This window comes from Xanthobacter autotrophicus (assembly GCF_030015065.1).
GTDB lineage: Bacteria > Pseudomonadota > Alphaproteobacteria > Rhizobiales > Xanthobacteraceae > Xanthobacter > Xanthobacter autotrophicus_D.
This window is the reverse complement of the sequence record NZ_JAIVFN010000017.1, coordinates 1-50,701: the sequence shown is the minus strand read 5'-3', so window position 1 is coordinate 50,701 and position 50,701 is coordinate 1. Positions and strand designations below refer to the sequence as shown.

Genomic DNA, 50,701 nt, shown 5'->3' with positions numbered 1-50,701 from the left:
GTGTGGGGGCGGCGGGCCTTCTGGCGGGCCTCATCCTGGTGGGGGCGCTCGCTCCGGGCGTGGCGCTCGGGCAGCAGGCCGCGCCTCCCGCGTCGCCGCAGCCGGCGGACCTCGCCGCCGATCTGGCCAATGCCAATGCCCGCATAAAGGTGTGGGACATTCCCGATATCGACCTTTTGCCGGACGACGAGGAGGGCCGCCTCGTGCGCTACGGCCGCTCGGTGCTGGAGGCGAGCGCGCGCCATATCGGGCCCGACGCGGCCGACCCGGCCCAGCGCTTCGCCGGCAACAACCTGGCCTGCGCCAATTGCCATCTGGATGCCGGACGCAAGAAATTCGGCCTGCCGCTGGTGGCCGCGGCGGCGGACTATCCGCGCTACTCCACCCGCTCCGGCGCGGTGGCGGACCTCGCCGAGCGTATCGACAGCTGCATGACGCGCTCCATGAACGGCCGCGCCATGCCGAGGGACGCGCGGCCCATGCGCGCCTTGCTCGCCTATCTCACCCTCCTGTCCTCGGCGTTGCCGAAGGATGCGAGGATCGAGGGGGCGGGAGCCGGCGCCATCCCGCTGCTGGACAGGCCGGCGGATCCGGCGCGCGGGGCGGTGGTCTATGCGCAGACCTGCGTCGTCTGCCACCGGTCCGGCGGCGAGGGCCTGCGCCGCAACGCGGTGGATGCGAGCTTCGGCTATGGGGTGCCGCCGCTGTGGGGCCCCGACAGCTTCAATGACGGCGCGGGCATGAACCGGCTCGTCACCATCGCCAATTTCGTCCACGACAACATGCCGAACGGCGTCAGCTGGGTGATGCCGGAGCTTGCGCCGGCGGATGCCTGGGACGTGGCGGCCTATGTGACGAGCCAGAAGCGGCCGCATCGCGACGGGCTCGAACGCGACTTTCCGGACCTGCTCGACAAGCCAGTGGATACCCCTTACGGCCCCTATGCGGACGGCTTCTCCCAGACGCAGCACAAGTATGGGCCGTTCGGCCCCATCCGAGCCGAGATCGCGCGGCTGAAGGCGGACAAGGGCCGCGTGCCCAATCCCAACGTGCGGTGAGGCGGAGGCGGTGTCCGGAAGGCTATTTCGGCGTCCCGGACTGGCAGGCGTTGGGCTTGCCCTGGCCGAACCAGTTGCCGCATTTGTCGCAGCCGCCAAGGCCGAGGGCGAGCGCCGCGACCACGGCGAGACGGATGACGGAGCGCATGGCTTCTCCTGTTCGATGCGGCGCGACTTTAGAGCGTTTTCGCGCGAAGTGGATACCGGTTCGCGGGAAGAAAGCGCGTCAATGCAAATCACGCCCACCAGGCGGCGGGAAGGGAAGGCCCCGTCCCCGCCGCGCGGGCTTCAATAAACGATGACGTGTCGCACCACCTCGCCGCGGTCGAGGCGGTCGAAGCCCTCGTTGATCTCGTCCAGCGGACCGGTGGAGGACAGCAGGCGGTTCACCGGCAGCTTGCCGCGCTGGTAGAGCGCCATGAAGCGCGGAATGTCGCGGGGCGGCACGCAGCTGCCCATGTAGCTGCCCTTGATGGTGCGTTCCTCCGCCACCAGGTGCACCGGGGGCAGCGAGACGCGGGCGTTGGGATTGGCAAGGCCGCCCGTGGTGGTGGTGCCGCCGCGCCTGGTGATCTTGTAGGCCAGCTCGAAGGCGGGGGCCGAGCCCGCCATCTCCACCGCATGGTCCACCCCGCCTTTGGTCGCCGCCTTCACCGCGTCCACGATGTCGGGATCGTTGGCGAGGAAGGTGTCGGTGGCGCCCAATGAGCGGGCGATGTCGAGCTTTGCCGGCGACAGGTCGAGGGCGACGATCTGCTCCGCCCCCGCGGCCACCGCGCCCATCACTGCCGAGAGGCCGACGCCGCCGAGGCCGACAACCGCGACGCTCTGGCCGGGCCGCACCCCGCAGGTGTTCACGATGGCGCCCACCCCGGTCATCACCGCGCAGCCGAACAGGGCGGCATCCACCAGCGACATCTCGGGGTCGATCTTGATGATGGAGCGGCGCGAGATCACCGCATATTCGCCGAAGCCGGAAATGCCGCACAGATGGTAGGCATCGGTGCCGTCGTCGCAGGTGAGCCGCCGGCCGCCGCCGAGCAGGGTTCCCGCGCCGTTGGCCGCCTGGCCGGGCCCGCACATCTGGGCGCGCCCGTCGAGGCAGGAGGGGCAGGTGCCGCAGGTGGGCACGAAGCTCATCACCACATGGTCGCCGGGGGCAAGGTCGGTCACGCCGGGGCCGGGCTCCACCACGATGCCGGATGCCTCGTGGCCCAGCACCATGGGCAATTGGCGGGGACGGTCGCCGTTGATCACCGACAGGTCGGAATGGCACAGGCCGGCCGCCGCGATCTTGATCAGGACCTCGCCGGCCTGGGGCGGCGCGAGCTCAACCGTTTCGATGGAGAGCGGACGCGTCTGCGCATAGGGCTTGCTCACAGGGGACGCATGGAGAACGGCGGCGCGAATACGCATGATATTTCCTCCCGAGCCTGTTTGGTGCCCGTATTGAGGGCGACGGGGCGCACCGTCAAGCCGGCGCGGCTGCACATTTGGGAGGGATGAGTTTCAGTCGCGCGGACGGAAAGTCGGTGCAGTGCTGCGTCCGTGCGCCGTCGTGATTCTCTCCCGCGAGCGGGAGAGGGAGCACCTTGCGTCCGGGGGTGGGCGCGCCTTGCGCCGGGTGGCGGTGGCTTTCCCGAAAAAGGCCTCAGGCGGCCTCTGCGGCGGCCATGCGGGCGAGCAGCAGGTCGGCGGTCTGGCCGGCGAGGAGGGCGACGTTCTCGTCCTGCGTGATCATGGCGGCGACGATGGCGCCGTCGATGAGCAGGCCGAGCTGGTGGGCGACGCCGTCCGGGTCCCGCGCGCCCGCCTCGGCGGCGAGGCGGGAAAGGGTCTGGAGCACCACCTTCTTGTGGGCGAGGGCGATCTGGCGCATGCGATCGTCCTTCTTGTCGTGCTCGGCCACCGCATTGATGAACGGGCAGCCGAAGAAATGGTCGTTGCCGAACCATTCGCGCAGCACCGGGAAGATGCGGCGCAGGCGGGCCACCGGCGTTGCCTCGCCCTTGAGCAGTTCGCCCAGGAACCAGTCGCGCCAGGCCGCGCCCTCGCGTTCCAGCACGGTCTCGACCAGGCGCTCCTTGGAGCCGAAGGCCTTGTACAGGGTCGCCTTGGCCGTGGCCGCTTCCGCCACCACCGCGTCCACCCCCACGGCATTGATGCCGAACTGGCAGAACAGGCGCGTCGCCGCCGCGATGATGCGCTCCCGGGCCGATGGCTCCGGTTCGGCGGCAGCCGGATGACCGTTCGCGCTGTGCGGGCCGTTGGATTTGCGCGCCATTCTCGCCCTTGTCGCCTCTTGATGCATCGCTTCTCACCAGCCTGCCGCATTTGCGGGCAGAAGAACAGACCTGTCTGTCCTTTTCAGGCATGAATCGTGCCGCGCTGTCCCGGCCTCTTTTCACCGGAAAGCCAAGCGTCTCCTAGAGAAACAGACTTTCTCGCCAGTTCGAGGGTCGGTGCCCGGCAACTGGCATGGCACGTGCATAGGACAGACCGGTCTGTCTACATGCCATCCCCAAGGAGATCCGGATGACTGCGCCCCAAACCGTCCTGACCGGTTGTCTGATGCCCGAGGCGACCACGGGCTGCCTCGCCCCCATCGACAAGGACGGGCTCGAGAAGCTCATCGCCGCCGGCAAGGCGGACCCCAAGGTGATCAAGACGCTGAAGTGCAAGACCGTGGCCGAGGGTCGCTTCCGGCACGCCAATTATATCCGCAACCTCGCGCCCTACATCGTGGACGAGCCTCCGGGTCTGCTCGGCGACGACACCGCCCCCAACCCCTCCGAGGCCTCCCTCGCCGCGCTCGGCTCCTGCCTGGCGGTGGGGCTCCACGCCAATGCGGTGCATCGCGGCTGGACCGTGCGCAAGCTCGAACTCCAGCTGGAAGGCGACCTCAACATCACCGCCGTGTGGGGTACGGGCGACGTGAGCGAGAAGCCGGTCGGCTTCACCGACGTGCGCGTGAGGGTGGAAATGGAGTGCGACGGCGTGCCGAAGGAAGAGGTGGACGCGCTCATCGCCCACGTCACCCGGTGGTCGCCGGTGGCCAACACCTTCACCCGCCCGGTGAATCTCGAAGTCGCGCTGGCCTGACCGGCGCTCTCTCCCAGCCGAATGGCATGCCTGGCCCCGCCGGGCATGCCGGCCTCCCCCACCTTCGAGGATCGCACATGCAATTGACCGCCGTGACCGCCTTGTCGCCGCATGATCTGTCCGCGTCCGACCTCGACGCCGGGGCGGCCCTCGCCGAGATCGGCAAGATCGCGGTGACCGACCTGTCCGCCTGGGCCCGGGCCATCGACGAGGGCACCTATCCGGCCACGCTGTTGCACCGCTTCGCCGATGCCGGCGCCTTCCGCCTGCATCTTTCCGACGGCCACAGGCTCGGCGCCGCCATCGAGGGCATGAGCCGCATCTCCGAGGTGTGCACCTCCTCCGGCTTCATGGCGTGGTGCCAGAACACCCTGGTCTGGTATCTCATCAATTCGCAGAATGCCGCCGCGAAGGCGAAGTATCTCGCCGCCGCCGCCACCGGCCATGTGCTGGGCGGCACCGCGCTCTCCAACCCCATGAAGTCCTTCTTCGGCATCGAGACGCTGAAGCTGAAGGGCACCCGCGTGGAGGGCGGCTACAAGGTCAAGGGCGTCCTGCCCTGGGTGTCGAACCTCGGTCCCGACCATTTCTTCGGCGCCATCTTCGCGCTGGAGGGCGGCGAGCCGGTGATGGCGCTCATCGACTGCGCCGACCCGGCGGTGACGCTGAAGCCCTGCGAGCCCTTCCTGTCCATGGACGGCACCGGCACCTATGGCGTGCAGGTCCGCGACCTGTTCGTGCCCGACGACATGGTGCTGGCGCACGAGGCCATGCCCTTCGTGACGACGATGCGCGCCGGCTTCATCCTGCTGCAGGCGGGCATGGCCATCGGGCTGATCCGCGACTGCATCGCCATGATGCGCGAGGTGGAGGGCCCCCTCGGCCACGTCAACCGCTTCCTCGACGTGCAGCCGGACGCCATGGCCGAGACCCTTGCCGCCATCGAGGCGGAGGTGAACGCGCTGGCGCAGACGCCTTTCGACACCAGTCCGGATTACTGGCGCCGCGTGGTGGCCGCCCGCCTTCTCGCGGGGGAGAAGAGCGTGGAGGCGGCGCACAACGCCATGCTCCATTGCGGCGCGCGGGGCTATGTGCGGGCCAGCCGCTGCCAGCGCCGCCTGCGCGAGGCCTATTTCGTCGCCATTGTCACGCCGGCCACCAAGCAGCTGAAGCTGATGCTGGACCAGATGCCGCAATAGCCTTCAGCCAATCGGCGGTTTCCGCCTTGCACGATGATGCGCAAGGCCGTTCCGCAGCCGCATTTCACAACACGCGAGGGGCGCAAAGCCTCCGACACCTTCCGGTTTTCTCGTCGTCCACCCTGCGAGAGGGGATCACCATGAGCGCCATCCTGATTTCGCCGCCCGACCTGTCCACCCTGATCCTGTCCGAGCCCACCGTCGTCATTGATACGCGCAATCCCGAGAGCTACGCGGCCGGGCATATTCCCGGCGCGGTCAACCTCCACGAGATCTTCACCTTCCTCGCCACCTCGACCCCCGAGGGCTACGCCGAGCTGCGCACCAGGTTCGCCGACGCCTTCGGCAAGGCCGGCCTCTCCGGCAAGGAGACGGCGGTGATCTACGAGCAGTCCATGAATTCGGGCTTCGGCCAGTCCTGCCGCGGCTATTTCCTGCTCACCTTCCTCGGCTATCCCAGGATCAAGGTGCTGCACGGCGGCTTTGCCGCCTGGGAGGCGGCGGGCCTGCCCGTCACCACCGCCGTGCCCGAGCCCAAGGCCGCCACCTTCCCGGTGGACGAGGCGGCAGGCGAGGTCATCATCAATGCCGCCGCCATGCTCGCGGCGGTGGAGGACCCCGCCGTCGCCAAGCTCGACGTGCGCGACGTGGACGAATGGATCGGCGAAAGCTCCTCGCCCTATGGCAAGGACTTCTGCCCGCGCAAGGGCCGCATCCCCGGCGCGAAATGGATCGAATGGTACCGCATGATGAAGCCCACGGCCGAAGGCCCGCGCTTCAAGTCGGCGCCAGAGATCCTGGCCGAGTGCGCCACGGTGGGCATTTCACCTGAAACCCCCGTCTATCTCTACTGCTTCAAAGGGGCGCGGGCCTCCAACACCTTCCTCGCGCTGAAAGAAGCGGGGGTGAGGGACGTGAAGATGTATTTTGGCTCCTGGAACGAATGGTCGCGCGATCCGGCGCTCCCCATCGAGGAGGGGCACCCGGCGGCGGCCACGGCCTGAACCGAAGGAGCCCCGACGTGCCCGAGATCACCTGCTATTTCAGCCCGCAATCGGGCTATGCCTATCTGGGGCACCCCCGCCTCGTCGCCATCGCGCGCGAGCACGGCGCCAGCATCCTGTGGCGGCCCGTGGACATCCTGAAGGTCTTCGCCGAGGGCGGCTCCACCGCCCCGGCGAAGCAGTCCCCCGTGCGCAACGCCTATCGCAAGCAGGACATCGTGCGCTGGGCCAAGCTGCGCGGCATTCCCATGAACACCGAGCCGTCGTTCTGGCCCACGGACACGCTGCCCGCCTGCCGCCTCATCGCCGCCGCGCAGATGGAGGGCATCGACCCCGCGGCCCTCATCTTCGCCTGCCTCGGCGCGGTGTGGGCGCGGAACATCCAGATTTCCGAGCGCGCCAACCTCATCCGCCTTGCCGACGAGGTGGGGCTCGACGGCGCGCGCCTTGCGGAACTGTCCGACAGCGTGGGAGCCGCCGAGCAGGTCCAGCGCAACACGGCGGAGGCGATCGAGGCCGGCGTGTTCGGTTCGCCGTCCTATGTGGTGAACGGCCAACTCTATTTCGGCCAGGATCGGCTGGACTTCGTCGCCGCCGCGCTCGCGGCCGGAGAGGCGGGGGCGGCGCTATGAACGCGCCCGTCGTCATCGTCGGGGCGGGGCAGGCGGCGGCGCAGGCCGTCACCTCCCTCAAGGCGGAGGGCTATGCCGGCAATATCGTGCTGATCGGCGACGAGCCCTATCTGCCCTACCAGCGCCCGCCGCTCTCGAAGGCCTATCTCGGCGACGAGATGACCGAGGACCGGCTCGAATTGAAGGCGCCCAAATTCTACGCGGATTCCGGCGTGGACCTGCGCCTCGGCACCCGCGTCACCCGCCTGCTGCCGGCCGAGAAGGCGGTGGAACTGGTGGACGGTTCCCGCCTTGCCTACGGCGCCCTGCTGATCGCCACAGGCACTCGCGCCCGCACGCTGCCGGTGCCGGGGGCGGAACTCGCCGGCGTCTTCTCCATCCGCTCCATCGACGACGTGAAGCACTTCCGCGCCGCAGCCGTGCCGGGGGCGAAGCTCGTCATCATCGGTGGCGGTTATATCGGCCTCGAAGTGGCCGCCAAGGCGAAGAAGCTCGGCCTCGACGTGACCGTGGTGGAAGGCCAGCCGCGCCTGCTCGCCCGCGTCGCCTGCGCCACCATCTCCGACTTCGCCCGCACCCTGCACGAGGGCAATGGCGTCACCATCCTCACCGGCATGGGCGTGGCCCGGCTGATCGGCCCCGAGCGCGTGACGGGCGTTGAACTGGCCGACGGCCGGGTCCTGCCGGCCGACCTCGTGCTCTCCGCCGTGGGCGCCGTGCCCAATGCGGAGCTGGCGTCCGAGGCGGGGCTGGTGCTGGAAAACGGCATAAGGGTGGACGAGGCCACCCGCACCAGCGCGCCGGACATCTATGCCGCCGGCGACGTCGCCTCTTTTCCGAGCAGGCTCTATGGCCGGCGCGTGCGCCTGGAATCCGTGCAGAATGCCATCGATCAGGCCAAGGCTGCCGCAAGAGCGATCACTGGTGGTGATGTTGCATACGATCCCGTCCCCTGGTTCTGGTCCGATCAATATGATGTGAAGCTCCAGATCGCCGGCCTCCTCGACGGTTACGAGCGCACCGAAACCGAGGGCGACGTGGCGGCCGGACGCTTCTGCGTGCGGTATTTCGCGGGGGAGCGGCTGCTGGCGGTGTGCTCCGTCAACGATCCCAAGAGCCACATGCTGGCGCGCAAGGCGCTCGCCATTCCGCCGCCGGTGCCCGCGCCCGGCTAGGCCGTGGCACGGGCATTGCCATCCCCAAGCGTCACCTGCCTCTGAAATCCCCGCATTCCCCTCACGGAGAGCCCCCGATGTCGATGTTCTCGAACCCGTTCTCGCTGAAGTCGAAGCTCGGTCGCTGCCTGTGCGGGCGCCACGCGACGCCGGAAGAGCACGCGGCGTCGGAGCGGGCGGCGGGTCTCGGCGACGAGGCGCGCTATCGCGAGGTGGTGGCTTCGGGCCTCATGCGCGCGCTGTTTCCCAACGACATGAAGCGGCGCGCCTTCCTCAAGGCGGTGGGCGCCTCTACCGCCGCGGCGGCGCTGGCCACCTTCTTCCCGCTCGACGCCGCCACCGAGGCGTTCGCGCAGACCGGCAAGCCGGAGAAGACCGACTTGAAGGTGGGCTTCATCCCCATCACCTGCGCCACCCCCATCATCATGGCCCACCCCATGGGCTTCTATGCGAAGCAGGGCCTCAACGTGGAGGTGGTGAAGACCGCCGGCTGGGCGGTGATCCGCGACAAGACCATCAACAAGGAATACGACGCTGCCCACATGCTGGCGCCCATGCCGCTCGCCATCTCCCAGGGCCTCGGCTCCAACCCCATCCCCTTCGTGGCGGCGGCCATCGAGAACATCAACGGCCAGTCCTTCACGCTGGGCATCAAGCACAAGGACAAGATGGACGTGAAGTCGTGGAAGGGGCTGAAGTTCGCCATCCCCTACGACTTCTCCATGCACAATTACCTTTTGCGCTATCTGCTCGCGGAGAACGGCCTCGACCCGGACACCGACGTGCAGCTGCGCGTGGTGCCGCCGCCGGAGATGGTGGCGAACCTGCGGGCCGAGAACATCGACGGCTTCCTCGCCCCCGACAACGTCGCCCAGCGGGCCGTGTTCGACGGCGTGGGCTTCATCCACTCCCTGTCCAAGACCATGTGGGACGGACATCCCTGCTGCGCCTTCGCGGCGAGCCGGGAATTCATCACCACCATGCCCAACACCTATGCGGCCATGCTGCGGGCGCTGGTGGACGCCTCCGCTTATGCCTCGAAGGACGAGAACCGCAAGGCCATCGCCGAGGCCATCGCCCCGCCCGCTTACCTGAACGCCCCGGTGACGGTGCTGGAGCAGGTGCTGGTCGGCACCTTCGCGGACGGGCTCGGCAACATCAGGAAGGACCCCCGCCGCATCGATTTCGATCCCTTCCCGTGGGAGTCCTTCGCGGTGTGGATGCTCACCCAGATGAAGCGCTGGGGCCAGATCAAGGGCGAGGTGGATTACGCCTCCGTCGCCAACCAGGTGTTCCTCGCCACCGACGCTGCCAAGGTGATGAAGGAGATGGGCCTAACCCCGCCTGCCGCCACCTCCAAGTCGTTCTCGGTGATGGGCAAGGTGTTCGATCCACAAAAACCCGCCGAATACGTCTCCTCCTTCGCCATCAGGCGGAGCTGAGCGATGAAGAGCCTCGGCGTGCGTGCCGGCCTCCTTTCGGTGCTGCTGTTCGTGGTGTTCTGCGCGGCATGGCAGCTTGCGGTCACCCCGAGCGCCAGCACGGGGCCGGCGCTGGATCCGGAATATGCCAAGCTCATGGGCATCTCCACCGCCGGGGCGAAGTCGGCCATGCCGGGGCCGCTCGACGTGGCGGCCAAGCTCTGGGACAACCTGAAGCGGCCGTTCTACGACAACGGGCCGAACGACAAGGGGCTGGGCCTCCAGCTGCTCTATTCCATCGGCCGGGTGGCGCTCGGCTACGCGCTCGCGGTGGTGGTGGCGGTGCCCATCGGCTTCCTGATCGGGATGTCGCCTTTGGCCTACCGCGCGCTCGATCCCTTCATCCAGGTGCTGAAACCCATCTCGCCCTTGGCGTGGATGCCGCTCGCGCTCTACACCATCAAGGATTCTGCGCTCTCGGCCATCTTCGTCATCTTCATCTGCTCGGTGTGGCCCATGCTGCTCAACACCGCCTTCGGGGTGGGGGCGGTGCGCAAGGAATGGCTGAACGTCGCCCGCACCCTGGAAGTGGGGCCGTGGCGACGGGCCTTCACGGTGATCCTGCCGGCGGCGGCGCCCACCATCCTCACCGGCATGCGCATCTCCATCGGCATCGCCTGGCTGGTGATCGTGGCTGCCGAGATGCTCGTGGGGGGAACCGGCATCGGCTACTTCGTGTGGAACGAATGGAACAACCTCTCCATCGCCAATGTCATCGTGGGCATCCTGCTCATCGGCGTCGTGGGCATGGTGCTCGACCTGATCCTGGCGCGCCTGCAGAAGCGCGTAACCTTTCCGGAGTGAGCGCCATGGCTGAGAGGGTGAACGCCGAGCGCTTCATTTCCATCGAGGGCATCGCCCGGCGCTATCCGGCGGCGGGAGGCAGCTTTACCACCATCTTCGAGAATCTGTGGCTGCAGGTGCCGCGCGGTGAGTTCGTCTGCATCATCGGTCATTCGGGATGCGGCAAGACGAGCGTGCTCAACATCCTCGCCGGGCTGGAGACCCCCTCCGACGGCGTGGTGGTGGTGGACGGGCAGGCCATCGAGGGGCCGAGCCTCGACCGCGCCGTCATCTTCCAGGGCCATGCTTTGCTGCCGTGGAAGAGCGTCATCGGCAACGTGGCCTATGCGGTCTCCTCGCGCTGGCGCAAGGCGGGCCGCGCCGAGGTGGAGGAGCGGTCAAAGCGCTTCATTGATCTCGTGGGCCTCAAGGGCAACGAAGCCAAGAAGCCGGCGGAGCTGTCCGGCGGCATGCGCCAGCGGGTGGGCATCGCCCGCGCGCTCTCCATCGAGCCGAAGATCCTGCTCATGGACGAGCCCTTCTCGGCGCTGGACGCGCTCACCCGCGGCACGTTGCAGGACGAGGTGCGGCGCATCTGCAAGTCCACCGGGCAGACGGTGGTGATGATCACCCACGACGTGGACGAGGCCATCTACCTCGCCGACAAGATCGTGCTGATGACCAATGGCCCGGAGGCCATGGTGGCCGAGGTGGTGGAGAACCCGCTGCCGGCCGACCGCCGCCGCGACAGCATCCACCGCGAGCCGGACTTCTACACGGTGCGCAATCACCTGGTGGATTTCCTCGTCGCCCGCAGCCGTACTTTCAAGGACGAGAAGCCGGCGGGCTACGACCCGCGCCGGCCGCCCCTGGTGCGCCTTGGCGAGCCGGTTGCCCCGCCGCCCATCAACACCATTCCTTTTCCCGCCGTTGCCACGGCCCGCGACTGACCGCGCGGGGCCGGCCCGACAAGAACCAAGAGTGGAGAGACAAGACCCATGAAGCGCGAGCAACTCACCGAGAAGATCCTCGACATCAAGCGCGAGAAGGGCTGGACCTGGAAGTACATCTGCGAGGAGATCGGCGGCATGTCGCCGGTCCTCGTGGTGGGCGCGCTGCTGGGCCAGATGAAGCTGGTGAAGCCGCTGGCGAAGAAGGCGGCGGAATTGTTCGGCCTCAGCGAGGTGGAAGAGCGCATGCTGAACGAGGTGCCCATGCGTGGCGCCGGCACGCCCATGCCGCCCACCGACCCGCTTATCTACCGCTTCTACGAGCTGGTGATGGTGAACGGCCCGGCCTGGAAGGCGCTCATCGAGGAGGAGTTCGGCGACGGCATCATGTCCGCCATCGACTTCAACATGGAGATGGTGCGCGAACCCAACCCCAAGGGCGACCGGGTGCAGATCACCATGTCCGGCAAGTTCCTGCCGTACAAATATTACGGCAACGAGCAGGGCATCCCCGACTACGGCTTCAAGGAAAGCTGAGGGGCGCCCGGGTCCGGCCCGCGCCGGCGGCCCTTTCCGGGAGCGCTCTGGATCGGGACACAAAAGCAAAAGCCCCGCCGGGTGGCCGGCGGGGCTTTTGCTTTTCACGAGACCCGCCGGAGGCGGGTGCGGCGCTCAGTCGTTGAACAATGCGGGCTGCTCGGGCGCGGGGGCGTCGCCGCCCGCGGCCTCGGTCGCTGCCTCCTCGCCGCGTTCGGCGCGGGTGCGGAAGCGCCGGCGGCGGCCACGACGGGCGTCCGTGCCCTCGGTCGCCTCGGCGGCCTCGGGACTCTCGGCCGGCTCCTCGCGAGGGGCTTCGGTGCTCGGGGCCTCGATCTTAGGCACTTCGGCGCGCGGGGCTTCGGCCCGGGGCGCTTCGGCGCGCTCCTTGGCGATGGCGGGGGTGCCGGTGATGAAGGAGGGCAGGCCGCCGATCTCCGTATCGCTCTCCCGGGCGGCGCGGGACGCGCGCGGTGCCTCCGCTTCCTCGCTGCGGGGCGCGCGGGCGGCACGCGAGGTAAAGCCCTCGCCGCTCTCGTCCCGGTTGCGCCGGCGGAACTCACGGGGCTCGCGACCCTCCCGAGGCTCGCGAGGTTCACGCTGTTCCCTGGGTTCACGCTGTTCCCTGGGTTCGCGGGGCTCACGGGCCTCGCGCTGCTCGCCGCGGGCTTCACGGGGTTCGCGCGCCTCGCGCGGCTCCCGCTGCTCGCGGGGCTGGTAGCCTTCGCCGGACTCCTCGTCGCGGTTGCGGCGGTAATTGCCCTGGCGGTTGTCGCGCTGGCCGCGATCGTCGCTGCGGGTCTCGCGGCCCTCCCGCGCCTCGCGGGGCTGATAGGGCTGCTCGCCGCGATTATAGGGTTGCTCACCACGGCCGAAGGGCTGGGGCGCATCCAGGGCGCCCACATCGTCCATCTCGTCGTCGTCCATCTCGTCGTCGCGGCCGTAGCCGGGCGGCGGGGCGAACTGGCCCTGAAGGGACGCGATGAGGCGCAGATAGTGCTCGGCGTGCTGGAAATAGTTTTCTGCCGCCACCGGGTCCCCGGACGACTGGGCGTCGCGGGCGAGCTGCTGATACTTTTCCGCGATGTGGTGCGCCGTTCCACGCACCTTCACGTCCGGCCCGTTTGATTCGTAGACCCGCGTCAAAGGGTTTGAGCTGCGCCGGTTGTTGTTGCGGCCGCGCATGCGCTTCTGCTGACCATTTCTCATCTGGATCGTTCTCTACTCGCCCGGCGTTCACGCCGCCGTCTGCGCCCGGTCGCCATGCGCCGGTGAACTTCCGCAATCCGCCCGGCCTGTCGCCCGGACGGCGCACGCCAAGTCGCGCGCCCTTAAGAGCAATTTCGTCGCGCGAGCGGGGGCCCGTTTCGCTTGAAAATGCTCCAGCCTTCGCAGGGATGAACGTTAGCTTCGCGAGCGCCGCCTGCGCCGGCCTTCGCGCTGGTCTGAAAATGCGATCGGTCGTTAAGTCTGGATCTGTCTGATCACCGAGCCCCGTTCCGTGCCCCCAGCACGGCCGCCGTTACACGATACGCTGCCGGGCCATCCAGCCCGTGCGCGCTCAACACCGTGAAACGATCCAACCGCAGGATGCGGGCACGAGCGCAGCATGCGCGCGCATCGTCCCACCACATCCATAGCGCCCGAAACATCCGCTTGAGATTTCGGAAGCCCGCATCAGCCCCTTGGACCAACGCATCGGTTCGATTCCTGAGGCAGACACTAGCCATTTCCCTCCAAGGTTCCAAGCGGTTTTTTCTCGCTTTGCGGATGGCCGGCCTGCGAGCGCCGCCGCGCGTCCGCCCCGAAACTCATGCCCGGCAGGCGACGAGTGCCCTTGGAACACCTGAAAGGTCCCGGCGCGCGGGACCGGCCACAGCGAGCCCCGCCGCTGCAACCAGCGCCGCCACTTCCGGTTCCTGCCCGGCGCCGAGCTCCAGGACGGCGACGCCGCCCGGACGCAGCAGCCGCGGCAGGTCGGCGGTGATGGCGCGGTAGGCGAGGAGGCCGTCCGCGCCGGCCTCCAGCGCCAGATGAGGATCGTGAAGGCGCACCTCCGCCGGCAGCTCCGTCATGGCGGACGTGGTGATGTAGGGCGGGTTGGAGACCACGAGGTCGAAGCCGCCGGCCAGCGCCGCGCCCCAGTCGCCGACCACGACGAGGGAGCGGCCGGCAAGTCCGTTGCGTGCCAGATTGTCGCGCGCGGTCGCGGCCGCGCCTTCCGCCCGGTCCACGCCGATGCCGGTGGCGTTCGCGAGCTCCACCAGCAAGGCGGCGAGGATCGCGCCGGTGCCGGTCCCGAGGTCGAGGATGGTATAGGGCGCGTCCCGGTCGGGAAGCGCTGAGAGGGCGGCCTCCACCACGGTCTCGGTGTCGGGGCGCGGCACCAGCGTGTCGGGGGACAGATGGAGGTCGAGGCTCCAGAACTCCCGCCGGCAGCGGATGCGCGCCACCGGTTCGCCGCCCGCCCGCCGCCCGGCGAAGGCCCGGGCCATCGTGGCGGCCTCGGGGGGAACCACGGCATCGGCGCGCAGCAGCAGGTCGCCCGGCGCGTAGCCGAGCGCGTGCGCCAGCAGCAGGCGGGCATCGAGGTCCGGGGTCTCCACGCCGGCCGCGGCGAGGGCCGCCGCCATCTGTCGGCGCAGCGCGCCGATGGTCAGGGTGTCAGCCATGGAGGCTGCCCGCCGGCACGGCTCATCCCTCTTCGGCCGCGGCCAGCAGGGCGGCCTGATGCTCGGTGATGAGGGGAGCGATGATCTCGTCCAGCGCGGTGCCCGCAATCACCTCCTCCAGCTTGTAGAGGGTCAGGTTGATGCGGTGGTCGGTGACGCGCCCTTGCGGGAAATTATAGGTGCGGATCCGCTCGGAACGGTCGCCGGAGCCCACCTGGCCGCGGCGCTCGGCGGCGCGGCCAGCCTCCTTCTTCTGGCGCTCGTCGTCGAGCAGGCGTGCGCGCAGGAGCGCCATGGCGCGGGCCTTGTTGCGGTGCTGGGAGCGCTCGTCCTGCACCGCCACCACCGTGTTGGTGGGAAGGTGGGTGATGCGCACCGCGCTCTCGGTCTTGTTCACGTGCTGGCCGCCCGCGCCCTGGGCGCGGTACACGTCGATGCGCAGGTCCGCCTCGTTGATGTCCACGTCCACGTCCTCCGCCTCGGGCAGCACGGCGACGGTGGCCGCGGAAGTGTGGATGCGCCCGCCGGCCTCGGTGGCCGGCACGCGCTGCACGCGATGAACGCCGCTCTCGAACTTGAGGCGCGCATAGGCGCCACGCCCGTGGACCGCGGCGATGATTTCCTTGTAGCCGCCCATGGTCCCCTCGCTTTCGGAGAGGATTTCCACGCTCCAGCCCTTCTCTGCGGCATAGCGGGCATACATGCGATAGAGGTCGCCGGCGAACAGGGCGGCCTCGTCGCCGCCGGTGCCGGCGCGCACCTCCAGGATGATGCCGCGCTCGTCCATGGCGTCCTTGGGCAGGAGGGCGAGGCGCACGGCGGTGACAAGCGCGCCGATGCGGCCTTCCAGGCGTTCCACCTCCGCCGCCGCCATCTCCCGCATCTCGGGGTCGGCGGCGGATTCAGCCAGGAGCTCGCGCGCGCCTTCCAGGTCGTGCTCGGCGTCCCGGAGGGCGCGCACCTGCTCCACCACCGGCGAGAGGTCGGAAAACTCGCGACCGAGGCGCACATATTCCTCGCCCTCCGCGCCCCGGGAGAGGGCGGCCTCGATCTCGGCATGGCGCGCGACCAACTGGTCGAGCTTGGCGGTGGGCAGGGCGGTCATTCTCTAAGGGGTGTTCCGCAAAGGTAGGGGCGGGGTTGCGTCGGGAAAGCGCGGCGAAACGGCGGTTCGAGCGCTAAAGCGGCAGGCCGCTCGCCTTGGCGAAGACGGAGAGGGCAGCGCGCGGGTCGGCCATGCCGCTCTTGTCCTCCAGCAGCGGCAGCAGCACCTTGCGGGCGGCGGACACGTCCAGCTCCAGCATCATCGCCTTCACCGGACCGATGGCGGCCGGCGACACCGAGAGCGCACGGAACCCCAGTGCGGCGAGCGCCACCGCCTCCAGCGGACGCGAAGCCAGCTCCCCGCATAGGGTCACCGGCTTGCCGTGGCGCTGGCCGGCTTCCGCCACCAGGCGGAAGGCCCGCAAAGCGGGCGGCGACAAGGGATCGAAGCGGTCCGCCACCCGCACATTGGAGCGGTCGGCCGCGTAGAGGAACTGCACGAGGTCGTTGGAGCCCACGGAGAGGAAGTCGGCGCGGGACAGGATCTCGTCCAGCTGGAACAGCAGGGACGGCACCTCCACCATGGCCCCCACATACACCTTCTCGGGCAGGCCGTGGCCGTGCTTGCGCAGGTGCGTCAGCTCGCGCTCGACGATGGCGCGGGCGCGGTCGAACTCCTCCACCGCCGCCACCATGGGGAACATGATGCGCAGATCGCGCCCCGCGCCGGCGCGCAGCAGCGCGCGCAGCTGGCTGCGCAGCAGGCCGGGCCGGTCGAGCCCGAGGCGGATGGCGCGCCAGCCCAGCGCCGGATTCTCCTCCTCGACGGTGCGCATGTACGGCAACACCTTGTCGCCGCCAATGTCGAGGGTGCGGAAGGTGACGGGCCGCTCGCCGGCGGCATCCAGCACCGCGCGATAGAGCTTCAGCTGCTCCGAGATGCGCGGGAAGGCCGAGGCGATCATGAACTGCAGCTCGGTGCGGAACAGGCCGATGCCCGCCGCCCCGGTCTCCGCCACGTGGGGCAGGTCCACCAAGAGGCCGGCATTGAGATGCAATTCGATGTGCACGCCGTCCTTGGTGACGGAGGGGCGGGTGCGCAAAGCGGCATACTGGGCCTGGCGGCGGGCGCGGAAGCGCACCTTCTCCGCATAGGCTTCCTCGACGTCGCCGGGCGGGCGCAGATGCACCTCGCCGGCCTGCCCGTCCACGATCATGGGGTCGCCGGGATCGGCGAGGCCCGCGGCGTTCTCCACCTGGCCCACGGCGGCGATGCCGAGCGCGCGGGCGACGATGGTGACGTGGCTGGTGGTGCCGCCTTCCTCCAGGACGAGGCCGCGGATGCGCGAGCGGTCATAGTCGAGCAGCGCCGCGGGGCTCATGTTGCGGGCAACGAGGATGGCGTTCTCGGGCAGGGCCTCCCGCTCGGTCCCCCGCGCGCGGCCGATCAGCTCGCGCAGCAGGCGGTTGGCGAGGTCGTCGAGGTCGTGCAGGCGCTCGCGCAGATAGGGGTCGGAGGCGCGCATCATGCGGGCGCGGGTATCCGACTGTACCCGCTCCACCGCGCCCTCCGCGGTGAGGCCGGAGAGCACGGCCTCGCGCATCTTGTGCATCCAGCCGCGGTCGTGGGCGAACATGCGGTAGGCTTCGAGGATGTCGCGGTGCTCGCCGGCCTTGGCGAGGCCGTCATCCTCCAGCATCAGGTCGATGGAGTGGCGCAGCTTGCCGATGGCGGCGTCGAGACGCGCGGTCTCCTTCACCACGTCGTCGGCAATGACGTTGGTGACCTTGATGCGCGGCTCGTGCAGCACCACGTGGCCGAGGCCGAGGCCGTCCGCCAGCACCACGCCCTTCAGATGCAGGGGCCGGCGCACCGCCGGCTCGGCGCCGGGCTTGGCCAGCGCGGTGAGCTCGCCGGAGGCGATCATCTCCGCGAGCACCATGGCGGTGGTCTGGAGCGCCTCGATCTCCTCTTCCGTGTAGGTGCGCCGGGCCCGGTTCTGCACCACCAGCACGCCCAGCGTGTTGCCGGCCCGAAGGATCGGCACGCCGAGGAAGGAGTTGTAGATTTCTTCGCCCGTCTCCGGCCGGTAGGAGAATTCCGGATGGTTGTGGGCGTCGGACAGCGCGAGGGATTCCGCCTCGCGGGCCACGTGGCCGACCAGGCCCTCGTCCACGCGCATGACGGTCAGGTGAACCGCATCGCGGTTCAGGCCCTCGGTGGCATAGAGTTCGAGCGTCTGGTCGACGCGCAGCACGTAGACCGAGCAGACTTCCGCCACCATGTTGGCGGCGATCAGCACCACGATCTTGTCGAGGCGGTCCTGCGCGCTGACCTGCTCCGCCATCACCTCGCGGAGGCGGCGGAGCAATACGCGCGGACCGCCGAGCGCGCCACGCATCGGCCGCATCCTCAAATGTCGGCGGGTTCAGGTGCCCGCGGGGCTCTTCGTTGAACGGCGCGCCCCCGCGGGTCCGCCCTCAGCTGTCCAGCCCGTATAGCGAATGGAGAGTCCGAACCGCAAGTTCGGTATATGCCGCATCGATCAGGAACGAAATCTTGATCTCCGAGGTGGTGATGGCACGGATGTTGATTCCCTTGCCCGCCAGCGCTTCGAACGCCTTGGCCGCGACGCCGGCGTGCGAGCGCATGCCGATGCCGATCACCGAGACCTTGGTGACGTCGGCGGCGCCTTCCACCACCTGGTGGGCGATGGTGTCCTTGGCCTTCTCGATCACCGCCTTGGCGCGCTCGAAATCGGCGGTGGGGACGGTGAAGGTGATGTCGGTGAAGCCGTCGGCCGACACGTTCTGCACGATCATGTCCACATTGATGTGGGCGTCGGCCAGCGGCCCGAACACGGCGGCGGCGATGCCGGGCTTGTCGGCCACCCGGCGGATGGAGACCTGGGCTTCGTCCTTGGAGAAGGCGATGCCGGTGACCACCTGCGATTCCATCTGGTTTGCCACGATCTCCTCCTCGTCGCAGATGAGCGTTCCGGCCTTCTCCACGTTCGCCATCTCGGGGGCGTCGGGATCCACAAGGCTCGAGCGCACGAAGGTGCGCACATTATGCACCATGGCGAGCTCCACCGAGCGCACCTGCAGCACCTTGGCCCCCAGCGAGGCCATTTCCAGCATTTCCTCGAAGGCGATGCGGTCGAGGCGCCGGGCCTTCTGCACCACGCGCGGGTCGGTGGTGTAGACCCCGTCCACGTCGGTATAGATGTCGCACCGCTCCGCCTTCAGCGCCGCCGCCACCGCCACCGCCGAGGTGTCGGAGCCGCCGCGGCCCAGTGTGGTGAGGCGCCCGGTGGGCAGGTGGATGCCCTGGAATCCGGCGATGACCGCCACCTCGCCGCCGTCGATGGCGGCGCCGAGCTTGTCCCCGTCGATGTCGAGGATGCGGGCGGAGCCATGCGCCTCGTCGGTGGAGATGGGCAGCTGCCAGCCCTGCCAGGAGCGGGCGGACAGGCCCATTTCCTGGAGCACGATGGCCAGCAGTCCGCTGGTGACCTGCTCGCCGGAGGCGACCACCGCGTCATATTCACGCGGGTCGTAGAGGGCGGAGGCATCCTTGCACCAGCCCACCAGCTCGTTGGTCTTGCCCGACATGGCGGAGACCACCACCGCCACCTGGTAGCCGGCGGCAACCTCGCGCTTGACGTGGCGCGCCACATTGCGGATGCGCTCGATATTGGCGACCGACGTGCCGCCGAACTTCATCACCAGCCGAGCCATCGCTCGTGCCTTTCTTCGCCTGGAAAACGGATGGGAGACGTCTCTGGGCGGCCCGCGCGGCGGCGGGCCGGGGTCAGGGGAGCGTCATTTTCGCCGGCGCGCCGCACCGAGGCGCCGGACGGCGCGCGGGTCGAGGCGGGTCAATTGGGCCGAGCGGAACATCCCGAAAGTCCTCCCGCGCGGGTTCGATCATGGGCGCGCGGTGTGATTGCGCGCCTCCATAGCGGCAAGTGGGGGCGGGGGCAACCGGTGCGGCTCACGTCCATGGCCCCATCGCCGGCTGGTCCTGCCGCCGGGGAGGGAGCGCCGTGCTGCTGGTCGCGGCCTTGCCGGCCGCGCGGCCCTGAGCGATGAGTCGGTCCCATCGCGATCCCGTGCCCCGACGCAGATGCGCGTCGAGTGGACACCCCTTCGCGCCGATCCCGCCGGACATCGTCCCCGGACATCCCGCTTGGTGACCCCAGCCATGACCGCACCCGACGCCTTCCCCCTCGATCCGCGCCTTGAGGCCGATGGTCCCCCCGCCGGCGACCTGCCGTTGTGCCATGTGCGGCTCGTGGACGATGCCCGCTTCTTCTGGGTGGTGCTGGTGCCGCGCCGGGCGGGGCTTGTGGAGATCATCGACCTTCCTGCGCCCGACCGCCTCGTCCTCATGGAGGAGATCGCCGCCGTCAGCGCCGCAGTGAAGGCGGCATCGGGCTGCGTCAAGCTGAACGTGGCGGCGCTGGGAAACGTGGTGTCCCAGCTGCACGTGCATGTGGTGGGCCGCAATGTCGGCGACGCCGCATGGCCGGGGCCGGTCTTCGGCGCCGGCACGCGCATGCCCCTCGGAGGACCGGAACGCAGCGCGCGTCTCGCAGCCCTGCGCAGTCGGCTCGCTTTCTCCTGAGGGACGCGCGGCGACGGTGCGACCTTGCCTCCCGGCCGCGCCCATGCGACGGTCTGCACAGATCGCCCATGCGACCTTTCCTGCCGGAACCCCTTGCTTTCCATGTCTGTTCTTTCCCGTCCCGAACTCGGTGCGTGGCCGGCCCTCGGCTATGTCGGAAGCCCGCTCGATCGGGCGGCGCATCTGCGCTCCAATGCCGGCGAGCGCATCGCTGATCCCGAAGCCCGCTTCTACCTGCTCGGCGGCGAGCTGGTGGCGCTCAAGGGCGAGGGCCCGGTCTTCGACCCCCTGTTCTCCCGCGCCGAGGCGCAGGCCCAAGGACGGGGAGAGCCGCTCTTCCTCGGGCTTGACGCGGGCGCGCCGCGCTTCGCCTTGTCCTTCGATCCCGGTCTGAGGGAAGAGCTGGAAGGGCAGGGGCTGAAGGTGACGGACCTGCGCTCCGTCGCCGTGGGCGGGCTGGTGCTGCCCCGCCATCTTCCCCCCATCGCCTGCGGCAAGGCGTTGTTCGGCTGGCACGGCCGGCATGGCTTCTGCGCCAATTGCGGCTCCGCCTCGCGCATCGTCGACGCCGGCTGGCGGCGCGATTGCCCGTCCTGCGGGGCGCAGCATTTCCCGCGTACCGACCCGGTGGTGATCATGCTGACCGCGGCGGGCGACAGGTGCCTCATGGGCCGCCAGCCGCATTTCGCGCCCGGCATGTGGTCGTGCCTTGCCGGCTTCGTGGAGCCGGGCGAGACCATCGAGGAGGCGGTGCGCCGCGAGACGCTGGAGGAGGCGGGGCTGACGACCGGCCGCGTCACCTATCGCTCCTGCCAGCCCTGGCCCTTCCCCATGTCGCTGATGATCGGCTGCCTCGCCGAGGCCACGAGCCGCGACATCGTCATCGACCGCAACGAGCTGGAGGATGCCCGCTGGTTCCACCGGGACGAGGCGGCCCTGATGCTCGCGCGCACCCATCCGGACGGCCTGTTCGTGCCGCCGCCCGTCGCCATCGCCCATCACCTCATCCGCGCCTTCGTCGAAGGCATCAATGCTTGACGCCAAGGCGCGGGCGCGGTCGCCGCGGTCCCATATCCGGCGGGCGATCGAGCGCCTCTTTCCCGATCCCCGGCGCGGCAGCCGCACCCCGCGGCGCCCGGTGTCGCTGGTCTACGGGCTCGACGACAAGGTGCCACCGACCGCCCTGGTGCCGCTTGCCGCCCAGCACGCCATGCTGGCGGTCACCTTCCTGATCTATCCGGTGCTGGCGGCCACCGAGGCGCGGCTGCCGGCGGACCAGATGTCGGCCATGCTCTCGGCCTGCGCCATGAGCATCGGCGTCGCCACCATCATCCAGTGCCTGCGCACGCGCTTCGGATCGGGCTATCTCGCCGTGCACATCCCGGCGCCGGGGGCGATTCCGCTGGCCGCGCAGGCGCTGATGCTGGGCGGGCTCGGGCTCATGGCCATGACCACGCTGCTGGTGGGCATCTGCCAATTGTTCATGGCGCGCCTGGTGCGGCCGCTCAGGGTGCTGCTGCCGCCGGAAGTGTGCGGCGTGGCGGTGAGCATGCTGGGCGTGTCGCTGGCGGGGCCGGCCTTGCGCCGGGCGCTCGGGCTCGACCACGGTCCGCTGGTGGCGCAGAATGCGAGCCTCGCCAGCCTCGCCACCGTCGGCATCATCGTCGCCATCACCGTGTTCGCGCCGCGACGGCTGAAGCTGTTCGCGGTCTTCGCCGGCGCCGGCATCGGCTGGGTGCTGGCGCTCCTGCTCGGCGCGGGGCATCCGGAGGCGGCCGCGGCCATCGCCGCTGCGCCCCTGGTCGCCTGGCCGACGCTGACGCTGCCCAGCCTCCAGTTCGCCCCGGCGCTGTTTCCGCTGATGGCGCTCCTCGTGATGATGAACCTCGTGGACGTGCTCTCGGTCACCGTCTCGCTGGAGAAGATGAACGACGCCGACTGGCGCCGCGCCGACATGCAGGCCGCCCAGCGGGCGGTCACCGCCTGCGGCATCGGCAACATCCTCAACGGGCTGACCTCCGGCTTCCAGTCGGGGCTGTCCTCCTCGTCGGTGGGGCTGGCCTTCGCCACCCAGTCCACGGCGCGCACCATCGGCATTCTCGCCGGAGCCATGATCTTCGCCATCGCCTTTGTCCCGAAGGCCATCGTGGCGCTCACCCTCATCCCCTCGCCGGTGATCGGCGGCATCCTGCTCTACACCTCGTCCTATCTGGTGGTGGCGGGCATGGATCTCGTGACCTCCCGCCGCCTCAGCGAGCGGCGGGTGTTCGTGGTGGGGCTGTCGGTGCTGGCGGGGCTGTCGGTGGCGCTCCTGCCGCTGCGCGAGCAACTGCCGCTGGCGCTCCAGCCGCTGTTCTCCACACCGCTCACGGTGGGGGCGCTCAGCGCCATCCTGCTGAACCTGCTGTTCCGCATCGGCATCGCCCGCGAGACCGGGCAGATGGTGCCGGAAGGGGTGCACGCCTTCCCCTTCGCCCGCGACTTCCTGGAGCGGCAGGGCGATGTGTGGGGCGCCCGCCGCGACGTGATCGCCGCAGCCATCCCGACCGTGGCGCAGGCGCTGGAGCTCGTCACCGACGCCGGCATCGCCGAGGGGCCCATCGAGCTGCGCGCCCGTTTCGACGAGACCCACCTCGACGTCTATCTCCTCTATGACGGCGAGGTGGTGGAGGCGCCCAAGGAGCGGCCCTCGCCCGAGGCGCTGCTGGGCGACGCCAGGGAACAGGCCTCGTTCGCCGCCTGGATGCTCAAGCGGCTGTCCGACCATGTGCATTTCGGCCGCAGCGGCGGCCGGGCGCGCATCGCCCTGCGCTTCGACCACTGAGGCATGAGCTCGGAGCGTCGCGTCAGAACGCCTCTGGCATGGTCTCGAACTGCGCCCGGTAGGGATGGGCGGGATAGACGCCGAGAATGCGCATCTCGCGGGAGAAGAAGGCAAGTTCCTCCAGCGCCAGCTTCACGGGGCGGTCGTCCGGGTGGCCGTCCACGTCGGCATAGAACTGGGTGGCGGTGAAGCGGCCGTCGAGCTGGTAGGATTCCAGCTTCGTCATGTTCACCCCGTTGGTGGCAAAGCCCCCCAGCGCCTTGTAGAGCGCTGCCGGCACGTTGCGCACCCGGAACACGAAGGTGGTGATGACCGGACCGTTGCCCGCCGGAGCCCATTCCCCGCCGCGGGCGAGGATGATGAAGCGCGTGGTGTTGTGGGCCTCGTCCTCGATGTTCTCGGCGAGGATGTCGAGCCCATAGATGTCGGCGGCAAGGCGCGAGGCGATGGCGGCGCGCGTGACGTCGCCGGCCTCCGCGATCTCGCGGGCGGAACCCGCGGTATCGGCGCCGATGACCGCCGTGAGGTTGAGGGTGCGGATGGCCTTGCGGCACTGGCCCAGCGCCATCACGTGGCTCTGCACGCTCTTGAGGGTGGACAGGCTCGCGCCCTTCACCGCCATCAGCTGGTGCGACAGCGGCAGGAAGTGCTCGCCGACGATGGACAGGGACGAGTGCGGCATGAGGTGGTGAATGTCCGCCACCCGGCCCGCCACCGAATTCTCGATGGGAATCATCGCATAGGTGGCCGCCCCGCTCTCGACCCCGGCGAAGGCGTCCTCGAAGGTGGCGCAGGGCACCGCCTCGAAATCCGGGAACACCTCGCGGCAGGCGATGTGCGAATTGGCGCCCGGCTCGCCCTGGAAGGTGATGCGGCGGATCATGGTGTCCTCACTTCTGTTCGGCCATCCTGTTCGGCCTTTTCCCGGGCGAGAATCGCGCGGGCGCGGTCGAGGTGAGCCTGGGTGTCCACCCCCAGCGGCACCGTGTCCACCACCGCCACGTCGATGCGCATGCCGGCTTCGAGCGCCCGCAGCTGCTCCAGCTTCTCGCGCTGCTCCAGTACCGAGGGGGCGAGGGCGACGAATCGGGCCAGCGCCGGCCGGCGATAGGCGTAGAGGCCGATATGGTGGTAGAGCGGTCCCGCGCCATGGGGCGCCGTGGCACGGGTGAAATAGAGCGCGCGCAACAGGTCGTTCGCCACGGGCGAGCCCACCACCTTGACCACGTTGGGGTCGGTGCGCTCCTCCTCCTCCACGATCTCGGCGCAGAGCGTCGCGATATCCACCGCCGGCTCGGCGAGGGGCGCCAGCGCCCGGCGGATGGTGGCAGGGGCGATGGTGGGCAGGTCGCCCTGCACGTTCACCACCACGTCCACGGTGCCATCCGGGTCGAGCGCGCCCAGCGCCTCGAAGATCCGGTCGGAGCCGGAAGGATGATCGGCGCGGGTCAGGACTGCTGCGAAGCCGGCGGCCCGGACGGCGACGGCGATTTCTTCGGAATCCGTGGCGACCGCCACCCGCCCGATGGCGGCTGCGGCGGCGCGCCGCGCCACCTCCACGATCATGGGGCGGCCACCCACGTCCGCCAGCGGCTTGCCCGGCAGGCGGGTGGCGGCCATCCGCGCGGGGATCAGCACGAGCACGCGTTCGCTGGGCGTGGCGTGGGACATGTCGGGCGGTGGCTCCCTTCGGGCCGCGTCCGGAGCGGGCGCGGGGAGTGGCATTGGGGCGCGCCTTATACGGGTTGCTTCGCTCACATCAAAGTGCTTAGTGTCGCCGGCGGTGCGCGGGGTTCTTCGCGCGCCGCTCATCGACATGCTTGCAAGCCCGGCCGGACCCAAATCCCATGCGCCGCGGCGGCGAGGATCAAGGGCTCCGAGGGGCGAAGCGCCGATGGACTTTTTTGAATTGAACAAGATCGCAGGTGCGGTTCTGGGCACCTTGGCGCTTACCCTCGGGCTGGGGATCGTGTCGCAGATCCTGTTCACGCCCGAAGCGCCCGCGAAGCCCGGCTTCGATATCGTGGTGCAGGAAGGCGGCGCCGCCTCCGCCGGCCCCGCCAAGGCGGCGGAAGTGCCGATCGAGCAGCTGTTCGCCACCGCTTCCGTCGAGAAGGGCATGGCTGCCGCCAAGAAGTGCGCCGCCTGCCACAATTTCCAGGAGGGCGCCGGCGCCAAGGTGGGTCCGGACCTCTACAGCATCGTGGGCCGCCCGGTGGCGTCCGTCGCGGGCTTCGGCTATTCCGCGGCCATGAAGGCGAAGGGTGGGGACTGGACGCCCCAGGCCCTCAACACCTTCCTCACCAATCCGAAGGCGGCCGTGCCCGGCACCGCGATGGCCTTCGCCGGGATCGCGAAGGAAGCGGAGCGGGCCGACCTCATCGCCTATCTCAACAGCCTGTCCCACAGCCCCAAGCCGCTGCCCACCGCCGCGAAGTGAGGGGGGCTTCGGTACGCCGTTCCATGGCGGCGCGCCGGGGAGCGGAATATGGAGGGCGGTCATTCCGCCCAAGCTGTTGAGGCCAGCCTGTTTCACGTCATTGTCATCCGCGCTGCCGGGTGCCCGAATGCAAGGCCGATCCCCGTGGGATCGGCCTTTTTCGTGCCTGCGCCCCCTTGGCAATTGCGGGATGGCGGCGCGGGCCGAAGCGCCGGCCCGGCTGCCGCCATGTTTCTGCCGTCGCTCCCGGTGTCATAATCAGGTATTGCCGAGATCACCGGAATCGCCCTGGAGACACCGATGCGCCTGCCCTCCGTCCGCCGCCTCGCCGTCCTCGCAGCCGTGGCGTGGGCCGCGGTCGCTCCGGCCGGCCTTGCGCAGGCGCAGGTTGCTTCGGGCAGCGCAGCGCCGGCGGTCCCCGCGTTCCGCCACGGCCTCTCCCTCATGGGGGAGCCGAAATATCCCGCGGGCTTTCCCCATTTCGATTATGTGAATCCGGCGGCGCCCAAGGGCGGACTGCTGCGCCTTGCCGAAGACGGCACCTTCGACACCTTCAACTTCGTGGTGCCGAGGGGCACGCCGGCGGCGGGCATCAATCTCGTCTACGACACGCTCATGACCGCCTCGTATGACGAGGTGTCGAGCGAATACGGCCTCATCGCCGAGGGTGTCAGCCACCCGGCGGATTTCTCCTCCGTCACCTACCGCCTGCGGGCCGACGCCAAATGGCATGACGGCAGCCCCATCACGCCGGACGACGTGGTCTTCTCCTTCGAGGCGCTGACGAAGAACAACCCCAACCAGCGCTTCTATTACAGCCATGTGGTGAAGGCCGAGAAGACCGGCGAGCGCGACGTGACCTTCACCTTCGACCAGGCCGGCAACCGCGAGCTGCCTCAGATCGTGGGCCAGCTCACCATCCTGCCGAAGCACTGGTGGACCGGCACCGACGCCGCCGGCAAGCCGCGCGACATCACCCAGGGCTCGCTGGAGGTGCCGCTGGGCTCCGGCGCCTACCGGGTCAAGAGCTTCGTGCCCAGCCGCTCCATCACCTATGAGCGGGTGAAGGACTATTGGGCCAAAGACCTCAACGTGAATGTGGGCAAGGACAATTTCGACGAGATCCGCTACGAGTATTTCCGCGACGACACGGTGATGCTGGAGGCCTTCAAGGCCGACCAGTACGACTTCCGGACCGAATCCTCCGCCAAGAACTGGGCCACGGCCTACGACTTTCCGGCACGCGCCGAGGGGCGGGTGGTGCTCGAAATGTTCGAGAACCGCGCCTCCGGCATCATGCAGGCCTTCATCCCCAACCTCAGGCGCGACAAGTTCAAGGACCCGCGGGTGCGCCGGGCGCTGAACTATGCGCTCGATTTCGAGGGCATGAACCACACCCTGTTCTTCGGCCAGTACAAGCGCATCAATTCCTACTTCTCGGGTACGGAGCTCGCCTCCTCCGGCCTGCCGCAGGGCCGCGAGCTGGACATCCTGAAGACCGTGAAGGACCAGGTGCCGCCGCAGGTCTTCACTACGGCCTACACCAATCCCGAGAGCGGATCGGAGGATGCGCGGCGCGCCAACCTGCGCGAAGCCGCCCGCCTGCTGAAGGATGCCGGCTACGAGATCAGGAACCGCAAGCTGGTGGACGCCAGGGGCGAGGCCTTCACCCTGGAGCTGCTCATCTCCAGCCCGGCCATGGAGCGGGTGGCGGTGTTCTACAAGCCGGCGCTGGAGCGCCTCGGCATCACCGTGACCATCCGCCTCGTGGATTCCTCCCAGTACATCAACCGGGTGCGGGCGCGCGACTTCGACATGATCGTCTCCGGCTGGGGCCAGTCGCTCTCGCCGGGCAACGAGCAGCGCGAATATTGGGGCACGGAAGCCGCCGACCGGGAGGGCTCGCGCAACCTCGCCGGCATCCGGGACAAGGCGGTGGATGCCCTGATCGAGAAGGTGATCTACGCCACCGACCGGGCGGACCTGGTGGCCGCCACCCACGCCCTCGACCGCGTGCTGCTGTGGAACGAATATGTCGTCCCCGCCTGGACGCTGAACTATACCCGCACGGCGCGCTGGGATCGCTTCGCCCGTCCCGCGACGCTGCCCACCTATTCCTTCGCCTTCCCGGACATCTGGTGGTTCGATCCGGCCAAGGCGGCCAAGGTGAATGCGGTCGGCCCGGCCAGCGGCGGGGCGAACAGCACCGGGGCTGGCAAATGAGCCTGTCGCGCCGCTCGCTGCTGCTGTCGGCGGCCTCCGCCGTCACCCTCCTGCCCACCCTCGCGCGGGGACAGCCGGCGCCGCAGGACGCGGCGGCGAACGAGGGCGCGGCCTCCGCCGCCGCGGTGGAGCGGCACGGCCTGTCGTTCTTCGGGGATCTGCGCTATCCCGCCGGCTTCACCCATTTCGATTATGTGGACCCGGACGCGCCCAAGGGCGGACCGTTCTCCCAGATGGGCCGGGCGACCTTCTACAACCAGTCGCTCCTGACCTTCGACACGCTCAATCCCTACAACCAGCGCGGCAACGGCGCGCAGGGCATCGAGCTTGTCTACGACACGCTCATGACCGCAGCCGGCGACGAGAAGAGCGCCATGTATGGCCGCCTCGCCGGCTCGGTGGTGATCGCCGACGAGGGGCTCACCTACCGCTTCAAGCTGAGGCGCGAGGCGCGCTTCCACGACGGCACGCCGGTGACGGCGGCGGACGTGGTGGCCTCGTTCGAGGCATTCAAGGCGGACGGCTACGAGACCATCCGCATGGCCCTGCGCGATCTGACCGCAGTGGAGGCGGACGGGCTGGGAGAGGTGGTGATGCGCTTTCGCCCTGGCCGCGCCCGCGACGTGCCGCTCACCGCCGCCGGCCTGCCCGTCTTTTCCAGGGCGTTCCTCGCCAAGCACCCGTTCAACCAGTCCTCGCTGGAGGTGCCGCTGGGCTCGGGGCCGTATCGGGTGAAGAGGTTCGAGCAGGGCCGCTTCATCGAATATGAGCGGGTGCCCGACTATTGGGGCCGCGACCTGCCGGTGATGAAGGGCCGCTTCAACTTCGACACGGTGCGCTACGAATATTTCCGCGACCGCGTGGCGGGCCTGGAAGGCTTCAAGGCCAGGGCCTATCTGTTCCGCGAGGAGTTCACCGCCCGCGAATGGGCCACGGCCTACGATTTCCCCGCCGTGCGCGAGGGACGGGTGAAGGTGGAGACCCTGCCGGACGAGAGCTTCTCCGGGGTGCAGGGCTGGTTCTTCAACACTCGCCGGCCCAAGTTTTTCGACCGGCGCGTGCGCGAGGCCATCGGGCTCCTGTTCGACTTCGACTGGACCCGCAAGAACCTCATGTATGACACCTATACCCGCACCGTCTCCTTCTTCCAGAATTCGGAGATGATGGCGCAGGGGCTGCCATTCCCCGCCGAGCTGAAGCTGCTGGAGCCGTTCCGCGACCGCCTGCCGGAAGAGGTGTTCGGCGAGCCCTATGTGCCCCCCGCCTCCGACGGCACCGGCGAGGACCGCAACCTGCGCCGGCAGGCCCTGAACCTCTTGAAGGACGCCGGCTGGAGCGTTCAGCAGGGCAAGCTGGTGGACGCCAGGGGCGAGGCCTTCACCATCGAGTTCCTGGACGATGACGGCGGCATGGAGCGCCATACGGCGCGCTTCATCGGCCACCTGAAGAAAGTGGGCATCGACGCCACCTTCCGCATCGTGGACCCGGCCCAGTTCCAGCTGCGCCTGCAGGGCTTCGACTTCGACATGATCGTGCGGCGCTATTCCTTCGCGCCCTATCCGGGGGACGAGCTGCGCGCCTATTTCTCCACCGAGGCGGCGCGCACCCGGGGCTCCTACAACGTGGCCGGCATTGCCGATCCGGCGGTGGATGGGCTCATCAATGCGGCGCTGGCCGCCCCCGACGCTGCCGCTCTCGTCACCGCCTGCCGGGCGCTGGACCGGGTGCTGCGCGCCGGGCGCTACTGGATCCCGCAATGGTATTCCGGCCAGCACCGCATCGCCTATTGGAACCAGTTCGCCCGCCCCGCCCTCAAGCCGCGCTACGATCTGGGCGCGCTCGACACCTGGTGGAGCACGGGCGCGGAGCCGGCCCGCAACGGTTGAGGCCGGCGGTCGAACCCGGCGGTTGAGAGGGGGCGGTTGACGATGGGAGCCCTTGGCTGCACCGTCGCGCCGGATCGGGAGACAGAATGCTCGCCTACATCATCCGCCGCATCGCCCTGATGGTGCCGACCATTCTCGGCATCATGCTGGTGTCGTTCGTGGTCATCCAGTTCGCCCCCGGCGGTCCGGTGGAGCGGGTGATCGCCCAACTAACCGGCGACGACGTGTCCGCCACCTCCCGCGTCTCCGGCGGGGGCGGGGACTTCTCGGGCGCGGGCGCCGCCGCCCAGGCCGGCGCGGCCATGGATGCGGCCTCCTCCAAGTACCGCGGCGCGCAGGGGCTGGACCCGGCCTTCATCAAGCAGCTGGAGGCGCAGTTCGGCTTCGACAAGCCGGCCCACGAGCGCTTCTGGAAGATGATCAAGGACTATGCGACCTTCGATTTCGGCCGCTCCTATTTCCGCGACATCACGGTGCTGCAGCTGATCGGCGAGAAGATGCCGGTTTCCATCTCGCTCGGCCTGTGGATGACGCTGCTCACCTATCTCATCTCCATTCCGCTCGGCATCTCCAAGGCCATGCGCGACGGCTCGCGGTTCGACATGTGGACCTCGGCGGTGATCATCGTCGGCTATGCCATCCCCTCCTTCCTGTTCGCGATCCTGCTCATCATCCTGTTCGCGGGCGGCTCGTTCCTCGACCTGTTCCCGCTGCGCGGGCTGACGTCGGAGAACTTCTGGCAAATGAGCTGGCCGGAGCGCATCGCCGACTATGCCTGGCACTTGGTGCTTCCGCTCACCTCCATGGTGCTCGGCGCCTTCGCCACCATGACGCTGCTCACCAAGAACTCGTTCCTTGAGGAGATCCGCAAGCAGTATGTCACCACCGCCCGGATGAAGGGGCTGAGCGAGGGGCGGGTGCTCTACGGGCACGTGTTCAGGAATGCCATGCTGATCGTCATCGCCGGCTTTCCCAGCGCCTTCATCGCCGCCTTCTTCTCCGGCTCGCTGCTGATCGAGACCATCTTCTCTTTGGACGGGCTCGGCCTGCTCGGCTTCGAGAGCGTGCTGAACCGCGATTATCCGGTGGTGTTCGCCACCCTCTACATCTTCTCGCTGGCCGGGCTCATCGTCGGCCTCATCTCGGACCTCACCTACATGCTGGTCGATCCGCGCATCGACTTCGAGACGCGGGAGGTCTGAGCCATGGATGCCGTCCCCGTGCTCCAGCCCGGCGAGCCCACCGACGTGGCCGCCGCCCGCGACGTGCCCCACGGCCAGCTCCAGCCGCCGGGGGCGGCCAAGCCCCGAGGGCGCTTCGACCTTTCGCCCCTGAACCGGCGCCGCCTCGCCAATTTCCGCGCCAACCGGCGCGGCTACTGGTCGTTCGTCATCTTCATGGTGCTGTTCGTCATCAGCCTCAGCGCCGAGTTTATCGCCAACGACAAGCCGATCCTCGTCTCCTATGACGGGGGCTATTATTTTCCGGTCGTGCGGGCCTATCCGGAGACGACCTTCGGCGGCGACTTCGAGACCGACGCCGATTATCGCGATCCCTTCCTGCAGAAGCTGATCGCGCAGAAGGGGGGCTGGATGATCTGGCCGCCGATCCGCTTCTCCTATTCCACCCACAATCTGGACCTGCCCACCCCCGCGCCCTCTCCGCCCACCTGGATGCTCACCGAGGCGCAGTGCAAGGCGGTAGCGGACAAAAAGGGGGTCAACGGCTGCTCGGGCCTCGAATACAACTGGCTGGGGACGGACGACCAGGGCCGCGACGTGGTGGCGCGCCTCATCTACGGCTTCCGCATCTCGGTGCTGTTCGGGCTCGCGCTCACCATCGTCTCCTCGGTGATCGGGGTGGCGGCGGGAGCGGTGCAGGGCTATTTCGGCGGCTGGATCGACCTGTTGTTCCAGCGCTTCATCGAGATCTGGACGGCGATCCCCTCGCTTTATTTGCTGCTCATCATCTCCTCGGTGCTGGTGCCCGGCTTCTGGGTGCTGCTGGGCATCCTGCTTTTGTTCTCGTGGGTCTCGCTGGTGGGGCTGGTGCGGGCGGAGTTCCTGCGCGCGCGCAACTTCGAGTACGTGCAGGCGGCCCGCGCGCTGGGCGTGGGCAACCTCACCATCATGACGCGGCACATGCTGCCTAACGCCATGGTGGCGACGCTCACCATGCTGCCCTTCATCCTGTCGTCGTCGGTGATGACGCTGACCGCGCTGGACTTCCTCGGCTTCGGCCTGCCGCCGGGCTCGCCCTCGCTGGGTGAACTGCTCTCGCAGGGCAAGAACAACATCCAGGCCCCGTGGCTGGGCCTCACCGGCTTCTTCACGGTGGCGGTGATGCTGAGCCTTTTGATCTTCATCGGCGAGGCGGTGCGCGACGCCTTCGACCCGCGCAAGACCTTTTCGTGAGGGACGGACCCATGACCCAGCCCCTCCTGTCCGTCGAAGACCTCTCCGTCGCCTTCCGCCGGGTTGATGATCCCAGCGGCACCGGGCAGGCGCTGGCGGTGAAGCATGTGTCGTTCGACCTCGCCAAGGGGGAGACGCTGGCGCTGGTGGGCGAATCCGGCTCCGGCAAGTCGGTGACGGCGCTTTCCATCCTCAAGCTGCTGAACTATCCCGCCGCGAGCCACCCCTCGGGCCGCATCCTGTTCGAGGGGCGCGACCTGCTGGCCGTCCCCGAGCGCGAGCTGCGGGCGGTGCGCGGCAACAAGATCACCATGGTGTTCCAGGAGCCCATGAGTTCCTTGAACCCGCTCCACACCATCGAGCAGCAGGTGGTGGAGATGCTGACCCTCCACCGCGGCATGGGCGCCGCCGCCGCGCGCGCCCGCACGCTGGAGCTTCTGGGCGAGGTGGGCATCCCCAAGCCGGAAGAGCGGCTTTCCGCCTATCCGCACCAGCTTTCCGGCGGCCAGCGCCAGCGGGTGATGATCGCCATGGCGCTCGCCAACGAGCCGGACCTGCTCATCGCCGACGAGCCCACCACCGCCCTCGATGTCACCGTGCAGGCCCAGATCCTGAAGCTCTTGAAGGAGCTTCAGGCCCGCCTCGGCATGGCCATGCTGTTCATCACCCACGACCTCAACATCGTGCGCAAGATCGCCGATCGGGTGTGCGTGATGCAGCGGGGCGAGATCGTGGAGCAGGGCGGGGCGGAGGAGACCTTCCTTAATCCGCGCCACCCCTACACCCAGGCCCTGCTGAAGGCAGAGCCGAAGCCGGATCCCGCCCCCATCGTCCCCGACGCGCCCATCGTGGTGGAGACCACCGACCTCAAGGTGCACTTCCCCATCAAGCGCGGCATCCTGCGCAAGACGGTGGGCTACGTGAAGGCGGTGGACGGCGTCTCCATCGCCATCCGCCGCGGCGAGACGCTGGGGGTGGTGGGCGAATCCGGTTCCGGCAAGACCACGCTGGGCCTTGCCTTGCTGCGCCTCATCTCCTCGAAGGGGCCGGTGGCCTTCCTCGGCCGGCGCATCGACGGCCTCTCCTTCAAGGCCATGCGACCGCTGCGGTCCGACATGCAGATCGTGTTCCAGGACCCCTATGGGGCGCTCTCGCCGCGCATGTCGGTGAGCGATATCGTGGGGGAGGGGCTTCTGGTCCACCAGCGCGGCCTGTCCGCCGAGGCCCGGGAGGCGCGGGTGGTGGCGGCGCTCGCGGATGTGGGCCTCGATCCCGAGAGCCGGCACCGCTATCCCCACGAGTTCTCCGGCGGCCAGCGCCAGCGCATCTCCATCGCCCGCGCCATGGCGCTGGAGCCGTCCTTCGTGGTGCTGGACGAGCCCACCAGCGCCCTCGACATGATCGTGCAGGCGCAGATCGTGGACCTTTTGCGCGCGCTCCAGCGCAAGCGCGACCTCACCTTCATGTTCATTTCCCACGATTTGCGCGTGGTCTCGGCGCTGGCGAGCCGCATCCTGGTCATGCGCGACGGCAAGATGGTGGAGGAGGGGCCGGCGCGCACCGTGTTCGAGCAGCCGAAGGAGGCCTATACGCGGGCCCTGTTCGCCGCAGCCTTCAACCTGGAGATCGCCGGCCAGGGCGTGGTGCGCCAATGACCAAGGCGGAGCCGCCCCTGATGGAGGATCGCCCCGCGCGGGTGGACGTGGAAGGGCCCGAGCTGCTGGCGAAGGGCTTCCGGCCCTATGAGCGCTACCGCCTGGTGCTCCACCACGACGATGGCACCTGCGACGCCCAAGTGCGCGACATCGTCCGCGGCGGCCGCGTGGTGGGGGTGCTGGGCTATGATCCCGGGCGCGATCTCGTGGTGCTGATCCGCCAGTTCCGCCTCACCGCCCATCTCGCCCAAGGGCGGGGAGAGCTGGTGGAGATCGTGGCCGGGCTGGTGGAAGAGGGCGAGGACCCGGAAGCGGCGGCGGTGCGCGAATGCGTCGAGGAGACGGGCGTGGAGCCGCGCCTGGTTTTGCCCATGCTCACCTTCACGCCGACGCCGGGCGTCACCGACGAGTTCGCCCTGATGTATCTGGGCATCCTCGATGCCGGGGCGCTGCCCGCGCGGGCCGGGGCGCGGCACGAGACGGAGATGACGCAGCCGTTCGCAGTGCCGGTGGACGAGGCGCTTGCCGCCATCGCGCAGGGGCGCTGCATCAACGGCTTCCTTATCATCGCCCTGCAATGGCTGGCGCTGAACCGCGCTCACCTGCCGGAGCTGATCGCGGCGGCGGAGCGGTCCTGACCTTTACCAGCGGCCTCGATCGAAGGCCGAGGCCGTTGGTATCACACGTGGTGCTCGAAGCGCTCCAGGTCGAAGGCCGCCACGTCCTTCAGCAGTTCCACGAAGGCCCGCGCGCCGAATTCCGCTGCCGCCTCGCCCTTGAGGGCGGTGGCGCCGCGCGCATCGCCCATGGCGCCATCGGCGCTCAAATCCTCGGCGAGCCAGCCGAAGCCCACCGGATGGTTGGCCCGAAGCCGCGCGAACTCGCTCTCCATGGCCACGCTGTAGGGGGTGAAGTCGCCCGCATGGGTCATGTCCACCAGCTCGGGGCGGAAGGCGAGCATGAGCGAGGTCTCGATCTCGCCGCCATGGATGCCGTGGGCGCGCTCATGCTCCGTGAACAGGCCCACCGGATAGCCGAAGCGGTGCATGGAGCAGGTGACGGCCAGCATGCGGTGCCTGATGCGCAGGGTGCGGGCCACGAGATCGATGACCGGCACGTTGCCGCCGTGGGTGTTCATGAGCACCAGCCGCCGCACCCCGGCGCGGGCGAGGCTCTCGCCCAGCTCCGCCCAGGCGGCGAGCGCGGTGGCGGGCGACAAAGTGAGGGTGCCGGCGAAGGTGATGTGCTCGTCCGACTTGCCCACCGCCTGCACCGGCAGGAACACGGCATCCAGATCGCGGGGGACCTGGGATGCGATGCGCTCGATATAGCCTTCGGCGATGAACAGGTCGGTCCCCAGCGGCAGATGCGGGCCGTGCTGCTCCACGGCGGCGACCGGGAGCACGGCGACGAGGCGCGTCTTGTCGAGGGCGGCGATGGCCGGGGAGGAGAGTTCTGCCCACTTGAGAAACACCAGCCACCTCCTGAGGTGCCACCGCCATCTGCGGCGTCTCGTCCATGGGGCTGAAAAAGTGCATGGAGTCAAGGGGCTGACTGTTGGGGAGCCATCCCTGCCCCCAGCTCTGCCGGTGCGGGTCGCAGGTGCAGCTCCACCGTATCCGGAGTGGTTCCTGCGGAGAACAAAAGGGACTTTTCCACAGGCTGTGATTCGCGCGCCTTTCGTTCCTTTTTTGTTTCGTTGCGCCGCCCCTGTGGTCCCGATCCGGAACACCCGGTCGTGCCCCGCGCCCTGCCGTGTCGCATATGGTGCATGGACCATGCGGGGTTGGCGGGGGCATGCAGAACGCGGCGCGAACCGTCGGGCAGCGGTGATTCGCTCCCCTTGCGTTCGCAAATTGTTCACGGCCCCCCCTTTCGCCATGGTCCCCCTGTCCCGATATGCTACAGACCCCCACACACCTGAGTGGACCAGAATTCAGCCGATGGACGACGTCACCCAATGGGCCGTGCTGCCGCGCAATCTGAGGGCGCGGGGGGTGAGCGCGGTCCTCGGCCCCACCAATACCGGCAAGACCCATCTCGCCATCGAGCGCATGCTGGGCCATGAGAGCGGCATCATCGGCCTGCCGCTGCGCCTGCTCGCGCGCGAGGTGTACCAGCGCATCGTCGAGCGGGTGGGGTCGGAGAAGGTCGCCCTCGTCACCGGCGAGGAGAAGATCAAGCCGGCGGCGCCGCGCTACTGGGTCTCCACCGTGGAGGCCATGCCGCGCGACCTGGACGTGTCCTTCGTCGCCATCGACGAGATCCAGCTCGCCACCGACCTGGACCGGGGCCACGTCTTCACCGACCGGATGCTGAACCGTCGCGGCCGGCACGAGACGCTGCTGCTCGGCTCCGCCACCATGCGCCCGCTGATCGAGAAGCTGATCCCGGGCGTGAACATCGTGGTGCGCCCGCGCCTCAGCACCCTCACCTTCGCCGGAGAGAAGAAGATTTCCCGCCTGCCCCGGCGCTCGGCCATCGTCGCCTTCTCGGCCGAGGAGGTCTATTCCATCGCCGAGTTCATCCGCCGCCAGCGCGGCGGGGCGGCGGTGGTGATGGGCGCACTCTCGCCCCGCACCCGCAATGCCCAGGTGGAGCTCTACCAGTCCGGCGACGTGGACTATCTCGTCGCCACCGACGCCATCGGCATGGGCCTCAATCTCGACGTGGACCATGTGGCCTTCGCCTCGGACCGCAAGTTCGACGGCTGGCAGTTCCGCAAGCTCAACGCCTCCGAGATGGCGCAGATCGCCGGCCGCGCCGGGCGGGCGACGCGCGACGGCTCGTTCGGCACCACCGGGCGGTGCCCGCCCTTCGACGAGGAACTCGTGGGGCGGCTGGAGGAGCATGTGTTCGACACCGCGAAGGTGTTGCAATGGCGCAACGCCGTTCCGGATTTCCGCACCGCCGCCGCCCTTCTCGCCAGCCTCTCCCAGCTGCCCAGGGAGGAGGGCCTGACGCGCGCGCCCGTCGCCGACGACCTGGCCGTGCTCGAAATCATGAGCCGGGACACGGAGGTGACAGCCCGCCTCGCCTCGGCTTCGGATGTGGAAAGGCTGTGGGATGCGTGCCAGGTGCCGGATTATCGCAAGGTCTCTCCAGGGGCCCATGCGGAGCTCGTGGCAACGCTTTTCGGGCATCTTTCCGGGGGCGGATTCATCCCCGATGACTGGTTCGCGCGTCAAATCGCCTTGACCGATCGCCAAGAAGGCGACATCGACACGTTGTCGAACCGGATCGCGCAGGTGAGAACCCTTACCTTCGTGGCCAACCGGCCCGACTGGCTCAAGGACCCGGGGCACTGGCAAGGCGTCACGAGAGGGGTCGAGGACAAGCTGTCGGACGCATTGCACGAAAGGCTGGCCCAGCGTTTCGTGGACCGGCGAACCAGCGTGCTCATGCGGCGCCTGCGAGAGAACACGATGCTCGAAACTGAAATCAGCAAGACCGGTGACGTTACCGTTGAAGGCCATGTCATCGGCCACCTCCATGGCTTCCAGTTCGCCCCGGATCCGGCGGCGGGCGGGGAGGAGGCCAAGGCCCTGCGCGCCGCTGCCCAGAAGGCGCTGGCGGGCGAGATCGAGCAGCGCGCGGGGCGTGTCGCCCAGGCGGTGGACGAGGCCTTCGTGCTCACCTTCGACGGCACCATCCGCTGGACCGGCGAGGCCGTGGCCAAGCTCATTCCCGGCGACGAGGTGCTGAAGCCGCGCTTCAAGATCATCGCCGACGAGCACCTCACCGGCACCGCCCGCGATCAGGTGGAGGCGCGCATCACCCTGTGGGTCTCGGCCCATATCGAGAAGCTGCTCGGCGCGCTCACCAAGCTCGGCACGGCGGAGGACATCACCGGTATCGCCCGCGGCATCGCCTTCCAGATCGTCGAGAGCCTCGGCGTGCTGGAGCGTGCCCGCGTGGCCGAGGAGGTGAAGGGGCTCGACCAGGCGGCCCGCGCCACCCTGCGCGGCTATGGCGTGCGCTTCGGCGCCCACCACATCTACCTGCCGGCGCTGCTGAAGCCCGCGCCGCGTTCGCTGGCAGCCGAGCTTTATGCGCTGAAGCATGGCGGCCTCGCCCAGAAGGGGCTCGACGAGCTGCCGCACCTGGCCGCCTCCGGGCGCACCTCCATCCCCGTGGATCACGAGATCCAGAAGGGGCTCTACCGCGCCGTGGGCTTCCGCGTGTGCGGCGAGCGCGCCGTGCGCGTGGACATCTTGGAGCGGCTCGCCGACCTCATCCGTCCGGCGCTGGCCTGGCGGCCCGGCTCCGCCGGCCCCAAGCCCGCGGGCGCGGTGGACGGGCGCGGCTTCACCGTGACCGTGGGCATGACCTCGCTGGCCGGCTGCTCGGGGGAGGATTTCGCCTCCATCCTGAAATCGCTGGGCTACCGCATGGAGCGCCGCCCGCCACCTCCGCCGGAGGCCGAGGCCCCGGCGGTCGCGCCCGCGCCGGCCGAGTTCGCGCCCTTGCCGGAAGGCGCCATCGAGGCCGACCTCCTGTTCGATGCGCCGCCCGCCGAGCTTGCGCCTGTGGTGGCTCAGGAGGCGCCCGAGGCGGAAGCGTCCCAGCTTGAGACATCCGGGGACGAGGCGGCCGAGATCGCGGCGTCCGAGATCGAGGCTTCTGCCTCCGACGTTGAGATGATCGCGGCCGATGTGCCTGAGGCCGAGCCCGCTGCCGCTGAGTCGGAGGAGGCGGACGCCGTCCTCGCCGACGAGATCGAGGCGGAAGTTACGGTCGAGGCCCTTGAGGAAACCGGTGATCCCACCGCTGCCGAGGTGGCGGCAGAGGTCAACGCGCCCGCCGTGCCCGGCGGTCCGGAGACGGTGGAAGGCGCGCCCGCCGAGCCCGAGATGATCGAGGTGTGGCGCCCCGGCCGTCCGCCCGGTGCGCCGCGCCGCGAGCGTCCCCACGGTGAGGGCCGCCGTTTCGGCGACCGCAAGGAGGGTGAGCGCCGCGAGGGTGGCAAGGACAATGAGCGCCGCGGTGAGCGGCGCGATGGTCGCCCGCCCCATCGCCGTCCGGAGCAGGCGCCTGCCGCGGAGGCTGGCGCGCCCGGCGCCCAGGGCGAGCGCCCGCCGCGGCCGCCCCGGGGTGACCGCCCCTTCCGCGGGCCGCGCGAGGGCGAGGGCAATCGGGGTCCGCGCCCCGAGCACCGTCCGGACCAGCGTGCCGAGCATCGTCCGGCGCACCAGGAGCGCCGGCGCGACAAGCCGGCGGATCCGGACAGCCCGTTTGCCGCCCTCGCCGCGCTGAAGGCGCGCATGGAAGCGGAGAAGAAGGGCAAGTGATGGGGCCCGCGAGGTGACGGATCCGGCGGAGCGGCAGAGGCTCGACCGCTGGATCTGGCATGCCCGCGTGGTGCGCACCCGTGAAGCCGCCGCGGATCTGGTGCGCGCCGGCCATGTCCGGCTCGACGGTGCGCGGGTCACGAGCCCGTCGCATCAGGCCCGTGCCGGGCAGGTGCTCACCATCGCGCTGGACCGGAACGTGCGGGTGCTGCGAATCGTCGGCTTTTCGGAGCGGCGGGGAGATGCTACATCGGCACGCGCGCTTTTTGATGAAATAACAGAAGCGTGACGGGAAATGGGTGGCCGCGGCCTTGCGCGCGCTTGCGTGGCGCGCCCGGCTGGGCTACCCGATGCCCGCGAAAGGGATTGTCCATGACTTACGTCGTCACCGAGAACTGCATCCGCTGCAAGTACATGGATTGCGTGTCCGTGTGCCCGGTGGACTGTTTCTACGAGGGCGAGAACATGCTCGTCATCCACCCCGACGAGTGCATCGACTGCGGGGTCTGCGAGCCGGAATGCCCGGCCGAGGCCATCAAGCCCGATGCCGAGCCGGGGCTCGAGAAGTGGCTCGCGCTCAATGCCGAATATGCCAAGGCGTGGCCCAACATCACGCTGAAGCGCGACCCGCCGCCCGACGCCAAGGAGTGGGACGGCAAGCCCGGCAAGGAAGAGCTGTTCTCTCCGGAGCCCGGACAGGGCGACTGACGCCCCCGGCTTCGCGACACGCGGAGCGATCCGATCAGGTTGCGCCAACCTGATCGGGCTGGGGGTCCTGATTGGCTTTCCAAAGCTCCTCATCCAAAGCTCCTCATCCAGCAGGGTTCCCCGTCTGGGTCGCCCTGCGGTGCCTGCGCGCAGGGGGAGCCGGCATGGCTTTTCCCCTTGCGTTTTTTCGCTTTCATGACAGGGGCTTGGTCTGAAATGCGCGGGGTGCGCGCAGGGGCTTTCTGTTTCTGCCTGTAGTGGTAATCGGTTGACGCCAATTTCAATTGTGGCTAAGGTTTGGCGTCAGTTTTCGTCCTGTAGGGCGATGGTCGTATGGGCGCGAAATCGTCCGCGCAGAAGATGTTTCACGTCCATGCCGGCCCCCAATTCCTCGCATAGATCTTTTAGAAGGTCACCTTATGGAAAGTGCGAGATATCGCGCGCTGGACGGCCTGCGCGGCATGGCAGCCTTGCTCGTCGTTTTCTATCACATGACCGTTTCGAGTATTTTCAAGTCTCTGCCGATCGTCATTCATGGTGACCTTGCGGTCGATGTCTTTTTTATATTGTCAGGCTTTGTGATCTCTTCGGCCTATGCCGGCCGTATCGACGATTCGCGTGCGATGCAACGCTTCCTCATCCTGCGGTTCTTCAGGGTCTATCCGCTGCATTTCTGCGTCCTGATGGTGTTCCTGGCGCAGGAATTGTTCAAGCTCTACCTCTGGAACAAGGGCATCACCCTCAACAAGGGCGCGCCCTTCACCGGCGACCAGTCTCCGGGCCTGTTCTTCGCCACCCTGTTCCTGGTGCAGGCGTGGGGCATGTTCGACCGCAATTTCTGGAACGGGCCAAGCTGGAGCATCAGCTGCGAGGTCTTTGCCTATCTCGTTTTCGCCCTGACGGCGCCGCTGCGGCCCTTGCGCTGGCGCTTCGCACCCCTCGGCGTCCTCATCTTCGCGGCCTGTTCCTACATCTACGCCGCCACGCTGCATGACGGCCTGGAGCAGGCCTTCTACGGGCCCGCGGCGATTCTGCGCGGCCTGTCCGGCTTCTTCCTCGGCGCCCTGTGCTACGAGGCGGTGACTTCCGGCCGGCTGAAGCAGCTGTTCGCCGCGGCGTCGGACGGTGCCCTGAACCTGTGGCAGGGGGGCACCGTGCTGGCGGTGCTCCTGCTGCTCTCGGTCTGCCAGGGCCCGACGATCATCGTCGCGCTGGTGCCGCTGACGGTTCTCGTCCTGCTGCTCCATACCGATCGCGGTCTTGCCTGCGCGCTGCTGAACACCCGGCCGCTGCAGGCTCTCGGCCGGATCTCCTATTCCATCTACATGGTTCACTTCTTCATCCTGGTGACCACCGACACCATTCTGAAGCGGGTCATCGGCGAGCGGCCGGACGGTGCGCCCTGGTCGCAGATGCCCCTGTGGCAGGGCACGCTGCTCTCCCTAGCGCTGGCGCTGGTGGTGGTGGCGGTGGCCGGTCTCACCTGGCGCTTCATCGAGGAGCCGGGCCGCGCCTTCGGCCGACGCCTCGTCGGCGGCGGGGGCATGTCCCAAGGCACCGGAATGACTGCCGGCAAGGTCGCGCCGGCGCTGGACACCTCCGGCAACACGGCCATGGAAGCGGCGCCGCGCTCCAGGGAGTGAGGGCGCCGCCGGCCCCTGCGGGCGTCCGGCGCTCGGCTCACGATGCTGCGTTCACGGCACGGGGTGCGCCTGTGCTATCCCGAGGCGGGCATGCAGGTCCGGTCCCGTGGGCAATCCCGCCACCTCCTCGACCTGGAGCGAGCCGGCCGCGAGGGCGCCGATGATGGCGGAGACGCCGTCGAAGCGGCGATCCGCCCGGTCGATGAGATCCACCCACAACTGGTCGAACTGGTCGAGCATCTCCACCAGCGGCACCACCGGCAGTTGGATGCCGGAATAGCGCGGATGCTTGTTGGTCAGCTTCTTCCAGTCGTCCTTCAGGGCATCCCGCAGCAGGGGGTCGTTGGTCAGCCGGTTGTCACGGCCGCCGCGCTCGAAGGAGGCCTTGGTCTCCAGCAGGTGCGTCAGGTGCGCAATGGCGCGGCTGCGCATCAGCGGGCGGATCCGGTTCTTGAAATAGCCGCGCAGCATGTCGGTATAGACGCTGTCCTCATAGCCGATGTCGCGGACCACCGCCCCGCCACCCACCTGCGCCGTCATCGCCTCGAACAGGCCCTGTGGCCAGTCGGCGGCGGGCCGCGAGGTCAGGAGCAGGACCACACCCGGCGGCATCTCCGCGGCCGCGGGCAGCACCGCGATGGCGCCCCCGTCCGCGATCCGCTCCAGGCCGTCGATGGCCACCAGCAGCCGCTTGGCGCCGGTGGTGGTCAGGTGGTCCCGCGCCGCGCCGAGCAGGGCGAGAACGTCCGCCCCTGTCGGCTCAGCGCTGGCGGCTTCCGCGAGCGCGACGCCGAACTCCGCCGCGAAGGCATCCTTCAGCGCCGTCACCAGCGCGTGCGGCGTCAGGGGGCCCTGCACATGGACGCCGATGGCCCGGATGTCGCTGGCAATGGTGCTGTCGATGCCCTCGAGCACGGCGGGATCGCGCCCCGGCCGCCGGGCGATGATGCCGCGCACGAACGCTGTCTTGCCGATGCCGGCGGGCGCCCGCAGCCAGTAGAGGCCGCGATCGGTGGTCAGCAGGAATTCCCGCAGCGGTGTCCTGAGATAGGTGGGCGACACATAGGCCGCGTCCAGCGCGGCGAAATCGAGGGGAGCCGGATCGGCCGTCACGTCGGGCGTCGGGTCGCAGCGGACCTCCGGGGCAGGAGAGGTCATGTCGTGTTCCTCCGGGCGTTGTGGCCTTTGTCGCACCACAGAGGACGGATCGCTGGTCGTCGGTCCTCCGCCCCGGCAGGACTGCCGTGCTGTTGGCGGATTTCCACCCAAGGGTCCTCACGCCCCCTCACCAAGCACAAAGCGTGCCCCAGCCGCCCGGCGAGAGGTCAGGGGGCCGCGGCGAGCGGCTCGTACTGGGAGAGCACCACCTGTCCCGCCGCATCGAGGAAGGCGCGGCCGAAGCGCGACTTTTCGAGGCGATCCACCGGCTGCCAGATGGTACCGCCGATGGGCGGGGCGGCGCCGGGCCGGGCGCAGGGCACGGCGATCGTCACCGCCTGCCCCGGCCTGTAGGCGGTGCCCCGCTCCACCCGGGCGACGGTGCCGGTGACCATGCAGGCGCCGAAGCTCTCCTGCGGCGGCTTCACCTTCTGGACCGCGATGACGATGACGCTCGCCGCATCGCGCCGCGCGCCCTCATAGACATAAGGCGGCATCAGCGCCGCTGCCGGCCCGCTCCAGCCGGCCACCAGCGCCGCAACCAGCAGCCCGGCCCGCCGCATGGGTGCGCGCGCCACCCTCCGGCCGCCGCTGGCGTCCTTGCTGCCTATCCATCGGCCAATCATCGCGCGTTCCCCCGCCATCCCGGTTTGTCGAAATCGGGTTTCGCCTTATATAGCCCCGATGCTCGACGAGACCCATTCCACGGCGGCGGCGCCCCTGCCGGATTTCGCCCGCCGGCGCACCTTCGCCATCATCTCCCATCCGGACGCCGGTAAGACGACGCTGACGGAAAAGCTCCTGCTTGCCTCCGGCGCCATCCGCATGGCCGGCCACGTGAAGGCGCGCGGCGAGCGCCGGCGCACCCGCTCCGACTGGATGGAGATCGAGCAGCAGCGCGGCATCTCGGTCACTTCCTCGGTGATGACCTTCGAGCGCGACGGCATCGTCTTCAACCTGCTGGACACGCCCGGCCACTCGGACTTCTCCGAGGACACCTACCGCACCCTCTCCGCCGTGGACGCGGCGGTGATGGTGATCGACGCGGCCAAGGGCATCGAAAGCCAGACCCGCAAGCTGTTCGAGGTCTGCCGCCTGCGCGACATTCCCATCTTCACCTTCGTCAACAAGGTGGACCGCGAGAGCCTCGACCCCATCGCCCTGATGGACGAGGTCTCCTCCACCCTCGCCCTCGACCTCACCCCGCTCACCTGGCCCATCGGCATGGGCGTGGACTTCCGCGGCCTCATCGACATCGCCAACAGGAAGGCCCTGCTCGCCACCGAGCGCGGCGGGCCGCTGGTGCGCGAGGTGCCGTTCGAGACGCCGGAGGACCTCATCGACCTTGAGGGGGTGGAGGAGCGCATCATCAACGAGGCGGTGGAGAGCCTGACGCTGGCGCTCGGCGTGCTGCCGCCGTTCGATCTGGCCTCGTTCCGCGAGGGGCACCTCTCGCCGGTCTATTTCGGCTCGGCGCTGAAGGAGGCGGGTGTCGCCGAGCTGCTGTTCGGCCTCGGCTCGGTGGGGCCGAGCCCGCTGCCGCGCTCTGCCGCCGGCGAGCGCATGGTGGAGCCGGCGGAGGATCTCGTCTCCGGCTTCGTCTTCAAGGTGCAGGCCAACATGGACCCGAACCACCGGGACCGCGTGGCCTTCGTGCGCCTGTGCTCGGGCCGGTTCAAGCGCGGCATGAAGCTGTTCAATCCGCGCGAGAAGCGCAACATGGCCATCGCCAACCCCATCTTCTTCTTCGCCCAGGAGCGCGAGACGGTGGACGAGGCGGTGGCCGGCGACATCATCGGCATTCCCAATCACGGCATGCTGCGGGTGGGCGACACCCTCTCCGAGGGCGAGAGCATCCGCTTCGAGGGCCTGCCGGACTTCGCGCCGGAAATCCTGCGCCGGGTGCTGCTCTCGGACCCCATGAAGGCCAAGCAGCTGCAGAAGGCGCTGCAGGACATGGCGGAGGAAGGGGTGGTGCAGGTGATCCGTCCGGTTTCCGATCCCGCCCCCATCGTGGGCGTGGTGGGCACCCTGCAGCTCGACGTGCTCTCGGCGCGGCTGGAGAAGGAATACGGCGTGCCCATCCGCTACGAGGCGGTATCCTTCGTCACCGCCCGCTGGATCGTCGGCGAGCGGGCCGAGGTGGACCGCTTCATGGAGGCGAACCGCTCCTCCACCGCCCGCGACCGCGACGAGGCGCCGGTCTATCTCGCCCGCAGCCAGTGGGTGCTCGACCGCGCCATCGAGGAATGGCCCAAGCTCAAGTTCGTCGCCGTGAAGGAACGCGGCTGACCTTTCATCCCGCCCTGAATTGACATGCCCGGCCGCGCGGGGGCGCGGCCGATCCGGAGGATCCCATGGCCGACGCCGCCCGCCTTGCCGCGCTTTCCCGCATCATCGACGACGCCTTCGAGACGCGCGCCGAGATCGGCTTCTCCACCATGGGCGAGGTGCGTCTCGCCGTTGACGAGGCGCTTTCGCTGCTCGACAGCGGCGCCGCCCGCGTGGCCGAGAGGGGCGCCGACGGCAACTGGACCGTGAACCAGTGGCTGAAGAAGGCGGTGCTGCTCTCCTTCCGGCTCAACGACATGGTGCCCATCGGCGGCGGCCCCGGCGGCGCCCACTGGTGGGACAAGGTGCCCTCCAAGTTCCTGTCCTGGAGCGAGAAGGACTTCCGCGCCGCCAGCTTCCGCGCCGTGCCGGGCGCCATCGTGCGTCGCTCCGCCTATATCGCGCCCAACGTGGTGCTGATGCCGTCCTTCGTGAATCTCGGCGCCCATGTGGGCGAGGGCACCATGGTGGACACCTGGGCCACCGTGGGCTCCTGCGCCCAGATCGGCAAGAATGTGCACCTGTCCGGCGGCGTGGGCATCGGCGGCGTTCTGGAGCCGCTGCAGGCCGGCCCGGTGATCATCGAGGACGACTGCTTCATCGGCGCTCGATCGGAAGTGGTGGAGGGCGTGGTGGTGCGCACCGGCTCGGTGCTCTCCATGGGCGTCTTCATCAGCGCCACCACCAAGATCGTGGACCGCGAGACCGGGGAGGTCTTCGTGGGCGAGGTGCCGGCCTATTCGGTGGTGGTGCCCGGTGCGCTGCCCGGCAAGCCCCTGCCGAACGGCCAGCCCGGCCCTTCGCTGTCCTGCGCGGTGATCGTGAAGCGGGTAGATGCGCAGACCCGGTCCAAGACCTCCATCAACGACCTGCTGCGCGATTGAGGATGGCCCGGCGGGACCATTCCGGTCCCGCCGGTTTCCGGCGCCGGGCGGGGAGCGCTGGGGCCGCGCCCGGCGGGTGCGCCGGAAGGCCCTGCTTTCAACGCATGGAGAGCGGCCGCCGATGCGCTTGGGCGATGGCTGCGGCGGCCTCTCGCGGTCGCTCTGAACAGATGCGCCGGGTGTCGTGGTTCGGCCTGTGGGCAGCGTTGCGATAACGTCTTGCCAGACGGCAACAAGCCGCTATATTCCGCCGCCTCGCCGGTATGCAGCGCTGCTCGATCGCTGCTGGTCTTCGAATTCCCCTGGAAAGCGATGACGCAATGTCCGGCGTCCGGGTTTCCCTCCCGGTCGGAGAGGTGGCGGAGCGGTTGAAGGCGGCGTGGCCGCATTCGGCAGCCGCCTTCCCGAGGGATCTGCGCGCGCCTCGGCGCGCCGGGCTGGAGAGGTGGCCGAGTGGTTGAAGGCGCACGCCTGGAACGCGTGTATACGGGAAACCGTATCGAGGGTTCGAATCCCTCTCTCTCCGCCAGCCCCTAGTTCCAGACATTCCCACTAAGTCCCATAAGTGCATAGAAAAACGCACTTTTCTATGCGTTCGCTACTCTCTACGCTTCAGTCAGTTTCCCATAATCCCACGCCGCTGTTAGGGTAGACGTTAGGGGCAAATCAGCCTCGCGGAACTGACCCTAACGCAGGCCATGCAACTCAATCGCCTCAACGCCAAGACCGTCGCAACCATCACGAAGCCCGGCCGGCATGCGGATGGCGGCAATCTGTATCTGGTCGTGAACCCATCCGGGGCCAAGACATGGGCCTTCCTCTTCAGATGGAAGGACGACCCCTCGACGCTGGGCTCAGGCCGACTGCGCGAGCTGGGCCTTGGGCCACTACAATCCGTCTCCCTGGCCCGCGCGCGGGAGCTGGCCGCGGCCGCCAGGGAACAGGTGGCCGCTGGGGTCGACCCGATCGCGGCGCGCCGGAAGGTCCGCGAGACGGGGAACGCTCCGACCTTTGGGGAGGTCGCCGAGGCGCACATCGCCACGATGGCGCCCGGCTGGCGGAACCCGAAACACATCGACCAGTGGCGAACGACTCTCAGCCTCCAGCGGGGGGATGATGGCGCCTACGTAGATTCGGGCTACTGCACCGGGCTTCGTGACAAAGCGGTCGCGGACGTCACCACCGAGGACGTCCTCTCGATCCTGACGCCCATCTGGGCTGGTAAGAACGAAACCGCCTCGCGCCTGCGTGGGCGCATCGAGGCCGTCCTGGATGCGGCGAAGGCCAAGGGCCTGCGCTCAGGTGAAAACCCGGCACGCTGGAAAGGCCACCTCGCCCTCACCCTCCCCAGGAGACAAAAGCTCCAGCGTGGGCACCACGAGGCCCTGCCCTATGAGGAGGTGCCGGCATTCCTGAAGCGGCTGCGACTGGTGCGCGGGATGTCCGCCTTCGCCCTGGAGTTCCTAATCCTCACCGCGGCCCGGTCCGGCGAGGTCAGGGGCGCTCGATGGTCTGAGATGGACCTGAAGGCAAGGGTCTGGACCGTGCCGGCCGACCGCATGAAGGCGGGCCGGCCCCACCGCGTCCCGCTCTGCGACCGCTCCGTGGAGGTTCTCCAGGTCGTGGCCCAGCTCGACCATGCGCCAGATGATCTGGTTTTCCCGGGACAGAAGCGGGGGGCGCCGCTCTCCGACATGAGCCTGACGGCGCTGCTGCGCCGCCTCAAGCTGGATGTGACAGTTCACGGCTTTCGCTCCTCCTTCCGAGATTGGGCCGGCGATGCGACGGCCTTTCCACGGGAAGTTGCCGAGGCTGCGCTCGCCCACGCCGTGGGCGACGCCACGGAGGCGGCCTACAGGCGCTCTGACGCTCTTGAGAAGCGCCGGAAGCTCATGGACGCATGGGGCGAGTTCCTGGCCGGTGCGAACGAAGAGAAAGCGGCATGAAGCGTCGTCCGCCCGCCGCTGAGTCATCTCTGGTTCGGCTCGCACGCCAAATCGCCCAGGCGGCAGAGGACTCGACCACAGCGGACGCGGGCGGACGCATCTTCGACCGGGAAAAGTTCGTCGAACTGTGCCGGGACTTCGGCCATGAGCCCCCGAGCGAGGACGAGATTGCCGCGGTAGCGGCAGAGCCACAGCCGGAGACCCAAGTCCGCCTCATTGACCGCACCAAGGCCCTTTGGGCAAGCGCCCACCATTTCGTCCGACACACTGACGTTGTGGCGCTCGTCCGAGAGGCGGCGCCGGGGGCGCCTGCCGCTGCGGTCGAGGCGGCGGGTGCTGAAATTTGGAACGCGGCGGTCGCTTTTGAGGGCCTTCGTGAAGAGCACGCAGCTCCTGTTTGGCAGGTCCACCAAGGTGACGATGGTCGGTGGTCCATTCGGCTGGCGCCCGGCAGCAAGGCGCCGAGCTTCCCGAAGGAATTGAAGAGCCTGCGCCTCAAGACGGAAAAAAGCGCAAAGGTCTGGCACAAGGCGTGGTGGGAGCAGTCCCCCACCTTGCGCGCTCTCGTCACTAGTCAACTGGGCGGGATAGATGCGCTCGCGCGCTTGGTTCGACATCGTCCGATTACAGCGTGCGCCGGGCTCCCGCCCGCGCCGCCGCCGGATGAGATAAGGGCGGCGCTGGACGCAATCGCCGTCTCTCTGCCGATGACGGGGCAAGGCGGGCGCCCGCGCGACCATCAACGCGACGAAGCCGCCATGGTGATCATCTGCGCATGGGCCCGCGTAACCGGTCAGAAGGCGACTGAGAAAAACCACGACCTGCGTGAGTTCCTCGCTGAGCTGTCCTCGCTCTTCAACGCGCCGGGCGACAAGGACTTCCTCGGACTTCTGAATTCAGGCTCCACATCGAGCCGCATCCTGGCGCTGGCCCGCAAAAAGTTGGCCGACACGCAAAAATAGCAGGGTTATTGGGGACTATTTTTCCCGAGAAATCCCGGAAGCTCTCCCTCGTGTCCAACACTTGGAGAGTTCCGATGAACGTGTCCACCAATACTCGCCTGATGTCGATGCGCGACGCCCAGGACTTCCTCGGGCTCAGCAAGAGCACGCTCTACCGTATGCTGGGCACGGGCCGCCTGCGCGGCAAAAAGTTCGGCAAGCGCCTCATGTTCGAGGCGCACGAGATTGAGAACTTCATCGCCTCGGCGCCGCCCGCCCGCATCACCACCACGAGCTGAATGAAAAGCCCGCCCTCTGGAGGGGGCGGGCTTCTCTTCACTTCAGAACACCAATGGAATAGCACATGTCTAACAGCACTCAGAATGACGCGCAAGCGAAAAAGCACAGGCTGACCCTCTTGGACAAGTGGAAGCTCATGAATCTCGTCATGAGCGACCATGACTTGTCCGCTTCCGCGCGCAATCTCTTCTTTGTTCTGACTGATCACTACAATGCCAAGACGTGTCAGTGTGATCCATCCATGGACCGTCTGGCCGCCCGCATCGGCCTGTCGCGCCGCCGCACGGCGCAGACGCTGCGCGAGCTGGAGCAGCTCGGGTGGGTGAGGACGACTCCGTCGAAGGGTGCGCGCAACTCCTACGACCTCGCCTTCGAGCGGGTGACCTCGACCCTGGAAAAAAATGACGACCCCGAAGTCGACTTCACCCCTGATACTTCGCATCCAGATTGGGATGAAGAAAATCTCATCCGATCAAGGGAAGATAACCAAGGGAAGAAGAAGGGAGGGGGATTCCCCCCTCCCCCGCCGCATTCCGATCTCGACATCACGGAGCCGCCGCACGATCCGGCCCCTCCCTGCGCCCCGTCCCGGATGAAGGTGGACGAGTTCGGGGAGGATTTCACCGAGTGGTTCAACCAGTACCCCAAGCGGGAGGGCTGCGACGGGGCTCGCCGCGAGTACGCCGCGGCGCGCCACCGGGGCGCGACGGCGGGTGATCTCCTGAATGGCGTCCTGCGCTTCGCCGCAGCCTGCCAGGGCAAGGAGGCTCGCTTCATCACCATGCCCGCATACTGGTTGCGTGATGGGCGTTGGCGGGACGACCCTCCGCGCCAGAGCCAGCCCCAGCGTCCGGCCCCGTCCCGGTACGCGCCGCGCGGGCTGCCGCCTGCCTCGGTGGCGCAGCTCACCGCCATGGTCGCTGCTTCCAAGGCCAAGGCTGCCTACGAGATGGCCTTGAACGGCGGGAAGCCGTTGCCAGCGGGGGGCTTCTGAAATGGGCGACGCGATCACGCTTTCAGACGGCCGCGAACTGTCCATGACCGACATCGTCAGGGTGCCGTGTGCGGTCCTGGAGCCCTTCCTGACCGCCCGACGTTGGTACGCGAAATTCAGAGAGATCACGTCGGACTACGACGTGATGGGCTTCTCGTGGAACGAGGACCTGACCCCGGCAGAGACAGTGTCTGCTCACATGCGGGAGCAGGCCCGCGCGATCCACAGGCGCGTGCCTGACGTCGAGGTCATCAACGCGGCGCAAAGCGCGCTCTCGCATGCGCTCCGTACGCCGGCCACCCCGGAAGAAACCGTGCTCATCGTGAGCGGCTTCTTGTCAGCCCGCGTCAACCTGAGCAACGAGCGGTACCCGGAGGTCGTGGAGCGGCTTGCAGCTACGCTCGTCAACGCTCTCGACTTCGAGCCCTTCTCGGCGGCCGCCTTGGCCGCCGGGTGCCAGCGGTGGAATGAGACCGAGCGGTTTTTGCCAGAGGGCGCCGAGCTGCTCGACAAGGTGCGCGAGGCACATGGCCAGATGCGCCGGGTCGAAGACCGGCTGCCTGATCTGTTCTACGTCGGTTTCAAGGCGTGGCAGCTGCTTCGCGACCTGGGCGAGGTGCAGCCCGCTGACGATGGTTTCGACGACGAGGTCGAGTACCTGCCAGCCAGCGCACTCCCATGTGCCGCCGCCAACGTCGTGCCGCTCCATCGTATGAAGGGGGAGGTGTCGTGACCTCCCTCAGCCAATCGCCTTGCGATGGGGCGCGAGCTGAGCCCCCGCCCCACACCCCCGGCA

The 50,701-nt window shown here is 68.5% G+C and carries 44 protein-coding genes and 1 tRNA gene; 32 read left to right on the top strand and 13 right to left on the bottom strand.

Features of this window, described 5'->3' with window-relative positions; all coding sequences use genetic code 11:
• The first annotated feature begins 2 nt into the window (after nt 1-2).
• Nucleotides 3-1,058 carry a c-type cytochrome gene (locus K9U40_RS06005; RefSeq protein WP_282889302.1) on the top strand — a complete coding sequence of 352 codons (1,056 nt, stop codon included), beginning with the start codon at nt 3-5 and terminating at the stop codon, nt 1,056-1,058.
• 22 nt (nt 1,059-1,080) lie between these two features.
• On the opposite strand, the gene K9U40_RS06000 is transcribed toward K9U40_RS06005, so the two are convergent.
• The 3 genes from K9U40_RS06000 to K9U40_RS05990 form a co-directional block, all read right to left on the bottom strand.
• The gene (locus K9U40_RS06000) at nt 1,081-1,206 is read right to left on the bottom strand and encodes a hypothetical protein (protein ID WP_282889301.1); all 126 of its coding nucleotides are present in this window, start codon (nt 1,204-1,206) and stop codon (nt 1,081-1,083) included.
• Between the two features lie 140 nt (nt 1,207-1,346).
• On the bottom strand, nt 1,347-2,474 hold the full coding sequence (locus K9U40_RS05995) for a zinc-dependent alcohol dehydrogenase family protein (protein ID WP_282889300.1): 1,128 nt from the start codon (nt 2,472-2,474) through the stop codon (nt 1,347-1,349).
• A 235-nt stretch (nt 2,475-2,709) separates the two neighbouring features.
• On the bottom strand, nt 2,710-3,342 hold the full coding sequence (locus K9U40_RS05990; RefSeq protein ID WP_282889299.1) for a TetR/AcrR family transcriptional regulator: 633 nt from the start codon (nt 3,340-3,342) through the stop codon (nt 2,710-2,712).
• 251 nt (nt 3,343-3,593) lie between these two features.
• On the opposite strand from K9U40_RS05990, the gene K9U40_RS05985 reads away from it, so the two are divergent.
• From K9U40_RS05985 to cynS, 9 genes are all read left to right on the top strand, one after another.
• The gene (locus tag K9U40_RS05985) at nt 3,594-4,160 is read left to right on the top strand and encodes an OsmC family protein (protein ID WP_282889298.1); all 567 of its coding nucleotides are present in this window, start codon (nt 3,594-3,596) and stop codon (nt 4,158-4,160) included.
• Between the two features lie 77 nt (nt 4,161-4,237).
• On the top strand, nt 4,238-5,359 hold the full coding sequence (locus tag K9U40_RS05980; RefSeq protein WP_282889297.1) for an acyl-CoA dehydrogenase family protein: 1,122 nt from the start codon (nt 4,238-4,240) through the stop codon (nt 5,357-5,359).
• Nucleotides 5,360-5,499: 140 nt separating this feature from the next.
• Nucleotides 5,500-6,363, top strand: a complete 864-nt coding sequence (locus K9U40_RS05975; RefSeq protein WP_282889296.1) for a sulfurtransferase — start codon at nt 5,500-5,502, stop codon at nt 6,361-6,363.
• 17 nt (nt 6,364-6,380) lie between these two features.
• Entirely contained in the window at nt 6,381-6,995 is a 615-nt protein-coding gene (locus tag K9U40_RS05970) for a 2-hydroxychromene-2-carboxylate isomerase (protein ID WP_282889295.1), read from the top strand.
• Nucleotides 6,992-8,170 (top strand): NAD(P)/FAD-dependent oxidoreductase, encoded by a 1,179-nt coding sequence (locus tag K9U40_RS05965; RefSeq protein ID WP_282889294.1) that lies wholly within the window; start codon nt 6,992-6,994, stop codon nt 8,168-8,170. The genes K9U40_RS05970 and K9U40_RS05965 overlap by 4 nt, the downstream gene beginning before the upstream one ends.
• A gap of 77 nt (nt 8,171-8,247) precedes the next feature.
• Entirely contained in the window at nt 8,248-9,612 is a 1,365-nt protein-coding gene (locus K9U40_RS05960; RefSeq protein ID WP_282889293.1) for a CmpA/NrtA family ABC transporter substrate-binding protein, read from the top strand.
• Nucleotides 9,613-9,615: 3 nt separating this feature from the next.
• Nucleotides 9,616-10,455, top strand: coding sequence for a nitrate ABC transporter permease (ntrB, locus tag K9U40_RS05955; protein ID WP_282889292.1), 840 nt, complete (start codon nt 9,616-9,618; stop codon nt 10,453-10,455).
• Between the two features lie 5 nt (nt 10,456-10,460).
• Nucleotides 10,461-11,384 carry an ABC transporter ATP-binding protein gene (locus K9U40_RS05950; RefSeq protein ID WP_282889291.1) on the top strand — a complete coding sequence of 308 codons (924 nt, stop codon included), beginning with the start codon at nt 10,461-10,463 and terminating at the stop codon, nt 11,382-11,384.
• Between the two features lie 48 nt (nt 11,385-11,432).
• Complete coding sequence (gene cynS, locus K9U40_RS05945; RefSeq protein WP_012114641.1) at nt 11,433-11,921, top strand: cyanase; 489 nt, start codon at nt 11,433-11,435, stop codon at nt 11,919-11,921.
• Between the two features lie 135 nt (nt 11,922-12,056).
• Here cynS and K9U40_RS05940 read toward each other — a convergent pair whose 3' ends face one another.
• From K9U40_RS05940 to K9U40_RS05920, 5 genes are all read right to left on the bottom strand, one after another.
• Nucleotides 12,057-13,130 carry a DUF4167 domain-containing protein gene (locus tag K9U40_RS05940; protein ID WP_282889290.1) on the bottom strand — a complete coding sequence of 358 codons (1,074 nt, stop codon included), beginning with the start codon at nt 13,128-13,130 and terminating at the stop codon, nt 12,057-12,059.
• A 602-nt stretch (nt 13,131-13,732) separates the two neighbouring features.
• A complete protein-coding gene (gene prmC / locus K9U40_RS05935) occupies nt 13,733-14,593 on the bottom strand; it encodes a peptide chain release factor N(5)-glutamine methyltransferase (protein WP_282889289.1) in 861 nt (286 codons plus the stop codon).
• 22 nt (nt 14,594-14,615) lie between these two features.
• Nucleotides 14,616-15,698, bottom strand: coding sequence for a peptide chain release factor 1 (gene prfA / locus K9U40_RS05930; RefSeq protein ID WP_282889288.1), 1,083 nt, complete (start codon nt 15,696-15,698; stop codon nt 14,616-14,618).
• 73 nt (nt 15,699-15,771) lie between these two features.
• Nucleotides 15,772-18,039, bottom strand: a complete 2,268-nt coding sequence (gene ptsP / locus K9U40_RS05925) for a phosphoenolpyruvate--protein phosphotransferase (RefSeq protein ID WP_282889287.1) — start codon at nt 18,037-18,039, stop codon at nt 15,772-15,774.
• A 79-nt stretch (nt 18,040-18,118) separates the two neighbouring features.
• Nucleotides 18,119-19,378, bottom strand: a complete 1,260-nt coding sequence (locus K9U40_RS05920) for an aspartate kinase (protein WP_282889286.1) — start codon at nt 19,376-19,378, stop codon at nt 18,119-18,121.
• Nucleotides 19,379-19,844: 466 nt separating this feature from the next.
• Here K9U40_RS05920 and K9U40_RS05915 point away from each other — a divergent pair, with 466 nt between their 5' ends.
• The 3 genes from K9U40_RS05915 (at nt 19,845) to K9U40_RS05905 (ending at nt 23,091) form a co-directional block, all read left to right on the top strand.
• Nucleotides 19,845-20,267 carry an HIT domain-containing protein gene (locus K9U40_RS05915; RefSeq protein ID WP_282889285.1) on the top strand — a complete coding sequence of 141 codons (423 nt, stop codon included), beginning with the start codon at nt 19,845-19,847 and terminating at the stop codon, nt 20,265-20,267.
• 102 nt (nt 20,268-20,369) lie between these two features.
• A complete protein-coding gene (gene nudC / locus K9U40_RS05910) occupies nt 20,370-21,305 on the top strand; it encodes an NAD(+) diphosphatase (protein ID WP_282889284.1) in 936 nt (311 codons plus the stop codon).
• Nucleotides 21,298-23,091, top strand: a complete 1,794-nt coding sequence (locus K9U40_RS05905) for a uracil-xanthine permease family protein (protein ID WP_282889283.1) — start codon at nt 21,298-21,300, stop codon at nt 23,089-23,091. Before nudC ends, K9U40_RS05905 begins: the two co-directional genes overlap by 8 nt.
• Before the next feature lie 22 nt (nt 23,092-23,113).
• Here K9U40_RS05905 and K9U40_RS05900 read toward each other — a convergent pair whose 3' ends face one another.
• Nucleotides 23,114-23,974 carry a prephenate dehydratase gene (locus K9U40_RS05900; protein WP_282889282.1) on the bottom strand — a complete coding sequence of 287 codons (861 nt, stop codon included), beginning with the start codon at nt 23,972-23,974 and terminating at the stop codon, nt 23,114-23,116.
• Entirely contained in the window at nt 23,971-24,762 is a 792-nt protein-coding gene (locus K9U40_RS05895) for a 3-deoxy-manno-octulosonate cytidylyltransferase (RefSeq protein WP_282889281.1), read from the bottom strand. The genes K9U40_RS05900 and K9U40_RS05895 overlap by 4 nt, the downstream gene beginning before the upstream one ends.
• Nucleotides 24,763-24,985: 223 nt before the next feature.
• Between K9U40_RS05895 and K9U40_RS05890 the strand changes: the two genes are divergently transcribed.
• From K9U40_RS05890 to K9U40_RS05860, 7 genes are all read left to right on the top strand, one after another.
• Nucleotides 24,986-25,531 (top strand): c-type cytochrome, encoded by a 546-nt coding sequence (locus tag K9U40_RS05890; protein WP_282889280.1) that lies wholly within the window; start codon nt 24,986-24,988, stop codon nt 25,529-25,531.
• 300 nt (nt 25,532-25,831) lie between these two features.
• Complete coding sequence (locus K9U40_RS05885; protein ID WP_282889279.1) at nt 25,832-27,754, top strand: extracellular solute-binding protein; 1,923 nt, start codon at nt 25,832-25,834, stop codon at nt 27,752-27,754.
• Nucleotides 27,751-29,640, top strand: coding sequence for an extracellular solute-binding protein (locus tag K9U40_RS05880; RefSeq protein WP_282889278.1), 1,890 nt, complete (start codon nt 27,751-27,753; stop codon nt 29,638-29,640). The genes K9U40_RS05885 and K9U40_RS05880 overlap by 4 nt, the downstream gene beginning before the upstream one ends.
• 86 nt (nt 29,641-29,726) lie before the next feature.
• Nucleotides 29,727-30,842, top strand: a complete 1,116-nt coding sequence (locus K9U40_RS05875) for a microcin C ABC transporter permease YejB (protein WP_282889277.1) — start codon at nt 29,727-29,729, stop codon at nt 30,840-30,842.
• A gap of 3 nt (nt 30,843-30,845) precedes the next feature.
• Nucleotides 30,846-32,054, top strand: a complete 1,209-nt coding sequence (locus K9U40_RS05870; RefSeq protein ID WP_282889276.1) for an ABC transporter permease — start codon at nt 30,846-30,848, stop codon at nt 32,052-32,054.
• Nucleotides 32,055-32,065: 11 nt separating this feature from the next.
• Complete coding sequence (locus K9U40_RS05865; protein ID WP_282889275.1) at nt 32,066-33,709, top strand: ABC transporter ATP-binding protein; 1,644 nt, start codon at nt 32,066-32,068, stop codon at nt 33,707-33,709.
• Nucleotides 33,706-34,347: an NUDIX domain-containing protein gene (locus tag K9U40_RS05860; RefSeq protein ID WP_282889274.1), complete on the top strand. Its 642-nt coding sequence runs from the start codon at nt 33,706-33,708 to the stop codon at nt 34,345-34,347. The genes K9U40_RS05865 and K9U40_RS05860 overlap by 4 nt, the downstream gene beginning before the upstream one ends.
• Nucleotides 34,348-34,388: 41 nt before the next feature.
• Here K9U40_RS05860 and K9U40_RS05855 read toward each other — a convergent pair whose 3' ends face one another.
• Entirely contained in the window at nt 34,389-35,183 is a 795-nt protein-coding gene (locus K9U40_RS05855) for a creatininase family protein (protein ID WP_282889273.1), read from the bottom strand.
• A gap of 469 nt (nt 35,184-35,652) precedes the next feature.
• Between K9U40_RS05855 and K9U40_RS05850 the strand changes: the two genes are divergently transcribed.
• The 4 genes from K9U40_RS05850 (at nt 35,653) to K9U40_RS05835 (ending at nt 41,351) form a co-directional block, all read left to right on the top strand.
• Nucleotides 35,653-39,000: a helicase-related protein gene (locus K9U40_RS05850; protein WP_282889272.1), complete on the top strand. Its 3,348-nt coding sequence runs from the start codon at nt 35,653-35,655 to the stop codon at nt 38,998-39,000.
• Nucleotides 39,001-39,013: 13 nt separating this feature from the next.
• Nucleotides 39,014-39,289 carry an RNA-binding S4 domain-containing protein gene (locus K9U40_RS05845; protein WP_282889271.1) on the top strand — a complete coding sequence of 92 codons (276 nt, stop codon included), beginning with the start codon at nt 39,014-39,016 and terminating at the stop codon, nt 39,287-39,289.
• An 83-nt stretch (nt 39,290-39,372) separates the two neighbouring features.
• Entirely contained in the window at nt 39,373-39,708 is a 336-nt protein-coding gene (gene fdxA / locus K9U40_RS05840; RefSeq protein ID WP_282889270.1) for a ferredoxin FdxA, read from the top strand.
• A gap of 419 nt (nt 39,709-40,127) precedes the next feature.
• The gene (locus K9U40_RS05835; protein WP_282889269.1) at nt 40,128-41,351 is read left to right on the top strand and encodes an acyltransferase family protein; all 1,224 of its coding nucleotides are present in this window, start codon (nt 40,128-40,130) and stop codon (nt 41,349-41,351) included.
• A gap of 51 nt (nt 41,352-41,402) precedes the next feature.
• Here the strand turns inward: K9U40_RS05835 and K9U40_RS05830 are convergent, their stop codons facing one another.
• The gene (locus K9U40_RS05830) at nt 41,403-42,509 is read right to left on the bottom strand and encodes a hypothetical protein (RefSeq protein ID WP_282889268.1); all 1,107 of its coding nucleotides are present in this window, start codon (nt 42,507-42,509) and stop codon (nt 41,403-41,405) included.
• Between the two features lie 167 nt (nt 42,510-42,676).
• The gene (locus K9U40_RS05825) at nt 42,677-43,087 is read right to left on the bottom strand and encodes a hypothetical protein (RefSeq protein WP_282889267.1); all 411 of its coding nucleotides are present in this window, start codon (nt 43,085-43,087) and stop codon (nt 42,677-42,679) included.
• A gap of 106 nt (nt 43,088-43,193) precedes the next feature.
• On the opposite strand from K9U40_RS05825, the gene K9U40_RS05820 reads away from it, so the two are divergent.
• The 8 genes from K9U40_RS05820 to K9U40_RS05785 all read left to right on the top strand — a co-directional run bounded on the left by K9U40_RS05820 (nt 43,194) and on the right by K9U40_RS05785 (nt 50,638).
• The gene (locus K9U40_RS05820; RefSeq protein ID WP_282889266.1) at nt 43,194-44,801 is read left to right on the top strand and encodes a peptide chain release factor 3; all 1,608 of its coding nucleotides are present in this window, start codon (nt 43,194-43,196) and stop codon (nt 44,799-44,801) included.
• Between the two features lie 65 nt (nt 44,802-44,866).
• Nucleotides 44,867-45,724, top strand: a complete 858-nt coding sequence (dapD, locus tag K9U40_RS05815; protein ID WP_282889265.1) for a 2,3,4,5-tetrahydropyridine-2,6-dicarboxylate N-succinyltransferase — start codon at nt 44,867-44,869, stop codon at nt 45,722-45,724.
• A gap of 439 nt (nt 45,725-46,163) precedes the next feature.
• A tRNA-Ser gene (locus tag K9U40_RS05810) sits at nt 46,164-46,253 on the top strand.
• A 169-nt stretch (nt 46,254-46,422) separates the two neighbouring features.
• A complete protein-coding gene (locus K9U40_RS05805; RefSeq protein WP_282889264.1) occupies nt 46,423-47,670 on the top strand; it encodes a tyrosine-type recombinase/integrase in 1,248 nt (415 codons plus the stop codon).
• Nucleotides 47,667-48,632, top strand: coding sequence for a hypothetical protein (locus K9U40_RS05800; RefSeq protein ID WP_282889263.1), 966 nt, complete (start codon nt 47,667-47,669; stop codon nt 48,630-48,632). The genes K9U40_RS05805 and K9U40_RS05800 overlap by 4 nt, the downstream gene beginning before the upstream one ends.
• A 74-nt stretch (nt 48,633-48,706) precedes the next feature.
• Complete coding sequence (locus tag K9U40_RS05795; RefSeq protein ID WP_282889262.1) at nt 48,707-48,910, top strand: helix-turn-helix transcriptional regulator; 204 nt, start codon at nt 48,707-48,709, stop codon at nt 48,908-48,910.
• Between the two features lie 65 nt (nt 48,911-48,975).
• Nucleotides 48,976-49,905 carry a helix-turn-helix domain-containing protein gene (locus K9U40_RS05790; RefSeq protein ID WP_282889261.1) on the top strand — a complete coding sequence of 310 codons (930 nt, stop codon included), beginning with the start codon at nt 48,976-48,978 and terminating at the stop codon, nt 49,903-49,905.
• A gap of 1 nt (nt 49,906) precedes the next feature.
• A complete protein-coding gene (locus K9U40_RS05785; protein ID WP_282889260.1) occupies nt 49,907-50,638 on the top strand; it encodes a hypothetical protein in 732 nt (243 codons plus the stop codon).
• Nucleotides 50,639-50,701 lie beyond the last annotated feature (63 nt).

Excerpts from the sequence above, each read along its gene's own strand:
- K9U40_RS05995 (WP_282889300.1), bottom strand. The coding sequence starts at position 2,474 with ATGCGTATTCGCGCCGCCGTTCTCCATGCGTCCCCTGTGAGCAAGCCC.
- nudC (WP_282889284.1), top strand. The coding sequence starts at position 20,370 with ATGTCTGTTCTTTCCCGTCCCGAACTCGGTGCGTGGCCGGCCCTCGGC.
- K9U40_RS05900 (WP_282889282.1), bottom strand. The coding sequence starts at position 23,974 with ATGATCCGCCGCATCACCTTCCAGGGCGAGCCGGGCGCCAATTCGCAC.
- K9U40_RS05905 (WP_282889283.1), top strand. The coding sequence starts at position 21,298 with ATGCTTGACGCCAAGGCGCGGGCGCGGTCGCCGCGGTCCCATATCCGG.
- K9U40_RS05940 (WP_282889290.1), bottom strand. The coding sequence starts at position 13,130 with ATGAGAAATGGTCAGCAGAAGCGCATGCGCGGCCGCAACAACAACCGG.
- K9U40_RS05860 (WP_282889274.1), top strand. The coding sequence starts at position 33,706 with ATGACCAAGGCGGAGCCGCCCCTGATGGAGGATCGCCCCGCGCGGGTG.
- K9U40_RS05850 (WP_282889272.1), top strand. The coding sequence starts at position 35,653 with ATGGACGACGTCACCCAATGGGCCGTGCTGCCGCGCAATCTGAGGGCG.
- K9U40_RS05805 (WP_282889264.1), top strand. The coding sequence starts at position 46,423 with ATGCAACTCAATCGCCTCAACGCCAAGACCGTCGCAACCATCACGAAG.
- K9U40_RS05820 (WP_282889266.1), top strand. The coding sequence starts at position 43,194 with ATGCTCGACGAGACCCATTCCACGGCGGCGGCGCCCCTGCCGGATTTC.
- ntrB (WP_282889292.1), top strand. The coding sequence starts at position 9,616 with ATGAAGAGCCTCGGCGTGCGTGCCGGCCTCCTTTCGGTGCTGCTGTTC.
- K9U40_RS05865 (WP_282889275.1), top strand. The coding sequence starts at position 32,066 with ATGACCCAGCCCCTCCTGTCCGTCGAAGACCTCTCCGTCGCCTTCCGC.
- K9U40_RS05980 (WP_282889297.1), top strand. The coding sequence starts at position 4,238 with ATGCAATTGACCGCCGTGACCGCCTTGTCGCCGCATGATCTGTCCGCG.
- K9U40_RS05800 (WP_282889263.1), top strand. The coding sequence starts at position 47,667 with ATGAAGCGTCGTCCGCCCGCCGCTGAGTCATCTCTGGTTCGGCTCGCA.
- fdxA (WP_282889270.1), top strand. The coding sequence starts at position 39,373 with ATGACTTACGTCGTCACCGAGAACTGCATCCGCTGCAAGTACATGGAT.
- K9U40_RS05885 (WP_282889279.1), top strand. The coding sequence starts at position 25,832 with ATGCGCCTGCCCTCCGTCCGCCGCCTCGCCGTCCTCGCAGCCGTGGCG.
- K9U40_RS05920 (WP_282889286.1), bottom strand. The coding sequence starts at position 19,378 with ATGGCTCGGCTGGTGATGAAGTTCGGCGGCACGTCGGTCGCCAATATC.
- K9U40_RS05990 (WP_282889299.1), bottom strand. The coding sequence starts at position 3,342 with ATGGCGCGCAAATCCAACGGCCCGCACAGCGCGAACGGTCATCCGGCT.
- K9U40_RS05975 (WP_282889296.1), top strand. The coding sequence starts at position 5,500 with ATGAGCGCCATCCTGATTTCGCCGCCCGACCTGTCCACCCTGATCCTG.
- K9U40_RS05830 (WP_282889268.1), bottom strand. The coding sequence starts at position 42,509 with ATGACCTCTCCTGCCCCGGAGGTCCGCTGCGACCCGACGCCCGACGTG.
- K9U40_RS05950 (WP_282889291.1), top strand. The coding sequence starts at position 10,461 with ATGGCTGAGAGGGTGAACGCCGAGCGCTTCATTTCCATCGAGGGCATC.
- cynS (WP_012114641.1), top strand. The coding sequence starts at position 11,433 with ATGAAGCGCGAGCAACTCACCGAGAAGATCCTCGACATCAAGCGCGAG.
- prmC (WP_282889289.1), bottom strand. The coding sequence starts at position 14,593 with ATGGCTGACACCCTGACCATCGGCGCGCTGCGCCGACAGATGGCGGCG.
- K9U40_RS05785 (WP_282889260.1), top strand. The coding sequence starts at position 49,907 with ATGGGCGACGCGATCACGCTTTCAGACGGCCGCGAACTGTCCATGACC.
- K9U40_RS06000 (WP_282889301.1), bottom strand. The coding sequence starts at position 1,206 with ATGCGCTCCGTCATCCGTCTCGCCGTGGTCGCGGCGCTCGCCCTCGGC.
- K9U40_RS05890 (WP_282889280.1), top strand. The coding sequence starts at position 24,986 with ATGGACTTTTTTGAATTGAACAAGATCGCAGGTGCGGTTCTGGGCACC.
- K9U40_RS05870 (WP_282889276.1), top strand. The coding sequence starts at position 30,846 with ATGGATGCCGTCCCCGTGCTCCAGCCCGGCGAGCCCACCGACGTGGCC.
- dapD (WP_282889265.1), top strand. The coding sequence starts at position 44,867 with ATGGCCGACGCCGCCCGCCTTGCCGCGCTTTCCCGCATCATCGACGAC.
- K9U40_RS05875 (WP_282889277.1), top strand. The coding sequence starts at position 29,727 with ATGCTCGCCTACATCATCCGCCGCATCGCCCTGATGGTGCCGACCATT.
- K9U40_RS05960 (WP_282889293.1), top strand. The coding sequence starts at position 8,248 with ATGTCGATGTTCTCGAACCCGTTCTCGCTGAAGTCGAAGCTCGGTCGC.
- K9U40_RS05835 (WP_282889269.1), top strand. The coding sequence starts at position 40,128 with ATGGAAAGTGCGAGATATCGCGCGCTGGACGGCCTGCGCGGCATGGCA.
- K9U40_RS05965 (WP_282889294.1), top strand. The coding sequence starts at position 6,992 with ATGAACGCGCCCGTCGTCATCGTCGGGGCGGGGCAGGCGGCGGCGCAG.
- K9U40_RS05895 (WP_282889281.1), bottom strand. The coding sequence starts at position 24,762 with ATGTCCCACGCCACGCCCAGCGAACGCGTGCTCGTGCTGATCCCCGCG.
- K9U40_RS05915 (WP_282889285.1), top strand. The coding sequence starts at position 19,845 with ATGACCGCACCCGACGCCTTCCCCCTCGATCCGCGCCTTGAGGCCGAT.
- ptsP (WP_282889287.1), bottom strand. The coding sequence starts at position 18,039 with ATGCGTGGCGCGCTCGGCGGTCCGCGCGTATTGCTCCGCCGCCTCCGC.
- K9U40_RS05790 (WP_282889261.1), top strand. The coding sequence starts at position 48,976 with ATGTCTAACAGCACTCAGAATGACGCGCAAGCGAAAAAGCACAGGCTG.
- K9U40_RS05985 (WP_282889298.1), top strand. The coding sequence starts at position 3,594 with ATGACTGCGCCCCAAACCGTCCTGACCGGTTGTCTGATGCCCGAGGCG.
- K9U40_RS05880 (WP_282889278.1), top strand. The coding sequence starts at position 27,751 with ATGAGCCTGTCGCGCCGCTCGCTGCTGCTGTCGGCGGCCTCCGCCGTC.
- K9U40_RS05795 (WP_282889262.1), top strand. The coding sequence starts at position 48,707 with ATGAACGTGTCCACCAATACTCGCCTGATGTCGATGCGCGACGCCCAG.
- prfA (WP_282889288.1), bottom strand. The coding sequence starts at position 15,698 with ATGACCGCCCTGCCCACCGCCAAGCTCGACCAGTTGGTCGCGCGCCAT.